Raw genomic sequence first — 42447 nt, 5'->3', positions numbered from 1 at the left:
GCGGGAACTGGAGGCCACCCTGCTGGCGCACGGCGACCTGGGCCGGTTGAAGATCGGCGCCACCCTCACCATCGGCAACTATCTGGCGGCGGGAATCATGGCCCGTTATATGGAAGAGCAACCGGGAGCGCGGGTGGAGCTGGAAGTGGCCAACACCTCGGCCATAGCCCAGGGAGTACTGAACTTTGAGCTGGATCTGGGGCTAATCGAGGGTGAGCTCAACCATCCCGATCTGGAGATGATTCCCTGGCGGGACGATGAACTGGTGGTGTTCTGTGCGCCGGATCACCCGCTGGCCAGACGCGCCCGCCTGGGCGACGAAGACCTTAAGGCTGCCACCTGGATCTTGCGGGAAACCGGTTCGGGCACCCGCCAGACCTTCGAGCGCGCCATGGCGGGGCTGCTGCCGGAACTGAACATCCGCCTTGAGCTCCAGCACACCGAGGCGATCAAACGCGCGGTGGAAGCTGGCCTCGGTATCAGCTGCCTGTCGCGAGTTTCACTGACCGATGCCTTCAAACGCGGCGCGCTGGTGGAGCTGCCGGCGCCACAGCGGGATTTCCACCGCGAGTTCTACTTTGCCCTGCACCGACAGAAGTACCGCAGTGCCGGGATCGAGCGCTGGCTGCAACTCTGTCGAGCGCTCACATAAAAGTCCGGACGTGTCGCGAGACGGATAATCCGCGGTACACGGAGTTTTTACCAGCCAATAAAAAAGCGAGCCGAGGCTCGCTTTTTTACGATTCACTGCTGTACCGACGCGAATTATTCCTCGGTTTTTTCCGCGAGGATGGTAGCCGGTGCCGTTCTGGATTCCGGGTGTGTCCAGGCGGGCAGCATATTCTTGGCGATTGTCTGGCTGGCGATATAGGGATACTTTGCCTTCAGCGCTTCCATATCGTCCGCATAGTTATCGCTGATTACCACTTCGAAAGTGCCATTGGAAAAACCGGCAACGGCCTGATCGATAAGAGGGATCACCAGGCCAGCACGGGGCTCTTCATCTTCGCGCGGCTTGATTACGGCGGTGATGTTACCGATATAAACCACTTCATTGGCCGGAACATCAATTTCGTATTCAAAAGGCAAGTCGGCCATTGCATTCAACAGCAGCGGGATCTGGCGCATGAAGCGCGCGACCTTCAACTTGGCCTTACCTGGCTCCACCTCCATGCTGATGAAATATTCTTTACCGCCGGCATCCAGGTCTGCAATCAGGGTCGGCTTGGTAAAGGAGTAATCTTTTTCATTCTGATTGATAAATACGGCGAGCAAATCGGGCTGATGGTTGGGCTTGTTGTCGTTACGAATGGACAACTTGCCAACCAGAATACTTTTCTGTGAGGTATCAATTGCCGTGGTTTTTTCGTTGAGCGGCATTTTGCTGACGTTCGCACACCCAGCAAAAACAGTTACCAGCAACAACAAAGAAATACGGGAAAAAATTTTCATTATTTAGTCCTTTATTTGATTATTTTTTTATCCGCAACACGTTTTCAAACGTGCGATCTCGCAGTCGTTTGCGATATCCCAAAAGGAAAAGAGCTGAGGGGTCCCACACATCGCGCACTGACTAAGTGCGGAACCCTTCTATCGACCATTAGAGCTGACAATTAGTTGATGGCGATCAACTGGGCTTTCGCCTCGTCACTGAGCTGATGAATGGAAGCAATGGTCATGGTTTCCAGCCCGGTAGAGGCGGTAACCGGGTTGAGAGTAACATTAGCGTTTTCCGGCAATTTCCACATGGCACCGGTGGCAGGGTCGACAATCAGCATACCGATGATGCCACCCAACAGAATATTGCCAATGTACCAGCCGTCCATGCCTGCGCGCAGCTGGAAGCTTTGCTCTTGAAAGCCGGCCATCTGGAATTTAACAACGTAGCTTGCGGAAGAGAAATAACCGTCCGATGCAGACAGGGTAACGGTACTCGGCGTTACACCGCTGTGCACGTCGTATCCCGCCTCGTTGACCACCACGAAGTTGGCACCGGAGGGATTGCTATTGATGACAACGGGATAATTGCTGTCACTCAGAATGCTGGCGCAACCGGAAATTAAACCCAGCCCCGCAAACGCGGCCCCTAAAGTCAGTTTTTTTAACATATCTAAACCTTGGTTTTATTTTTTTACTTCCCCTGACAGACTTAATATCCGCCAGGGCGGCCAAGGTTAGCATAAAGTTTTGTGACGCACTTCGACTTTTATGAGCCACGCAATATTTTTCTGCGGGTTATTCCAAACGCTTCGAAACGCCCTCCCGACGCGCCTCAAGCCGGCGAATAAACTCCTGCATTATCAGGCGATACAGCTCCTTGCCGAGGTACTTGTCTTCGACACTGCTGTCGATGGACGGGTTGTCGTTCACCTCGATCACGTAGCCCTTGCCCCCGGATTCTTTCACGTCCACACCGTAAAGGCCGCGACCGATCGGCTTGGTGGCCTTGATCGCCGCCTGCAGTACCGCCTTTGGCACTTCGAAGGTGGGCAGTGTATCGAAGCCGCCACTGATGCTCTTTTTGTTGGTGTGGCTGTAGATCTGCCAGTGGTTCTTGACCATGTAGTAACGGCAAGCGTACAGCGGCTTGTTGTCGAGTATGCCAATGCGCCAGTCGAACTCGGTGTACAGGAACTCCTGTGCCAACAGCAGACTGGACTCCGCAAACAGCTCGTCGAGCTTGCTGAGTTCCGCTTCGGAGTTCACCTTCACCATCCCCTTGGAGAAGGCACCGTCGGGGATTTTCACCACCATCGGCAGGCCCAGCTCCGCCGCTGCCCGACGCACTCCCTCTTCGTCACCGCGGCGCAGGATACGGGTACGCGGCGCCGGCACCTTGTTGTTCTCGAACAGGTCGGCGAGGTAGATCTTGTTGGTACAGCGCATGATGCTGGTGGGATCGTCCAGCACCACCAACCCTTCCGCCTCGGCCTTCTTGGCGAAGCGATAGGTGTGGTGGTCGATGGCGGTGGTCTCGCGGATAAACAGCGCGTCGAATTCCGACAGGCGCATGTAATCCCCGGGGCCGATCAGCTCCACGGAAAGCCCGAGCTCGCGCCCGGCACTGACGAATTTCTTGATCGCGGGGCCATCTGATGGCGGCAGTTTTTCTTCCGGGTTCACCAGGATCGCCAGGTCGTAGCGGGTGTTGCCCGGCTTCTTGAGCTGGCGCCAGACCTTGTTGCTGAAGTTGTCCAGCGCCTCGGCAAATTCGGTTTCTTCGGTCTCATTCAGCTCCTTGTGGGAACAGACTTTCAACTCGACGATCTCCCACTGGCGATCCGCGCGCAGGTGGATCTCCAGCACCGGGCAGGCAAAGCGGTCGAACAACGCCCGCGCCAGCGGCTGCAGGGACGGCTCGCTGCAGCGGCCGAAGTAGGACTTCACCACCCATTCGGCACCGGGCGCCGGCGGCTTCAGTTTTGCCAGCGACGGCATCGCCTGCGCCAGCTGCAGCTTGTACAGCTGCGGTTGGCTCAGGTCATTCAGGGTGCGCACACTCGGCAGCACGTTGTGACTGCGCGCCTCCGCCAGCAGCGAACAGTAGTAGCCTTCGCTGCGGTAGTCGTAGCTGCCACACAGGTTGATCACCCGCACCCGCTGCTGGCGCGCCGGCAGCGCGAGGTAATCGGTAAACGTAATCACCCGCTCACTGGGGTAGTAGGGAGCCCAGTCTTCGGGCTTATCGATCACAATCAGGACTTGGGACATGAAACCGGAAAGTACCTCAACAGAATGGAGGTGAAGAGAAACGGGGCCAGGATAAGGTCCGGGCAATTTGTCGAAAGATAGAAGAGTTTGGTCCCAGCGCCTACTGATTTTTTCGCGCCAGGCGGATTTTTTTTGAGCAGGCGGGGCTATCTTTTTCTGAGCCATTTGCTAACTTTCCTGCGCCGCGCTGTTGCGGTGTCCGCCCGGTAGTCTGCCTGCCCATGTCCGCTCCAATACCCGCTCATTCCGACACCCAGCCGTTCCGTATACGCCCCGCAGAAGAGCGGGATATCAACGCCTTGTCAGAGCTGGAACAGGCCAGTTTCAGTGGCGATCGCCTCAGCCTGCGCCGTTTTCGCCACTGGGTAAAGGCAGGCAACCGTGTGTTTCTGGTGGCCGAGCAGGACCAAACCCTGCTGGGTTATGTACTGGTACTGTTGCGCCGCGGCACCCGCCTCGCGCGACTCTACTCCCTCGCCGTCGGCCCCGCCGGGCGGGGCAAAGGGATCGGCAAGGCGCTGCTCACCGCGGCTGAAGATGCCAGTAGCCGCAGCGGGCGCCTGTACATGCGCCTGGAAGTGGCGGAGCAAAACAGCGCCGCTATCGCCCTGTACAAACAGCTGGGTTACCGAACCTTCGGTAGCTACGACAACTATTACGAAGATTCCGGCAACGCCCTGCGTATGCAGAAGCGCATCCGCTACCGCCCGGAAAACCTGCACACGGTCGCGGTGCCCTGGTACGGCCAGCGCACCGAATTCACCTGCGGTCCCGCCGCGGCGATGATGGCCATGGCCGGACTCGACCCGAGTTACGCCCCCAATGCCAGCGACGAACTCGCGCTGTGGCGCGAAGCCACCACCATCTTCATGACCTCCGGCCACGGCGGCTGCCACCCCATAGGCCTGGCGCTGGCAATGCAGAAACGCGGGTTCAACTGTGAGGTCTACCTGAACCAGAGCAGTACCCTGTTTATCGACAGCGTGCGCAATCCGAAGAAAAAAGCGGTGATCGAACAGGTGGATGCGGACTTCCGCCGTGAAGCCGCAGACAGCGGCCTGCACCTCGTCGACCAGGACTTCACCCAGGGGCAGTGCCAGCACTGGCTGGAACAGGGTGCGCTGGTATTACTGCTGATCAGCACCTATCGGCTGGACGGAAAAAAAGTGCCGCACTGGGTGACGCTGACGGGAATGGATACCGAGTGCTTTTACGTACACGACCCGGATGTGGACGACGAGGACAATCCGCTGGACAGCCAGTATCTGCCGATCGCGCGGGAAGAGATTTCGCTAATGTCGAGCTTTGGCAAAGAAAAATTGCGCACGGCTGTAGTAGTTAAGAAGAAACACTAACGAAGGAAAAAATTACACGCGACGGCAAAGTGGAGGGAATGAGGTTTCAGGAGCGTCGCAAACAGGGACGTTTGCGACGCAGCCTACTGGATATGTTGAAGGGGGGCGCCGAGCCCGGCCCTGAATATCCATCACTCGTGCTTTGCCGCCACTGCGGGCAATACAAAGCACCTAAAGTTGCTGGCAGTCGTCACTTAGTACCGGAATAAAGATCCCCAAAGAAATCCCCGGCATTCCAACTCGGCTTCTGCTCCGCATCCGCCACTTCCTTCGCAATGGCAAAATTCACATCCGCAAACTGCTTGGCGGCGACGTAGCTAATCTGAGTATCCGCTTCATCGCTCGGGCGGTGGTAGCGAGTCTTGAGGAAGCCCTCCTGCGCCTCGGTACCGCTGATTTTCGGATCGACCGCCTCGCGACCGGTGATCAGGTAGATCGACGGCACCCCCTGGCGCACGAAGCTGTAGTGGTCGCTGCGCACGAAAATCACCTGCTCCGGCATCGGGTCCGGGCTCAGTTTCAGGCCGGTACTCGCCGCGGCATTGGCCGCGGTTTTACCCAGGCTCGAATGCTCCGCACCAAACGCAATCACGTCCTGAAACGGATACAGCAGCATCGGCATATCCAGGTTGATATTCGCCACCATCGCCGCCGGCGCTACCGGCGGGTGCTGGGCGAAGTAGTCGGAGCCCAGCAGCCCCTCCTCTTCCGCCGTTACTGCCACGAACAGCAGGGAGCGGCGCGGGGCCCGGCCCGCTTCGGCGAACAGCCGCGCGACTTCCAGCATGACCGCGATGCCCGCGGCATTATCCTGCGCGCCGTTGTTAATTTTGTCGTGAGCGCTCTCGCCCTCTTTGCCCTGCGCTTCCTCACTCACCCCGATGTGATCCAGGTGTGCGGAGAACACCACGAACTCGTGTTTCAGTTTCGGGTCGCTGCCGGGCAACAGGCCCACCACGTTGGGACTCTGGATCTGCTTGTGGGTCGACTGGCTTGCCAGGCTCGCGCGGGCGGGCAGTGCGAAGCCTTTCGGGGTCTCGCCCTTTTCCATCTCGGTAAAAATTGCCTCGAGTTCCCTGGGTGCTCCGGCGAATAGTTTTTTCGCTGCAGGCATATCCAGCACCATACTCGGATGCATGCTGGCGACCGCGCTGCCGGGCATGCCGTCGGCATTTAGCCAGTCGAACGTGGGCTCGGCCAGATACTGGGCGGAGCGCGCGAAGGGGCGACGGGCTTCCCGCGCCGGCGTGTTCAGAGTGATGCTGCCGGCAGCGCCGTGGGCAGCGGCGATCTTGCGCTTGGTGCGCGCGGACGAGTAGTGGGCACCCACTTCGTTCGGCAGCTGCGGCGGGCGGCCATCCAGCATCACCGCGATCTTGCCGTTGAGGTCGAGTCCGGCGTAGTCGTCGAGACCGAACTCCGGTGCCTCAATGCCGTAACCCACAAACACCAACTCACCGGTTACCGCGGTGTTCTCCGCCGTCGTGGGCGGCCCGGCCATAAAGTCCTCCCCCAGTTTCAGGCTGATGTCGCCATCGCGACCGTGCAGTACCAACGTCGCGCGGTCACCGGCCCAGCTCGCCTCGCGGAACGGCACCGCCTGGAAATAATCGTCACCGGTGACGGACTCGAGCCCGAGGGCCTTGAAGCGCGCCGCAACATAGTCCGCCGCCTTCTGGTAGCCAGCACTGCCAGTCTGGCGCCCGGCGAGGGCATCGGCCGACAGGAACTCCACGTCCTTGCGCACTCGGACGCTATCGGCGCCGGGCAGGGATTGGTTCGTTGGCGGCAGTGAAGTCGCGGAAGCCGGTTGCAGAGACTGGGACTTAAGGTCGCCGTTGCAGCCGGCGAGCAGCGCGCTGGCCATCACCAGGCCTGCGGTGAGTGCGGTTATTTTCATGCTGGACTCTGAGAGTAAATAACGGGTCGACTGGATAACTGGCGCAGCTTAACACGTGCTGAGGGGTTCACGGTCGCGGGGCGCGGCCGGTGGAAGCGGCGGCGCGATCAGTGCCGCACGGGAGCGCCGGCGAAGCTGCTGGCGACGGCGCGCTCGGCCAGCTCGTGGGCGCGATCGGCGCAGAAGTCACCGTGAGCACCGAGCAGATGGTAGAACGGCAGGTCCAGCAGTCGCTGGAAATCCACCGCCAGCCAACGCTGGTTGTTCTCGTGCTCGGGGGTAGCGCGTCGGCACCAGGCCGGTACCACCTGCATTCCCTGGTGAACCCCGCTCAGCCGCAACATCCACTTGCCGGCCCAGCTGCATCCGGTCCAACCGCTCCAGTACTGCAGCGAGTCGCAGGTGAGCAGCAGGCCACCGGCCTGGGGTATCAGCAGTGCCGCTTCCGGCACCTGGCTGTGGCTGAATTCGAACACCCGCCCTCCGCTCACCGGGCCGCAGCCGCTGTCGCTTAGCAACTGGTCGGCGGGGGGCAATGGGTAGTGATCGGAGTGGGCCTGGCGCCAGAAAAAGGCGTTGAAACGGTCACGGTAGTAGAGGTCGTCGCAGCCGTGGTAGAAGCCGAGGCGCACCACCTGGCGCACCTGCCCCAGATCGCACAACCGCTCTTCGGTGACCGGGCAGAGTCGCACCGGATTCACCAACAGCAGGTCATCCCCGCTGCGCACAATCCCCATATTGCGATTGACCACGATGCCCGGCGCAATCCGCGCCGTTCCACGCACCACGAAAAAATCCGGCAGTAACTGGCGGATGCGACCGTGGGGCAGCGGTGCGGGATAGTCGATGTGCATGGCCGGCAGGGAGCTCCTTCGCGGCACTCCCTGCCGTCACTGCGATTGGTGTCGCTTCAGTTTAGTCTCGGCCGCGCGCGCTCAGCTGTACTGCAGGCGGTTACTGATCCCGTTTAGGATCTGCATGGCGTGGCTACTATCGCCCTCGCTGACGAGGAGGTGCTCGTGATGGTGGGCGGACACCACATTGGCCTGAATCCCCGCGTCGGCCAGCTCGCGCACCACACTGGCGATGAGTCCCGGGACCTGCAGGCAGGAGGAAAAATGCAGGGTGATCTGGCGGAAGTCGCCGAGTGTGGCCAGGTGTTCCCGCGCGGCGATCTGCCGCGGCAGCAGAGCGCACAAGCCTTCGCGCTCGCGGAATATACACAGGCAGTCACCGAGGAACTCCCGCAGCTGTTCCTCGTTCAACTGGCACATCACCAGGTGTTCCCGATTGAGGATCGGACTCAGGCGCTGCAGTAGCTGATCAATCTTTACCTGTGCGTTCATCGGCGGCCTCCGGGTTGGGCTGGGGTCAGTTGGAGTGGCGTTTTTTGGGCTTGCGGTGTTGCTTGTCGGCCGGTTTGGCCGCGCGGTCTTTCACCCGCGCCTTGGCGCTGGGTTTGCGCTGTTGCGGCAACTGGCCTGTGGGCTTTTCTTTGCCGGCATCATCTGCGGGACCGAAGTCCTCACCGGTGAACTCTTCGCCTTCAAATTCCGGTTCGTCTTCCGCGGGGGTGGTATCCACCAGCTCTTGCTCCCGCACCGCTTCCATCTCCCAGCGGTCGAGGGCGACATCGATATCTTTCTCGATGTCCATCCGCGGGAAGTCGGGACAGGGGGCGTCTTTTTCCGGGTTGTGCCAACCCGACAGCGGTGCGACGAATACGACCAGGGATTTCTGCAGGTAGTTGGTGCCTATGCTGGCTTCGGTCCAGGTGGTCTGCCACGCGTATTTGCCCTTTACCGCGTAGTCACTCTCATAGGATTTCAGGGTGAGGAAATAAGGGTAGATGCGACCGCCGCGGCACACGATGCGCCTTTCGGTCTTGATATTGGCCATCTGCGTGAACGGGTCGAAGTACCAGCGGATGTCATAGCCGTAGGCAAACTTCATCTTGCCGCCCTGATCGGAGAAGGCGTAGGAGCGGCCGGTGCCGTCCCGGTTCAGGCTCCACACGTGCTGGGCTTCACCATCGCGCGAGATGAGCCAGTTGCCCACCCACTGGTCCGCCTCCAGACGGGATTTTGCCTGCCAGCCCCGGTACTCGGCCTCCGCGTCATCGTCTTTGTGTGGGTTAGTTTGCCCGGTGACAGGCTTTGGCTCCGGCGCGGTACCTTTGTCGGCGGCCTCGGTAACTTTTTGCGTGGGGGATGCGCTGCCCTTGTCTCTGGTTACAGGATTCTTGCTCCCGGGAGCGCGGCCCTGGCTCGATGGACCCTGAGTGGCAGCGCCGGCGCTCAGGGCGAGTGCGGCGAGCATTGCCAGCAGCATGGTGGGAATAAAGCGTTGCTGTTTCACAGCAGTTCTCCACTTGCGCTTTATTCGTCCCTGAAACTCGATTGGTCGATGAAGCTCGGTCCACTGCTTCACGCCGCCGGGGGGTAGCATCTGCCCGCGCAGGCGGCGAGGTCCTCGCCGCACAGCGCTCTTGGCCGATGCCCGCACGTTTGCCACACCCCGGGTGGCCGGCACGCTAGATCAGTTACCTGTGGACGCGGTTTGCTGGGTGTCCTTGCCATCGACCTGGTAAAGATTGGGGCACGCGGCGCCGTGGTTGGGGGTCTCCCACTTGGGCAGACGGCGCTGGAACGCCAGTATGCCGCCGTTATGCTGGCGCCAATGACGACCATCGATCACGTTGAAGTCTAGGGTGACCGGGCTCCAGCCGGTAAATTGCGCGTACACCATGCCGCTGTTGCAGTGCAGCGTGCCGCCGGTGCGGATGCGGACGGTGTCGCCCTCAATACGCCAGGAAATGGCAAAGCCGTGGGTGAGCTGGCCGTCGGCGCGGAAGCCGTGGGCAAAACCGGTGCCGTCGGCCTTCAGCTGCCACACCAGCTGTTCATCGCCCTGCCCGACCACGAGCCAGTTGCCGGCCCACTGGCGGGTGGCTGCCTGGTCTTCGGTCTGCTCCTGGGCGGAGGCGATGACGGGGAGCAGGAAGAATACTGCGAGCACGAGAATGTAGGCTTGCAGCAGGGATAGGAGAACGGGACGGAAGGACAACTGACGCAAAAACTTCATGCGGCACTCTTCTCTGTTGGGTTCTACGACTGGCGGTTATTTGCACAACCTAATTAAAAGCCTAGTCGCAAATCTCAACAGTGGCAGCGGAAACGACAAATTTCTTTGTTTCCGCGCCAAGCCACACTAAGACGTTCCGGCGCGCCGGCGACGGAGCCGGTACCACAGCGCTGCGCCGAGCCCTAGCGCCGCGATAAACAGCAGAGCGCCCCAGCCGTAGATGCCGCCACCGGTGGTGGGTTGCAGCTGTTCGCGGCCCCGCACCACATTGCCCTGCAGGCGCTGGAATTTTTCGATCACCTCGTTGGTGGGTGCCTGATCGAGGATGGCCACCCGCAGATCCTGCCACTGCTGGTCCAGTTGCGTGGCCAGCGCGGGGTTGCGCTGCGCCAGTTGCGGGCGGGATTCCAGATACCCCTCGCGCAGCCCCAGCATCAGCTGGTGGTAGGCGCTGGCGATGTCGCCGCCGCGGTAGGCGGTCTGCGCCAGGTACAGAAGTCCGGCGGCACGCGCCAGGGGGTGCTGCAGGTGGCGGGTTTCCGCGGGGTGGGCGCGCCACCAAACGAGCGCATTGCGCGCTTCTTGCGGCAGTTCCGCCGGGCGCAGTACCGCCATCCCGGGCAGGCCCACCAGTGCCGGGTACTTTTCCGCCAGCTGCGGCGCGGGGGCGATTTCCGGGGCACTGAAACCCGCAACCAACACCGCGAGAGCCCAGCGCTGACGGCTGCTGAGGTCGCTGTCGACGGCTGTATCGTGAGCGTCGTTGCGGGTGGGTTCCAGCACATTGTAAAAATCGTAGAGGCTCAGGTTTGCCATGCGCACCGGATCGTCCAGGCGTCGCTCTGGCTGCGTGGCATCACCGCGCTCGCCGTGGCACTGGCTGCAGCGGTCCTGATACAGCGCCTGGGCCTCTTCCCCCGATGGCAGCGATTCCGCGGGCGAGCGCGGCAACTGGTAGAGCGCGGCGAAGCGGTCGGCGGCGGTGTTGGCGCGCCGGCGCACCAGGTCCGGGGCGGCGCGATCGGTGATGAGTCGGGCGAGTTCCTTGAGGCTGTCCTGCAGCTGGGCGCGACCGGGTCGGTCCGGCAGTTGTTGCAGCAGTGCGCTGGCGACCTCGACATTGCTCTGCTGCTGACGGTACAGCTTGCGGTCGCGCACCACACCGTCGGTCACCGACTCCGGGTAGTCGACCGCGACGAAAGACAGCAGGCCCACCGCCTTCGCCGCGATGTCCTGTTCACCTTTCTTGTCCGGGAGCTGTTGCTGGGACCATACGGGGGCAACCCAGGTCCACAGGGAGAGTAACAGGGCGATGGTGTAGAGCGGGCGGTATCGGGTCATGCGAAAAGGCGCGGAACCAAAGCTGGCGGAAATTTTGACGGTACCCCGTTTGAGCGTAGCAGCGGCTGCGCCAGGTCAGGGGTGCGAGCGGCGAGCAGATACAAAAAACCCCGCGCGAGGCGGGGTTTCTGCGGCCAGAGCGATCAGCCCTTTTCGGCGCGCTCTTTCTCGACCAGGAAGTCCACCACTTCCAGCATCAGCTGCTGGGCTTCCGCCTTGCCCTTGTAGCCCGGCAGGGAGCTGCTCACGCGGTATTTACCCGCCACTACCATCTCCGGGGTGCCGGAAAGTTTGTAGGCACGCTGCTTGGCCTGGCCCTGCTTGATCTTGCTGTTGATGGCGAAGGAGTTCATCAGCTTCACGGCCTTGGCGCCGTCGGCACCATTCTTGTCGAACAGCTCGGCGATCGCCGCATCGTCCGCTACCCAGTCGCGACCGTCGCGGTTGGCAAACATCTTGCGCTGCTGGGCGATGGCACCGAAGATCGGGTCGTGCATCTTGTCCAGCACACCCATGGCGTCCGCCACGTAGAACAGGCGCGCATGGATCTCCATAACCGGCTGCCAGATGGCCGGGATTTTCACCAGCGCCACGTCGGCGGGCATGTCTTTCTTCCACTTCTTCAGCGGCGCCTCAAAGTGGTAGCAGTGACCACAGCCGTACCAGAAGAGCTCGGTCACCTCGACCTTGCTTTTGTCATCCTGGGCCACGGCCTGGGGCAATACTTCGTAGTACTCACCCGCGGCGAATTTTCCCGCGGTATCCTGGGCGCAGGCCGCGAGGCTCAGCAGCATGGTAAATAGGGCGACAACGGCTCTCATAGGTACTTACTCCAAACTTTTATTCTGTTTACGGCGGGCATTGTCTGCCTGGTTAGCTGACGCCAGCCTGAATATAGACCCCGCGAATTATTGAAGTTCCGCGGATGCGGTGCAACCCGGCGCCCGCAAACGACAAGGCCGGTCATAGACCGGCCTTTACGCGTTGTACGGCTACCGATTACTCGGTCAGGCCGGCGACGTAGTTGGCAACCGCCTTGATTTCAGCGTCGGACAACTGCTTCGCCACGCTGCGCATCACGCGGGTATCACCATCGTTGGCACGGGTGCCTTCGCGGAAAGCCTTCAGCTGCTTTTCCACATACTCGGCATACTGACCGGACAGACGCGGATAGCCGGCAGGGGCATTGCCCTGACCCGTCGGGGAGTGACAACCCATGCACGCAGGTACGTTGGTTGTGCTGTTGCCGGCGCGGAACAGCTTGCGACCCAGCGCCAGACCGTCAACGTTGTCGCCGTTGTTCAGCATCACGGAGAACGCTTCGGAACCGGACAGCTGGATATTCTGGGAGGCAAAGTACGCCGCCACATCCGCCATATCCTGATCGCTCAGGTTGTCCAGCATGCCAGTCATCTCCGGCACCTTGCGGGCGCCACCCTTGATGTCGTGCATCTGCTTGAGCAGGTACTTTTCACCGAGACCGGCGATTTTCGGGAAAGTCGGTGCCGGGCTGTTGCCATCCGCACCATGACAGGCGGCACATACGGCGGCCTTGGCTTGCCCCGCAGCGGCGTCACCGGCAGCGTGCCCGACCTGGGCGAATGCCACCATCCCCAAAGCCAGAGCGGCTTTCTTTATAATGCTGTTCATACGTCGTCCTGTTGCGCGCTGAAGTTTTGCATCCGATCTTCGTTGCTGGCAGCAACCATACGCCCGGCAGCCATCAGCGACGATAAAACCGCGGCATTATATACTTGCGCGCCATCTGAGTGTACCGGGAAGACTCATGTCTGAATCCAATCCAGAACAAATCAACTATCGCCGCGCGCAATTCCTCACCAGCGCGCCCACCCTCGCCGAGTGCCCGGAGGATTCCGGTGCCGAAGTGGCCTTTGCCGGGCGCTCCAATGCCGGCAAGTCCAGCGCGATCAATGCGCTCACCAATAACGGCAAGCTGGCGCGCACCTCGAAAACCCCGGGGCGCACCCAGCTGATCAATTTCTTCTCACTGGGAGAGCACCAGCGGCTGGTGGACCTGCCGGGTTACGGCTACGCCAAGGTCACCCGCTCCATGAAGGACGAGTGGCAGCGCCATCTGGCGTTCTACCTGGAGCAGCGCCGCTGTCTCAAGGGCCTGGTGCTGCTGATGGATATTCGTCAGCCACTGAAGGAATTCGACCTGCAAATGCTGAACTGGGCAGTCACTTCCGGCCTGCCGGCGCATATCCTGCTTACCAAGGCGGACAAGCTCAAAAACGGCCCCGCCAACAATGCCCGTTTTGCGGTAGAGAAAGAGCTCAAAGCGCTCAATCTCTTCACCAATGTCACGGTGCAGACCTTCTCCGCCCCCAAACGCCAGGGGCTGGAAAAGCTTGAGCAGCGCCTGAACCAGTGGCTGGCGCTGCCAGCGATGGGTTCTGAAGAGGAAATCTCCGGAGAAGAGGACAGCGATCCGCAGTAACCGGCCTCTGGTTTCCTATTCGGACCCGTATCCTCAAAACAGTAAAGACGGTTTTGGAAAAATCGGGAAAGGTTATCCACAGCAAGCGCCGGGGTGGGCGGATTTAATGGCCGCCCCCCAACCCCTCCTCTCTCAGACTGTCCAGCAGAATCCGTCGCAGCGCGCGCCGTGCTGTTGGGTTCAACCCCCGCAGCTGTTCCGCGGTAAGGTGGCGGCCCGCTATCAGTGATGCCAGCGTGCGCTGGCTGATCTGGATTTTCAGGTAATCGTCGCGCGCGGACATGGGGGATCCCCCTCAATCAATGCAATCTTGGTGCCGCGCCACTCGCTGCGGCGGACTGGGTCCACTCCTCCGGAGTGTCTCGCGCCCGTTTGCGCCAGGGTTCAGGCACACTGGTCTCGGCAGTGTAAAGAATTCGGATACAGTCCGCGGTTAGCGGGTAGTGAGCCCTGTCAGCCAGCTCCCGCGCCAATCGAGAACTGGATATCACCAGTACATAATTGGCGTGTCCACCCTCGCCTCGCTGACGGTAAGCCTCCATTAGCAGGCGAGCGCTTTCGGTAAAGCGCATCACCGCGACGGAAAATCCCGGTGTGCGCTCGCTGAGCAGGAACTCCGCGAGCTCGAAAGCGCAGCCCAGAAATGGCAGCGCCTGCAGGTACTGCCCCTCCTCACACAGCAAATGTCCGCGCTCCAACCAGTCCCGCCACGCTTGCTCCGCGCGACGGGGATCACTCATCAACCACTGGCGGTGGTTGGCACACAAAAATCTCAGGTTCACGGCAACTCCTTGTCCCGGGCATCACATGATTTCAAGGCGAAAATCATATTAGTGATAACGATTATCATTTGCAAATAAACGATAGCGCCAAGAACTGTGCGCAGGAGGCTTGCGCCGCCAGATTTCTACTAAACTGAAATTGAGTGTCAGATTTCCCGGTGCCAGCGAGGTCTGATAGCTGATCTGGCAATCTGTGGGAGCGGCGTGACCTGTCGAAACGACGGGCAAAAAAAAGCCGGCAGATTGCAGCTGCCGGCTAGGGGTCAGTGCCCTTGGGGATGGGCACTTGGGGAATGCGCCCAGGGGGACGGGCGCATCCTTGGGTTCTCACCCAAATTCCACTGCATCCGATGCATTTCCTTCAGTACAAAGACTAAGCTCGACAGCGAAGGTTCCCCACTTTTTTCGCCGTTTTCGGATGCCGGAACTGTATCCCACATCCTCCCCGCGCGGGGGCAAATTATTTCTGTTCTGAGACATTATTCCTCGCAGGCGGAGAAAAAAACCTGCGCCCGTGCAATTAATAGTCACACGCAGCGGGCGCTGTTCGAAATTCAGGCAAAAAAAAGCCCCGATGGGGGTAGTCTCGGGGCGAGGGGCTTCTGACTAAGCTTTGGGGATGATGTTGCAATCCAACGATCTGCTTCTTAGAGAGCCCCTTTTGCGGGTAGTTCCGCCAATTTTGAAAAAAGACGAAAAAAATTTAAAAATTTTTTCGTGGTGCGTGCGAGCAAAAACCGGTGGCGACACCGCCACCAGTCCGGTTTCAGTGCGCCTCGTCCCAGTTCGCTCCCTGTCCCAGGTCGGCGATCAGAGGCACATCCAGCTGCGCGGCGCCCTGCATCAACTCGGGAATCCGCTTCACCACCAGCTCGCGCTCGTCCGCCGGTACTTCCAGTACCAGCTCATCGTGTACCTGCATGATCAAACGGGTCTTGAGTTGTTCTTCCCGCAACCAGGCATCCACCGCGATCATTGCGCGTTTGATGATGTCCGCGGCGGTGCCCTGCATCGGCGCGTTGATGGCGGTGCGCTCGGCGGCCTGGCGCAGCATGGCGTTGCGCGAGTTGATCTCCGGCAGGTACAGGCGGCGGCCGAACAGGGTCTCGACATAACCTTTGTCCGCCGCCTGCTTGCGGGTGTTTTCCATATACGCGAGCACGCCGGGGTAGCGCGCGAAATAGCGGTCGATATAGGTCTGCGCATCCGCGCGCGGGATATCCAGCTGTTTCGCGAGTCCGAAGGCGCTCATGCCGTAGATCAGGCCGAAGTTGATCGCCTTGGCGCGGCGGCGCTGCTCATCGCTCACCTCATCCACCGGCACTTCAAATACCTCCGCCGCGGTAGCGCGGTGAATGTCTGCCCCCTCGGCAAACGCATCCAGAAGTCCCCTGTCGCCGGACAGGTGCGCCATGATGCGCAGTTCGATCTGCGAGTAGTCCGCGGCCACTATCACACTGCCACCGTTGATGTGGGGATCGGCCACAAACGCCTGGCGGATGCGGCGGCCCTCCTCGGTGCGGATGGGGATGTTCTGCAAGTTGGGGTCCGATGACGACAGGCGCCCGGTGGCCGCCACCGCCTGGTGATAGGAGGTGTGCACGCGGCCGGTAGCCGGATCGATCATCAGCGGCAGCTTGTCGGTGTAGGTATTTTTCAGCTTGGCCATGCCGCGGTACTGCATGATCAGCGCCGGCAGCTTGTGGGACAACGCCAGCTCCTGCAGCACCGGTTCCGCGGTGGAAGGCGCCCCCTTCGGGGTTTTCTTGATCACCGGGATCTGCAGCTTTTCGAACAGGATGGTACCGAGCTGCTTGGTGGAGCCGAGATTGAATTCCTCGCCCGCCTCCTCATACGCCAGCTTTTCCAGCTCGCGCATTTTCTGCTCCAGCTCCACCGACTGCTTTTTCAGCATGGCTGCATCGATATAGGCCCCGTTGCGCTCGATGCGTGTAAGCACCGGCACCAGCGGCATTTCGATTTCCTCGAGCACGTTGAGCAGGCTCGGCTCCTTGGCCAGGCGGCCGCTCAGCTCCTGGTGCAGGCGCAGGGTGATGTCCGCATCTTCCGCCGCATAGGGGCCGGCCTTCTCGAGTTCGATCTGGTTGAAGGTGAGCTGCTTGGCACCCTTGCCGGCGATGTCCTCGAATTTGATCGTGGTTTCACCGAGATACTGCTGGGCCAGGCTATCCATATCGTGGCGGCCGGCGGTGCTGTTCAGCACGTAGGACTCGAGCATGGTGTCCCAGGCGATGCCGCGCAGCTCGATAGCGTAATTGGCCAGGATATGGCTGTCGTACTTCAGGTTCTGACCGACTTTTTTGTATTGCGCGTCTTCCAGGATAGGTTTCAGTTTGGCCAGTGCGCGGTCGAAATCCACCTGCGCCGGCGCGCCCATATAGTCGTGGGCGAGCGGCAGGTAGGCCGCCTCCCCCGCTTCCACCGCGAAGCTCACGCCCACCAGCTTGGCCTGCATGTAATTCAGGCTGGTGGTTTCGGTATCGAAGGCGAACAGTTCGGCCTGCTTAAGCTTTTCCAGCCAGCGGTCCAGTTCCTGCTCGTCGGTGATGACGCTGTAGTTGCGCTCCACCGCCAACACCTCTGCCGCGGACTCTCCGCCATCGCTGCCGCCCAGCTCGTCCACCCAGCCGCGGAATTCCAGTTCGCTAAACAGCTCGCGCAGCCTGTCCGTGTCCGGCTCGCCATTGGTCAACGCTTCCGGACGGTAGTCCATATCCACATCGGTCTTGATGGTGGCGAGCACGTAGGACATATCCGCCGCGTCCTTGTGCTCCTCCATTTTTTTCGCGAGGGTTTTTGAGCCGCGGAAACCCAGCGGCGCGATCGCATCCAGATTCGCGTAGATATCTTTCAGGCTACCCAGGTTCTGCAGCAGCGCCAGTGCGGTTTTTTCGCCGACACCGGGCACACCGGGAATGTTGTCCACCTTGTCGCCCATCAGCGCGAGGAAGTCGATGATGAGCTCGGGGCCCACGCCAAACTTTTCTTTTACCCCGTCCACGTCCAGCACGGTATTGGACATGGTGTTCACCAGGGTCACCCCCGGGCGCACCAGCTGCGCCATGTCCTTGTCGCCGGTGGAGATGATCACCTCCATCCCCTGCTCCGCCCCCTGCAGGGCCAGAGTGCCGATCACATCATCCGCCTCCACACCATCGATCACCAGCCGCGGCAGGCCCATGGCGTCGATGATGTCGTGGATCGGCTGGATCTGCGCGCGCAGGTCGTCGGGCATCGGCGGGCGGTGGGACTTGTAGTGTTCGAACAGCTCATCGCGGAAGGTCTTGCCCTTGGCATCGAACACCACCACCACCGGACTATCCGGATGCTCCTTCAGGTGCTTGCGCAGCATGGAAATCACACCGCGCACGGCGCCGGTAGGCTGGCCCTTGCTGGTGGCGAGCGGCGGCAGCGCGTGGAAGGCGCGGTAGAGATAGGAAGAACCGTCCACCAGGATCAACGGCGCGGCGGTGTTTTTGTCATTACTCATAGGGAATCGCGGAATTCTGTTGCGGGTGGGTTGCTTGAAACCGGTTCAAGCGTTGCAGGACGACAGGATACCCGCGATCGGCATTTTGCGCTCGCTCCGCCGCCACCAGCGCCCCGGTCACCGCACTGGCGCCAACCTCTACCCGCGAGCTTCTAGGCTTGTATCAGGGATATCGCACAGAGGTAATCACCATGAAACCCCGCCTTTACCCCGCGGTGTTGCTGGCTGCGGTTATGGCCGCCAGCGCACAGGCTGCGGATCAATCCATGGAGCACGTGGAAGTGATCGGCTATCCCGCGCCGCAAGTCGCGGAGCGATCCTCGGATAGCGAGGCGCACGCGGCGCAACAGGCGGCACAACACCGCCAGGAGCTGCTGCAATTGCTGAGTGAAGCCCAGCGCAAACAGTTGCAGTCACTGCGGCTTGAAGGGGTGAATTCGGGCGAGGAGACCCTCGCTGAGAAGTCGCCAGCGGAGCAGCAACAACAGCTGGCACCGGCGGGAGTGAAAAGCGAGCCGGTAAAGCTGCCGCAGCCGCTCAGGCTGGAGCAGAAGGCTGGCGAACTGCAGCCGGCGCAGGAAGCCGCGGGTGAACAGGAGCTGCAGGAACCGTCCTGACCCGCACTGGCAGTTAGCGGCTGTGGTCGGGCACCCTGCCCAGGCACAGGCGCGCATCCGCCAGCAGCTGCTCCATCAGCTGACGGTAATCCGCATCTGCTGGCAGGTTTGACCCAAGTGGATCCAGGGCCTGGTAACCCAAGTTGAGGTTCATTGCGGTCTGGCGGTCGCGATCATTGGCGGGTACTTCACCAAACAGGCAGCCGCGCACCGCGTCGCCCTCACCGGTGTCGTCACCATCTGCCGGCACCGCTTCCTGTTTTTCCAGTATCGCGCGAGCGCCGTGCTGGTGGCTGGCGGAGCCGCCAAGGCTCGTAACTTTCACCCCGGCGGGACCGAAAAACTGTCCGTAGGCCTTGTGCGTAGAGACGATGGGCACATCGCGATAGGCCCACAATGCGCGGTCCTGCACCTTCTGCAGGTTGGCCATGGCGCGGGAGAAATCCCGCGCGCGCGCGCGGTACGCATCCGCCTGTGCCGGATTCAGTTGCGCAAGGCGGTTGGCGATGTGCGCAGCCATCACCGCCGCGTTACGGGGCCGCAGCCACAGGTGGGGATCGTCCCGGTCCGCGCCGTCGAATTCATAGCCGCCCGCGTCCAGCAGCCCCAACTGGCGCTCCGCCGGCAGCAGCGACATCTGCCGCGCCAAGACCGACTCCATCGCCGGCCCCATCCAGATCACCAGCTGCGCCTTTTCCATCGCCATGCGATCGGTAACCTTGGGAGCGTAGTGGTGGGGGTCGCCACCCTGCACCAGCTGGCGTACCACGGCATCCTCTCCGGCAATCTCACGGGTGATCAGTGCCAGTGGGCCGACACTTACCACGATTTCGCCACTGCCGACCGGCCGAGTGGCTTCCGGCTCGCCACAGGCCTGCAGGAACACCCCGAGTACAAGGACAGACAGGCGGATGGCAACGGTATTCTTGAGGGATCGCGGCGACAAAAACTTCAACATGACTATCCGGTTCGACGCCGGGCATCGGGCCCGGGTTGGCGAAAAACAGTGCGATATAATCACACCCGGCTTACACTCGCCAGCCGAAATCACCCATCCTTTTCACCCGTTCACCCGATCTGGAGTCTCCCCTGAGCGCATCCGCACCGCTTATCCGCGCCCACAATATCGGCCTGGAAATCGCCGGGCGGCAGCTGCTGCGGGATATTTCCCTGGAGCTGCAGCCGGCGGAAATTGTCACCGTCATCGGCCCCAACGGCGCCGGTAAAACCACCCTGCTGCGCCTGCTGCTGGGTTTGACCAGGCCCACCTCTGGCACGGTGGAGCGTCGCCCCGGTCTGCGCCTTGGCTATATGCCCCAGCGCCTGCAGATCGACGCGACCATGCCGATGACCGTGGGCCGTTTCCTGCAACTGGGGATCGATGGGGTCAAGGTGGCGGACGCCCTCGCGCGGGTGGGCGCGATGCAACTCGCTGGGGCGCGCCTCGCGGACCTGTCCGGCGGCGAAATGCAGCGGGTACTGCTGGCACGGGCCGCCGCGCGCAAACCACAACTGCTGGTGCTGGACGAACCAACCCAGGGCGTGGATGTTGGCGGACAGAGCGAGGTGTACCAGTTGATCGCACAGCTGCGCGACGAACTGCACTGCGGTGTGCTGCTGGTCTCCCACGACCTGCACCTGGTGATGGCGGCCACCGATCGCGTGCTGTGCGTCAACCAGCACATCTGCTGCCACGGCCACCCGGAACAGGTGAGCAAGGATCCGGTGTACCTGGAAATGTTCGGCGACAAGCTCGCGCTCTACACCCACCAGCACAATCACCACCATGACCTGAGCGGCGAGGTGGTGGACGACGGTGTATGTTCCCACGGCCACGATCACCAGCACTCCCACGGGCACCATAACACCCCACACAGCACCGCAGACAAACCGGATCAGGACGCACCGTGAACGAATTTTCCCAGCTGCTGCACAGCCAGTTTCTCTGGTTCGCCCTCGCCGCCGGATTGCTGGTGGCCCTGGTTAGCGGCCCACTGGGCTGCTTCGCGGTGTGGCGGCGCATGGCCTATTTCGGCGATACCCTCGCCCACTCAGCGCTGCTCGGCGTGACCCTGGGTTTTGTGCTGCATATCCAGCCCACCGTCGCGGTGGGCGCCACCAGCTGCCTGCTGGCACTGTTGCTGGTGTACTTCCACCGCCACCGGAACCTGTCGGTGGATACCCTGCTGGGAATTCTCTCCCACTCCATGCTCGCGCTGGGGATCGTCACCGTGAGCCTGCTGAATATCAATGTGGACCTGCTGTCACTGCTGCTCGGCGACCTGCTCGCGGTCTCCGGCCGCGACCTGATCCTGATGGCGGCCGCCGCAATGGTAATTGCCCTGCTGCTGTGGCGACTGTGGCCGAAGCTGCTGGCGTTTACCCTGCACGAAGAACTGGCGGCGGTGGAAGGCGTGAAAATCGAACGCGTGCGCCTGGCACTGATGCTGATGCTGGCACTGCTGATCGCGATTGCCATGAAAGTGGTGGGCGTACTGCTGATCACCGCGCTGCTGATCATTCCCGCGGCCACCGCGCGACGGATATCCTCAACCCCCGAGCAGATGGCCGGCTTTGCGTCATTGATCGGCTGTGTATCGGTACTTCTCGGTCTCGCCGCCTCGGTGATCTGGGACAGCCCGGCGGGGCCGTCCATCGTGCTGGCGGCGGGCAGTCTCTTTATGCTCGGCCAACTGCGCACCGCACGGGACTGAAGCGTTAAATCAGTGTCCGCTATGCCGGTGTGACCTGCGCCGCCCCCGGACATGCCGCGGCGGCTTAACCGGCTCGCACCCCGCTCGATGGAATGCATACACCGTCAGACCGATTCCGATCAGCATCAGCACGAAGACAGCCACGCCCACATACAGGATCAGTTTGTCGGACATGGTTACTCGCCACGCGCCAGCAGCGCAGAAACTTTGACGTAAATGCCGAAACAGAGAATGCTCGGAGTCCACAGGGCGGTGAACACGCCCTGTTCACGATAGCCGTTGAACCAGAGGTAGCTGGACAAGGCAAATGAGATGGCAACTGCGAGAAAGATAAATAGGTCGGATAACCGAAACATTTGGCGGTCCCTCGCCCCAGAGAGTGTTAGTTCTGCCAGAACCCGATAGCGGCAAGCAGCAGACCGGCAATCGCGCAGGTCGCCGGTATACGCAGGCCAGGCACGCCAAACACCGTGATCAGCGAGGGTTCCCATCCAAACAGACCAGCGATGAACCAGATAGCCCAGGGCAGAGCCAACACGATGCCCAGATACCCCAGATAACGCCGCCCGAACACCCGTCGTCTAAAGCCCATCATTCCCCGCTTGAACGTTCAGTCCCAGCAGATTTTTTTGCCACCATTCGGTCTCTTTCCAGACTAGCCCATGGCAACCGAGATCGCCGAGTTGCAGGCGGGCATCGATACCCATGGCACCAGCTGCGACGGCGGACCGATATCACCCGGGGTATGGCAGGAGGGTCATATGCAACAGGTTCACGCCCCAGTGGGTGAGTACGCAGGCCCAGAAGCTTCCGCGCAACTGCCACACCAGTGCGTAACCCAGGCCCGCGACACCAACAAGCGCCAGTAGCGCTGGTGACGCGGCCCAGCCGGTATGCAGGCTGGTGAAAACTGCGGCAACCATCAGCATGCCCACCCATTTCCATTTTTTCAGGCAGGTATCCAGGCCGCGCTGCAGCACCCAGCGGAAAAACCCCTCTTCCGCTATACACACCACCAACAGGTTGATCACTGCAGCGATGGCGATCGTGGCATTGAGCTTGGGATCGACGCCGATCAGGATTGCGCCGGCAACAATCGGCACAGCAATGACCGCAAGTATCAGCGGCAGGTCTGCGCGCTTTAGCGGCTGTGGCCGCATCAGCATGAACAACACAATGGTCAGGGCGATTACCGCCTTTGCCGGGCGGAAGCTCGCGTAAATCGTATTGCCGTCGGCATCACTATAAGGCGGCAATACGGTGATGTGGGTATTGTCGGGAACCACACCGCTGTTCACCACCAACATCAGAAGACCGGTGATGGAAAAACTCACGGCTTTTTTCCAGCGCGCGGTATTTTCAATCGCCACCAATCCGAGCCAGATGGCTGGCGCGAATACGCCAACCCAACCGAAGGGGATGGCGAGCAGGCAAAGGAAGGCAGCGGGCAGCCACAGGCTTTTGTTGTCGAACGGCGCCGCCGCGTGAATTACCGGCGCGCCCTGCTGGACGTTAAGCGAAAACATAGAAATTCCATTTTCGTATTGAATTGGTTGCGGACACCATCTTAGCGCCAGCGATGCGTGATTTCAGTGTTGGTTGTCCGCGGTGAGACTTGTATCCATAAAACGACTAGAAATTCCGTTTCTAGCCGTTGAAGGTCGCACGCATCGAACGATAAGTCAGTTTCATTTTCGCGGGATCGAGGGGTGCCTTGAAGAAGCCGTGGTAGTGACCGCGCGGATTGATCAGTACCACTTGCGAGCCGTGGTCGACGGTGTAATTGCCATCTTCCAGCGGCACCTTGCTGAACGGAACATTCAGCTGATTGGCAAAGCGTTTGAGGTTGAGAAACTCACCAGTGACCGCGGAAAATTCCGGATTAAAGTAGCGCACATAGTTGTGCAACTGCTGTGGCTGGTCCCGTTGCGGATCAACCGACACCAGCAATATATCGGTGTCTTTGCGTGTTTCCTCATCCAGGGTCTGGTAAAAACTGTTCAGCGTCGACAAGGTGGTTGGACACACATCCGGACAATGTGTAAAACCGAAAAACACCAGGGTCCAGCGGCCCGTCATTTGGGTTGTCTTGAATACATCGCCGGTGTCTGCAAGCAACTCGAACTCATCCACAATCCGTGGGCGCTCCAGCTTGATGGCACCATTGGCGCGCAGTTCCGAATCCGTAATGACCCGCGGCTGCCCCATCTTGTGCAGAAAGCCCGCAAGCACCGCCAGCATAAACAGCACCATCACTGCGACGGTAATAAAAATACCGCGCTTCTGCTCGCTGGAGTGTTGTACGTTTTCGCTCATTGTCACACTCCGCTGGTCGGCAATGCGACCAGGTAGTGGTCCAGTAGCATGATGCAAAAAAGTGCCATCAGGTAAACGATGGAGTACTTGAAGGTTTCCATCCCCGCCTTGGGATTCTTGCCGCGTAACATTTCCACGGACCAGTACAGAAAACCGATACCGAGCACTACTGCACCGAGCAGATACAGCCAGCCAAGCATGGCCGTGGCAAACGGCAACAGGCTCACCGCAAACAGGATGATGGTATACAGCAGGATATGGATCTTGGTGTACCGGACCCCGTGGGTAATCGGCAGCATGGGAATTTCCGCCTTGGCGTAATCATCCCGGCGGTGCACCGCCAGTGCCCAGAAGTGCGGGGGCGTCCACGCAAAAATGATCAGCGCCAGTAACAGCCCATGGCCGTGAATATCGCCGGTGACCGCGACCCAGCCGAGCAATGGTGGCGCGGCACCTGCGAGACCACCAATCACAATATTTTGCGGTGTAGCGCGCTTTAAAAACATGGTGTAGACCACCGCATAGCCCAGCAGCGAAAACAGCGTGAGCCAGGCGGTCAGCACATTCACGAACGCGATGAGAATGGCCATGCCGATACAACCCAGAACCAGCGCAAACAACAGCGCCTTTTGCGGCTCGACGCGCCCGCGGGCGACGGGGCGATTGGTGGTGCGGGCCATTTTGATATCGATGTGACGGTCAACCAGGTGATTGACCGCGGCCGCGGAACCGGCGCAAAGGGCGATACCGAGATTACCCAGCAACAGAATATCCAGCGGCACCATACCCGGCACCGCGAGCAGCATACCGATCACCGAAGTGAGGATCATCAGCATCACCACCCGCGGTTTGGTGAGCTCATAGTAGTCGCGCCAGCCGGCACGTTGAACACTAACTGCCTGAGTACTCATGATGACACCTCGTTGTGATTGTTATTTTTTCCAAAATCCATTTGGCACTTTTCTACGAATAATTTTTTATTGCCGGTTGAACCGTGTTAATGCGATAACAAAATGTCAGCAGGCTCAATAACAACAGCGCAGCGCCGGCATTGTGTGCCACAGCTATCGGCAGTGGTAACGACAGCACCACGTTGGCAATTCCCAGAGCCACCTGTAAACCCAGCACGGCGAGCAGGCCCTGGGCCCATCGCGGCGAACCCGCCTGCCATGCACGCAAGGCCACCAGGCATACCAGCAAGCTGACAATGATGGCGCCTATGCGGTGAGTGATATGGATTGCGGTGCGGGCATCGCTTTCCAGCGCGCCGCCTAGGTAGTTCGGGCCTATCTGTTGGGCAACATTGAAGCCCTGGCTGAAGTCAGCCGCGGGCCACCATTGATTGTGGCAGGTGGGGAAATCCGGGCAGGCCAGCGCTGCATAGTTGGAGCTGGTCCAGCCGCCGAGGGCGATTTGCAGGGCAACGGCGACTACGGCGGCCACAGCCAACGGGCGGAGATTCTGCAATGCGGCAAACTCGTGCGGTGGTATTAGTCGCCGGCGGTAGCGAAGCCTTTCCGCCAGCATCCACAGTACCGCCAGCGTGGCCATACCGCCCAGCAAGTGTGCGGTAACGACCTGTGGCCAAAGCTTGAGTGTGACCGTCCACATGCCAAATGCTGCCTGCAGCAGGATAATGCTGAGCAGTATGTGGCTCTGGTAAAAACCGCGGTGGCCGCGACGGCGCCAGAACATGTAAGTAAGCCCAACCACCAGCAACATCAGAGTGCCGGCGAAATAGCGGTGCACCATCTCCGGCCATGTTTTATCGGTTTCTACCGGCGCATGCGGGAAAGCCTGATTTGCGGCTTCAATTTCATGGCTTTCCGTGGGCCACGTGAGATGACCATAACATCCGGGCCAGTCAGGACAACCGAGCCCGGCGTGGGACAAGCGGGTAAACGCACCGAGCACAACCACCACCAGCGCAAGTCCGGTGCCTATAAGCGCGAGGCGAAAGCGCCAGTCCTTCTTGTAGTTTTTTCTGAGTTCGGTGATATCGGATTCCACATCCATTGCGCTCTCTCCCGGCTATTCGACTCCGCTTTCGCGCGGCTATTTTTCTGACCTTATTTTTCGTAGGAGTACTTCAGTAGTCGCTTGATGTCTTTCAGCAACTGATTACCAGTGTGGCGATTATCGTAAACCATCATGGCAAAACCGTTTTGGTCCACCAGCAGAGCACTGGGGCGCCCCAGTTCCGGGTGATCGCTGCTTGCGAGCCAGCGGTCCAGCTGCACGCGGTCGGCAGTGGCAAAGCGCAGGCGTGGATGTTCGGCTCTCATTTCTTGGTGGCGCTGCTCACTCAGGGCCTCGGCAGTCACCAACATGCGTTCTACCCGATGCGCCTTGTCACCCAGGCGGATATGTACCTGGCGGGTGGTGTAGAGCAACTTTTCGCATTCACCACCACACTGCTCGCCACCCAGGATCAGGTAGCGCCATCTCGGCTCTTCATTCGCGAACAGGACCTTGTCGCCATTGGCGGACGAGAGTTCGATATCTGCAATATTTCTTGCGGGTGTCAGTAATTCACCCTCGTTGATGGTGTGTGTCGGCATTCCGACGCCGGTATAGAACACGAGATACGCGGCCAACATCGGCACCGCAACTGCACTGAAAACGGCAATTCCCGCCCAGCGACTGAGCCTGCCCCCCCGGCCCTGCGCGGTCCCATTGACCTGCTCGGTAGCCCGGGCTGTTACCGGTTGAATATGTTCTGCCACGACGTCTGCCTCGCTACGGCACCGCGCACTCCGGTTCGCACCTTGCAGTTGTAAAACAAACTGCGGAATGACCAGCTGCAGTGCCCGTTATTGTTATGAATTGATTATGTCTCTTTCGCCGATTTTTTAAACCACTTTTCTCGAACCAATTGCCGGGCATTGGTCGCGGCCAACAGCCACAGCACCACAAGGGCTGCGGCCATGGAAAACCACTGCAGTGCGTAACCACGATGTTTTTGCGGGTCTACATTGACGAGCGGCCAATCGGTCTGCAGCGCAGTGTCCGAGTCGGCGCTCAAGCGAATATGCCACGATGCTCTGCTGAGGTTCAGGTTTTCGGTGAGGGCGCTGTCCAGCCGCTGAATCCGGCTGTGGGGCACAATAGGGGATGGCCGCTCCGCAACCTGCTTTGCTGCGCCCGTCGGGTAAAGGAAGCCTGTTACGACTTTGGCCGCGAGCGGATAGGCAACATGCGGCAATTCGCTGCGCGCTGCCACTGCGGGAAGCCAGCCACGATTGATGAGCCAACGGGTTTTGTCCGCGCTACTTCCGCTTTCAAAAACCTGCAGTATTTCGTAGCCGACACGGCCGTTGCGGGTACGGTTGTCGAGGTAGAAGTACTCGTCGGTATAGAAGCCAAGCAGGCGCACCGGGGTGTAGGTTTGCGGCTGTTGCAGGTCGGATATTTTGACTGGCTGGCTGCTCAGGCGAGCATCAATATTGTCGAGAATCTGCTGCTTCTCATGGGCACGCTGCAACTGCCAGTTGCCGAGTCCTAGCAGTAAGGGAAAAAAACACCAACAGAGGATGCTGAGTGGCCAGCTGCGGATAAATGCTACACTGGCTGCTCGCGATGGTTCTCCGGTATCCGTGGAGTGTACTGCGGTCCCGCTGGGTAATACTTTGTCGCGCAATGCCTGCGACTTTCTGGGAGCTGTCATGCCAATAAGTACTTCTATAAATGGCGTTTTATTATGTGGCTAAAAGCAATAATTGTGTTGTTGTTTCTCGCCGTGCTGGCCAGCCTGACCAGCGCCCTGTTTTTTCTGTTGCGCGACATGGGTGCACCAGAATCCAAGCGCACACTCTACGCACTGGGCATTCGTATCACGCTCGCCGCGCTGTTGTTACTCGCTATCTGGTACGGGTTTTACAGCGGCATTCTTTCCAATACCGCGCCCTGGGCTGAAAAGTATTGAGTTTGACCTCTATATCCAGAGGATGCGCATCAGCGCACCCTCTAGATATCAATAGTTCACGCACCCAGTACGTAGACAAAAATAAACAGCCCGACCCACACCACGTCTACAAAGTGCCAGTACCAGCTGGCCGCTTCAAAGCCGAAATGGTCGTTAGGCTTAAAATGATGCGCGATCACCGAGCGCAATAGCATGATCAGCAGCATTATGGTGCCAAGGGTTACGTGGGCGCCGTGGAAGCCGGTGAGCATAAAGAAAGTGGTGCCGTAAATGCCGGACTCCAGGGTAAGGCCAAGGTGCTGGTAGGCTTCGAAATACTCCTCCACCTGGAAGAACAGGAATGCGGCACCGAGAAGGACAGTGATGCCCAGCCAAATATTGAAGCCCTGGCGCTTGTTCTTTTTCAGAAAAACATGGGCGATGTGCACGGTGACGCTGGAGGCCAGCAGCAGCACGGTATTTAGCAACGGCAGGTGCCACGGATCGATGATGCCTTTGGGGCCAAGCACCTTGGCGGCGTCACCACTCACCGCCTGATCGGGGGTCACCATCAGCGGCCAGGTGTTCTGGAAGCCTTCCCACAGCATGTTGGATGATCCACGACCGCCCTCGCCACCGAGCCACGGTAGTGTAAAGGTCCGGATGTAGTACAGCGCACCGAAAAAGGCGGCGAAGAACATGACTTCCGAGAAAATGAACCAGCCCATCCCCCACACATAAGAGCGCTTCAACTGATCGCTGTTGAGCCCCTGCATGTTTTCCCTGATGACCGCGGCGAACCAGAACCACAACACCGTGGCCATGGCGAGGGCGCCGGCGAAGAAAATATACGAGCTGCCACCATTGACCCAGTTGGCGGCACCGAAGGCCGTCAAAAAAATACCAATAGTGGCGAAGATCGGCAGCCGGGACTGCTCGGGAACATAGTAGCTGCTTTCGGTGGCCATAATTAATTATCCCTCTCGCTTGGTGCCTTTCTCAAATTGGGCTCAAATTGGGGAGGCATCCGCTTTCTTGTTTTGTGTCTGTTGCGCTATCCGGTCCGTGACATCAAACAGCGTGTAGGAGAGCGTTATGGTGTTCACACCGGCCGGCAGGTCCGGGTCGACGATAAAACGAAGACCCAGCTCGGCCGTTTCGCCAGCGGCGAGCGTCTGCTGGTTGAAGCAGAAGCACTCGGTCTTGTGAAAATAGTTGGCGGCCTTGAATGGCACCAGGCTGGGAATTGCCTGGCCGACCATATCGCGATCGGTCGGGTTGTGTGCGTGGAATACCGTATCCACGGCTTCGCCCGGGTGCACCTTCAGCTCCACCACCCCGGGCTTGAATTCCCAGGGCATATTTTCGTTATTGCTGGCAACGAACTGCACTTTCACAGTCCGCTCTTTATTTACTGTTGCGGGAACAGCTTCGTAGCGACCGCCGGTTTTGCCATTGAGGCCGGTAATTTCACAAAAGGCATCGTACAGCGGCGGCATGACGAACAGCGCAAACCCGAGCATGCTGACCGCGAGGGTCAGTAGCTTGGCGGTAGTTTTTGCGTTTGCGCTCATTGCCATGTCTGGTGCCACCTGTTCCGCTTAGGGTTTTACCGCACCACCGGCGGTGTGCTGAAGGTGTGGTATGGAGCCGGTGAAGGCACAGTCCACTCCAGCCCCTGCGGGTTTTCCCATACTTCATCCGTCGCTTTGCTGCCGCCACGCACGGTGCGAATCACATTGAACAAAAAGACCAGTTGCGCGGCGCCAAACAGGAAGGCACCCACACTGGCAATCTGGTTGAAGTCCGCGAACTGCAAGGCGTAGTCGGGAATACGCCGCGGCATGCCCGCGAGCCCTACAAAGTGCATCGGGAAGAAAGTGATATTGAGGCCGATAAATGCCAGCCAGAAATGCACTTTGCCCATGGTCTCGTTGTACATGTGGCCGGTCCATTTCGGCAGCCAGTAGTACACCCCGGCGGTGATTGAGAAAATCGCACCGGGCACCAGCACATAGTGGAAGTGCGCCACCACGAAGTAGGTGTCGTGATACTGGAAGTCCGCCGGGGCAATCGCCAGCATCAGGCCGGAGAATCCGCCCAGGGTAAACAGGATCACGAACGCGATGGAGAACAGCATCGGGGTTTCAAAGGTCATCGATCCACGGAACATGGTGGTGACCCAGTTGAACACCTTCACCCCGGTGGGTACGGCGATCAGCATGGTGGCGTACATGAAGAACAGCTCACCGGCGATGGGCATGCCCACCGTGAACATGTGGTGCGCCCACACGATAAAGCTCAGGAAGGCGATACTCGCGGTGGCGTACACCATCGAGCTGTAGCCGAACAGCGGTTTGCGCGCGAAGGTGGGAATGATCGCCGACACGATACCGAACGCCGGCAGGATCATGATGTACACCTCGGGGTGGCCGAAGAACCAGAACACATGCTGGAACAGTACCGGGTCACCACCACCGGCGGCGCTGAAGAAGCTGGTTCCGAAGTGGATATCCATCAGCATCATGGTTACCACACCCGCTAGCACCGGCATTACCGCAATCAACAGGTAGGCAGTTATCAACCAGGTCCACACGAACAGCGGCATCTTCATCAGGGTCATACCCGGGGCGCGCATATTCAAAATGGTGGCGACGATGTTGATCGCTCCCATGATGGAGGACGCACCCATGATGTGAATGGAGAAGATAAAAAAAGTTACGCTCGGCGGCGCGTACTCGGTGGACAACGGTGCGTAGAAAGTCCAACCGAAATTCGGAGCACCGCCCTCCATGAACAGAGTGGATGCCAGCATCGCGAACGCGAAAGGCAGAATCCAGAAACTCCAGTTGTTCATGCGCGGCAGTGCCATATCCGGAGCACCGATCATCATCGGTACCATCCAGTTGGCGAGCCCCACGAACGCGGGCATCACCGCACCGAACACCATGATCAGGCCGTGCATGGTGGTCATCTGGTTGAAGAATTCCGGCTGCACAATTTGCAGGCCGGGCTGGAAAAGTTCGGCGCGGATAACCAGCGCCATGCATCCGCCAAGCAGGAACATCGCAAAACTGAACCACAGGTACATCGAGCCGATGTCCTTGTGGTTAGTAGTGTAGAGCCAGCGGGTAAAACCGGGTTTCGGACCGTGTGCCATAACTAAACTCCTCTCGGCTCCTGCTTACTTATTCTTGAAATTGAGAATGTCGATGGGCTGCACGGTGTCGCCCATATTGTTACCGAAAGCGTTGCGCTGGTAGGTAATGACCGCGGCGAGATCGACCTCACTCAGCTGTGCGCCGAATGCCTGCATCGCCGGGTTTTTCGCCGAGCCATTCACCACCATGCTCAGGTGGCCATCCATTCCGCCGGTCGCCACCTTGGAGCCAGCAATGGCCGGGAAGGCACCGGGCACGCCCTGGCCATTTGGCTGATGGCAGGCAGCACAGGTGCTGGCGTAGACTTTTTTACCGCGCTCGTAGAGTTCGTCGAAAGTAAAGGTCTTGTTGGTCAGCTCCTTGACGCGTGCAGCAGCAGCAGCGCGGTCATTCAACCAGGAATGGTATTCGTCTTCCGGTACTGCCTTGACCACAATGGGCATGAATCCGTGGTCCTTGCCGCAGAGTTCCGCACACTGTCCGCGGTAGAGGCCCGGCTCGTCGATACGGGTCCAGGATTCATTCACGAAACCGGGGATCGCGTCTTTTTTAACCGCCAGGTCCGGTACCCACCAGGCGTGGATCACGTCGTTGGCAGTAATCAGGAAACGGATTTTTTTGTTTACTGGCACCACCAGAGGTTCGTCCACTTCCAGCAGGTAGTGATCGCTCTTCGGCTGTTGGTTACTGATTTGTGCGTGGGGAGTAGCGAGATTGGAGAAGAAGGAGACATCGGCCCCCAGGTAGTCATATTTCCACTTCCACTGGTAGCCGGTGATCATGATGTCGAGATCGGCTTCCTTGGTGTCGTAGATATCGTAGAGGGTTTTGGTGGCGGGAATCGCCATGCCGATAAGAATCAGGGTGGGAACTATGGTCCAGGCAAGCTCCACCAGGGTGCTTTCGTGAAATTGTGCCGCCTGGTATCCCTTGCTCTTGCGGTGACGCCACATGCTGTAGAACATCACCCCGAACACCACAATACCGATCGCCACGCAGATCCAGAAAATCAGCATGTGCAGATCGTAAGTGGTACGGGAAACCTCGGTTACCCCCTGGGTCATATTGACCCCCCATCGCTCCACACTCTCACCAGTTTCCTGCGCAGTTTCCTGGGCAAGAATTCCCGGTGCGATGGCCGAGAGGGTCAGGAAGGCGAACAGCCGTTTGAAGCCCATCAACATCGCCTGCAGATCTCCATGTTTGTTATTCTCGCGAGCCGCTTTCCTGCGGTCACAATGCTGCGGCCGTACCATGCAGAAACTGCATGATGTACCCGGTCGCGGCACGCTAACCAACAAGATAGCAAAACCCTGTGACAGCCGTTGGCTGCCCGGAGGACTGGAGTCTGCCCCGATCGACGATCGGGAAATATCCACACACGAAAATGTGGACATGCTGTAGTAAACCAAGACTACATACACTGTTCGCACAACCGGGGAAGGCCGCAGCTGCGCGATACTGCTGTCAGTGCAACTTGTTATTTTTACTTCAGATGTCGTCGCCCGGAAGGTACAACCAACAACCTGTGTCTTTCTGTCGCATCTAGCACTGACCAAAAGAAACACATCACCAGAAAAAAGTCAATTCACCGCCAGACTGCATGAAAAAATTTGAGGCGTTTTTGCGCCCCCGCCCACGTAGAATTTCGCGCCGCGCCTCCACTCCCTACACAAGGGTCTGGTATCTCGCCTGGCCCATGATCCTTAGCAACATTACTGTGCCACTTCTCGGCGCAGTGGATACCGCAGTGCTCGGGCACCTGCCCAGCCCGGAATATCTTTCCGGCGTCGCCATTGGCGCGAGTGTGATTTCCATGTTGTTGTGGGCCTTCGGTTTTCTGCGTATGGGAACCACCGGATTGGTGGCGCGGGCAGACGACAGCGGCGCGCGCTGGCTGCTGCGCTCGCTGTGTCTCGCCGGTGTGCTGGGTATCCTGTTGTTGCTACTGGCTTCGCCATTGCTGCCGTTGATCACCCGCTGGATGAATGCCAGCGCCGAAGCCGCTCCCCACGCCAGCGATTACCTGCAGATCCGCCTGCTGAGCGCACCCTTCGCACTGGCGAACTTCGCCCTGCTGGGTTTTTTCATCGGCCGTCAGGATAGCCGGGGCCCGCTCGCCATTCTGGTCACGGCCAATCTGCTGAATATCCTGCTGGACCTGCTGCTGATCCTGGGACTTGGCATGGGTGCACGGGGCGCAGCCTGGGCCTCGGTGTGCGCAGACCTGTGCAGTATCGCGCTGGGCTGGTGGTTACTGGGTAGACGCCACGGCGACACGCGGCGTGAAATGGCCGTGGTGTTCCAGGCGCCGGATTTCTGGCCGTGGCGCAGCGCTGCTCCCTGGCGGGAACTGCTGCACATCAACAGCGACCTCTTCTTCCGCACCTGCCTGCTGCTGTTTACCCTGACATTTTTCACTGCCCAAGGCGCCGCTCTGGGTGACACCGTGCTGGCCGCCAACGCGATTCTGCTGCAGCTTCTGATGATGACTTCTTACGCCCTGGATGGTTTTGCGCACGCCACCGAATCTCTGGTGGGGCGCGCGGTCGGGCGCGGCTCCACAGCGCAGTTCCGGCGTACCACCACCGCTGCCGGTGTCTGGGCGCTGGGGTCGGCCCTGCTGATTACACTGGTGCTAATTTCTGGGAGGGCGTGGATATTGCCGCTGTTCACGAGCATTCCGGCGGTATTGAATGCGGCAGACGCGTTTTATCCCTGGCTCTGCGCCCTGCCATTGATTGCGGTTTGGAGCTATCAGCTGGACGGAGTTTTTATCGGCGCCGGCAAGAGCCGGCAGATGCGTGACACCATGTTCATCGCAACTGTGATGGTGTTTTTACCCTGCTGGTGGATTACCCGACATTTTGATAATGCTGGCATCTGGCTCAGCCTTTTTTTGTGGTTTGTCGCACGCTCCGCCGGATTGATGGTCTATTTTTATAACTACACTAAAAACAACAATTGGCTGTAATTGGAGCTACGACAGATTCCTCTTCCAACGTTAAGCAGTCTTGTCCGCCCTATTGGACGCGGCCCATCTTCAGGCCATCGCGGGGGTCCAGCAGGCACTGATCGGCCCGGGAAAAAGTGGGTCGAGCACGCAGACAAAGAAACGGGGAGGCGGTTTCGCCGTATTCGTTTTGATGAATGTCTGACCATTACCAACTGATCCAACAGTGCATCGACCGCGCAGTAGCCGCGGAACGAGCCAGGGGCCGATTCCGGCGCTCCCTGCATGACACCCTGCCCAACTTGCACCGCAGTATCCAGTTACCGCAGAGGGATGCGCCGCTGCATATTACCTGTTTCGTGATCCGCTATATTCAGGTGATTCCCGCCTGGCTGCAGCGCATGGAGCAGCTGTGCCAGGCCGGAGGTCTCGATTTTTATCCTGTGCGTGAACTCATCCTGCACAGCTTCAGCGAAATTCCCGAGCGTCAGCCGTACGAACACGGCCTCGGCTCGATCCTCGATGAGGCCTATCTGGCCCACCGTACAATGGAGGAAATCAACGACCTGCTGCAGGCCCTGTGCGGCACCCCGCTATTACCTATGGATCCGCTGGTAGCGAATCTGGTGGTGCGCGAACTGCTGGGTGAAACGCTGGGATGTCAGCTGGATGATCTCACCGGCGTACTGCTGCAGCGGTTTGCGCCGGCGGAACTCGATTCCGCGAGACTGGTTTCGATGATTCTGTACAAGCAGCGCTACGACGATGCCCCGGGCGAGTGGCCGGACTTTGCCAGCCACATGCAGATTGCCCTGCGCACGCCAAGCATCGCGCAACAGGTCGACCTGTCCCATTGATTGCAGTGGCCGGGAAATCGCCCGCAAGCTTCTGCAAGTTATCCTGCCATCCCCGGTAATCAGTGTTGGACTATGAGTCGCCAGTTACTAAAAAAATCTACCTCTCCCTGCAACAGTGCGCGATTGAGATCGTCCGCCTGCCGGTGGAGCGTTTTATTGTAAAAATACAGGCTGCCGCCGCGCAGGGTGAACCCCTTGGGGTTATCTGTCAGAAGTTGGTAAAAGGTTTCCTGTCGCTCTAGATACTGCAATACCCGGCTCTTGCTGAATTGCCCCTTGCGGTATTTTGCGAAAATGGACTCCTGCAGCTGGCGCTCGGTGAGTGCGCGCGCCTCCGCTGAAATCCGGCTGGCGTCCAACAGGCTTTTCACATCTGCCTGCAGATCCTCGAGATAGCGGTCAGCGGCTTCCGCGGCGATCTTGGTGCGGTAAATTGCTTTTTTTCGCCGCTCCTGGAACCGTCCACTCTTGGCGGTTTCCAGGCTCCAGATTTCCTTTTTCGCCATCTCGGTGAGCGGCCGGAAAATGGTGCGGTGCTGGCGATTGGAATTGACCGTGAGCCGCTCACAAACTTCCAGGGCACCCTGCCAGTCTGCAAACGGCTTTTCCACACCCACCGATTCGGGCAGTGCTGCCACCCGCTGTTTCAGGCGGCGCTCTTCAACATCCAGCTGCCCGGGGTTACTTTCCCAGTCGTTGGCCTGCAGCGCAAATAGCGATAGCAGGCCCTGGTTCACACAGCGTGAAATCAGATAGGCGGTGTGCGCCTGCTGCTGCTCGCGCATCTTGCGGTAGTGGTCGAGGCCGTAAAAGCCGGCAATAACGAGCACGATCGCCACCGCGATCAACGAATAAAGTTTCTTCAAGGGAATCCGTTTCTGTGGATTATTTTTTGTTACCCGTCCCACCGGACGGCAGCAGTATTTTTACTGCGGTTTCCTCCACTTCCCTGTCGGCGGTCTGATTTACGCGGGTATCCAGTTCCCGCGGTGAGGCCTGTAAGCGGATTTCATCCTTAAAGCCACACGCCACACATTCGCGATAATTTTTATCGCCCAGTTTGTAATTGACGATCTTGTCCATTTCGCTGCAGCGCGGACACACCGCGCCAGCAATAAACCGACGCTTTACGGGTTTTTCAAATTCTTCGCTCAAGGTCTACCTCTATAAAAACCTGATTAGCCTGATCCCGATTCACTCGATACCGGAGTGACGCAGCAGCGCGTCTATTTTAGGGCTGCGGCCGCGAAATTCTGTGAACAAGTCCTGCGCATCGCGACTGCCCCCCTGCTCCAGTATCGTGGCGAGAAATTTTTTGCCGGTTTCCGAATCGAAGATGCCCTTTTCCTCAAACAGGGAAAAGGCATCCGCACTCAGCACTTCCGCCCACTTGTAGCTGTAGTAGCCCGCCGCGTAACCACCGGCAAAGATATGGCTGAAACTGTGCTGGAAGCGGTTTTCCGGCGATATCGGCACCACCGAAACCTGGGAGCGCACATCGTTGACCAGCCGCTGGATTTCTTCGGCATTGGCACCTTCGGGGCGCGAGTGCAGCAGAAAATCGAACAGGGCAAATTCCAGCTGACGTACAGTAAACATGGCGGACTGGAAATTTTTCGCCGCGAGCATTTTATCCAGCAGTGCCTGCGGCAATGGCTCGCCGGTCTTGTAGTGCCCGGAAATCATGGCCAGCGCCTCCGGCTCCCAGCACCAGTTTTCCAGAAACTGGCTGGGCAGCTCCACCGCATCCCAGGCCACGCCATTGATGCCGGACACCGCCGCCACATCCACCTGGGTGAGCATATGGTGCAGGCCGTGGCCGAACTCGTGGAACAGGGTGGTGACCTCGTAGTGGGTCAGCAGCGCAGGGGCATCCTTCGATGGACTACTGAAGTTACACACAAGGTAGGCCACCGGCAACTGCAGTCCGGCCATGGTCCGGCGGCGCACGCGGGCGTCATCCATCCAGGCGCCACCGCGCTTGTTTTCCCGCGCATAGGGGTCCAGGTAGAAGCCGGCGATCGGCTCGCCGCCACGCTTCACCCAGTAGAAGTGCACATCTGCGTGGTAGGTGGCGACGGAGACATCCCGCTCTGCGGTCACCCCAAACAGCTTTTCCGCCACCGCGAACAGGCCCTGCAGCACCTTCGGGTATGGGAAATACGGGCGCAACTCCTCCTCACTGACTGCATAGCGGGACTGCTTGAGCTTTTCCGCAGCCCAATGGGTGTCCCAGGGCTGCAAATGCTCGATGCCGAGCTCTGCGGCAGCAAACGCCTGCAGCTCCGCGAATTCTTTGGCCGCCGCGGGTCGCGCGCGCTTGGCCAGGTCCCACAAGAAGGTTTCCACCTCCTCCGGGTCCCTGGCCATCTTGCTCGCCAGCGAGCGCTCGGCGTAGTTTTTCATCCCCAGCAGGTGGGCCTGTTCCGCACGCAGGGCGAGAATTTCCGCCATCACATTGGCGTTGTCGAATTCACCGCCGTTTGGCCCCACATCGGATGCGCGGGTGATATAGGCGGTGGACATCTTGCGGCGCAGCTCGCGATTGTTGGCATGGGTCATCACCGCGAGGAAACACGGGCCATCCAGGGTCAGCAGCCAGCCCGTCTTGCCTTTCGACTCCGCCAGCGCCCGGGCGCTGGCGAGTGCCGTCTGGGGAATCCCGGCCAGCTCGGACTCGTCCTCGATTTGCAGGGTCCAGGCCTTGGTGGCATCGAGGACGTTGTTGGCAAAGGTGCTTTTCAGTTCTGCCAGGCGTTTGCTGATGGTGGCGAAACGCTCCCGTGCGGCACCTTCGAGGCTCACCCCGCCGAGGTGCATATCCCGCAACCCGTGGCGCACCGCCTGCTGGCGCGCGTGGGGCCAGCTGGCAAATTCTGGCGATTTCGCCAACGCGCGATACACCGCGTATAGCGCCGGGTCCTGCCCTACTTCGGTCCAGTACTCGGTGACTTTTGCCAGGCACGCCTCATAGGGCGCACGCCAGTCGCCGCTCAACACACTATTGAGGTGGGAAACCGGGTTGTACGCCTTGCCCAGCTGGTCCTGCACTTCTTCGAGCGGCGCCAGGGTTCCCTCCCAGGTGGGATTGTCGCCGGCATTCTCCAGGCTATTTCTCAGCTGTTCGCGGCATTTGTAGATCAGTTCGACGATTGCCGGCTCTGCAAACTGCGGCTGGATGCGGTCGAAAGGCGGCAGTACGTGGGACTCTAACAGCGGGTTGGACCACAGCGTGTCGGACATGGGCATTCCTTGTCGGTAGACGGATACAAAAAACAAACGTAACCCCGAGTCCGCGGACGCAGCCGGCGGGGTTAACATATGCGCTGTATTTTAGTGGATTGCCATTCCGGAGGTCAGCCTTGTCCACAAACGCCCCCGCCGAAACCCCAAATCCCAACCTGCGTGAACACCGCGGCCACGCGCCGAAACTCGGCGCCCGCGTGTTCATCGACCCGATGAGTGCTGTCATTGGCGACGTAGAGCTGGGTGACGACTGCTCCGTTTGGCCCATGACCGTGATCCGCGGCGACATGCACCGGGTGCGCATCGGCGCGCGCACCAGTGTGCAGGACGGTTCCGTGCTGCACATCACCCATGCCAGTGCATTCAACGAGGGCGGCTGGCCGCTCACCATCGGCGAAGATGTCACCATCGGCCACAAGGCCTGCCTGCACGGCTGTACCGTGGGCAATCGGGTATTGATCGGCATCGGTTCGATCGTGCTCGACGGCGCGGTGATCGAGGATGAGGTGGTACTCGCCGCCGGCGCGCTGGTACCGCCGGGCAAGCGACTGGAAAGTGGTTACCTTTACGTGGGCTCACCGGCCAAACAGGCGCGCCCGCTGTCGGAAAAAGAGCGCAAATTCTTTACCTACACCGCGGGAAATTACGTCAAGCTGAAGGACGAATATCTAGAGCGCGACATCACCTGACAACCAGCTGTCGTTCGCGAAAATAATGGGAAAATTCCCTCGCAAAATGGCCCGCTTTGACAACCTATAAAGCGGGCTTTTTTGTTAAAATTTTTCGCAAGATTTTGTGCTCATTTGCCCACCGCGGGCAACCGGAACAGGGTACCCAAAAACCAGGTTTTCGAAGCACGATTGCCCTGCTATTTTTCGGTTGTTTTCTATGAGCATCACTTCAGACCTCACCAGCTGGCACCAGTGCGTGGCCAACCTGCTCGACAGCGAATCCGACTCGCAACGCATCTACGAACTTTTGCGCGGCGCCGAATCACTGGTGCGCGGCAACAGCAGCATGGCCATTCTTTACCCCGCTGGTGGTGTACCTGAGGTCACCCACCATCGCCTGCTCGCCAATGAACAGCCGAGCGCACAGGTTGACCGCTATGTGGAGTGCGCCTATCTGCTCGACCCCTTTTACCGGGCCGCAATGGATGAACAGCGGGAAGGTTTTTTTCTGCTGCGCGAAGTCGCCCCGGATGCGTTCACGCAGACCGAATATTTCCGCATGTATTACCGCGAAGCCAATCTCGGCGATGAGGCGTGCTACCTGGTGCGTGGTGAGGACGGAGTTATTGCCAGCCTTTCCATCGGACGCGCATCGGATCTGGGCGGCGGTCGATTTTCTGCGCAGGAGGTATCCCTGCTGCGATCATTGCTACCGCTGATTGAGAATGTATTGCGCAAATGGATACGCAACCATAACCGTGCGGAGATGCAGCAAGAATCGTTTGGCAAGCGACTGGAAAATGCGCTGGAAAATTTCGGCAGCTCGCTGCTGACCAATCGCGAGTGCGAGGTGCTGCATATGACTATGCGCGGACATTCCATCAAGTCGATGGCGGAAAAACTCGATGCCAGTGTCGATACGATCAAAACACACCGCAAACACATTTACGCCAAGCTCGATGTGACGTCGCAGTCGGAACTGTTTTATCTGTTCATCAGCGCGCTCCGCCATCATTCCGGTGTCGATCCCGACCCTCTCACCAGCCTGGAAAAATAGTCTGCCGCACAAAAAAGCCCGCGCTTGGTTGCTCCGGCAAGGGTGTTGCTGTAGCGACGGCGCGGGCAAATGTCCACAAGACAGGAACAATCAATACAACAGGAATAACTGACTATTTCTGGGTGATGGGGAAGCCCATCTTTTCCACCATACGTACCCACGGGATGCGCCAACCGCGCTTCTCATCCAGGGTGTCCAGCGCATACATGGTGATCTTGGCACCGATCCAGCGAAAAGGTTCCGGCGGAATAAACGCCGGCTGCGAGCAGGCAAATTTCAGTGCGCGCTCGGGGACTTTCTTGTCGTCGAGGATTGCCAGCGCCACACGTGCGCCAAAGCGCGTCGCGGTAACGCCGAATCCCGAATAGCCGCCGGCATACAGCATTTTGCCGCCGAGGTAATGCTGATAATGCACCGCCATACGCGTGGTCAGCGCAATCGGGCCACTCCAGGCATGGCTGAATCGCATACCGCGCAGTGTCGGGAAGGTGCGATAGAAATTCTCGATCAGCCGTACATAGGGTTCCGGCGTCTTGTCGTCTTCCGGGTCGGTGTTGTTACCAAAGAAATAATCCAGACGGCCACCGAACAGGATGCGGTTGTCCGCGGTCAGGCGCATGTAGTTCAGCTGGGTGCGGGTATCGTAAATACCCTGGCGATTCTGCCAGCCGATGGACGCCAGCTGCTCTGCGCTGAGCGGCTCGGTCACCACGATACGGTCGCGAATGGCGGCGACGCGATTGCGGATTTTTTTATTGCCGGACGCAAACGCATTGGTGGCGAGCAACACCTTGTTGGCCTGGATACGCCCCTTCGGAGTTTTCACCAGCACACCGCATTTGCTTTTGGCATTGCTGACCATGGGCGTGTTTTCGTAAATCTTCACGCCCAGTTCCATGGCAACACGCTTCAGCCCCCAGGCGAGTTTGGCCGGGTGCACGGTACCGCTGCGTTTTTTCGACCACATGCCGCCGTTGAACAGCGGCGATTTTACTTCCTGTTGCACGGCATCTCGGTCCAGCAGATGCGCATCGTGGCCGTAGTGGCGATACAGTTTGAACTCTTTTTCGATGTCCTCGATGCCCTCGTCGCCGATGGCGACGGTCAGTTCACCGCCCCACTCCAGGTCGCACTGGATGCCGTAGCGCTCGATGGTTTCGCGGAACCCGTCCAGGTTTTCCTTGCCCAGTTTTTCCAGCGCTTCCATGTCGTCTGGAAACAGTCGCTGCGCGTTGGACAGGCCGTGCATGACGGAGGTGGACAGGATCGCCGCCGGGCGCCCGGAGGCGCCGATGGCGATGCTGCTCGCTTCGATCAGCACCACGTTGCGTTCCGGATTCGCTTCCTTGGCCTGGACTGCCGCCCACAGCCCGGTAAATCCGCCACCGATAATCAGCAGGTCGCATTCCAGCGGTCGCTGCAGTGCGGGCTCATCGCGCGGACGCTCCGGCGAATCCAGCCAGTAGGGAAAGTAGGTCGTTTTCTGTAACGCTTCCAGGGCATCTGCCCTGATCAGTTCATCACACATGATTGCCTCTTCATCGCCGCGTTGTCGCAGGCGCGATCGTTAGAACAGGTTGTAGCGCACAGACAGGCCGAAGGTGGTCGGCATCTGGCGATAGAAAGAGCGACCGGCAAAGCTGGAGAAGGCGTAGGTCTCCGCGCTGCTGTCCTCGATGTTTTTGATCCAGCCACTCACCAGCCAGCGCTCATCCATAGCGCTCAGGGTCGCTTCCGCATCCCAGGAATGCACCGGGCCCGACAGGGCGTTGTCATCGGCGAGCTGCGCGGTCATTTCATCGCTGTAGGTGTAGCTGGTCTGCAGGCGCAGGTTGTAGTCGTTGAGCGGCAGGTCGTAGGCCAGCAGGCTGTTGTAGCTCCACTCCGGTGCCTGCGACAGGGTGGCACCGGCGGGCAGTGCGCCGGCCAGCGCGTCCACGAACAACTGGTTCACGCCGTCGGCGCCGTCATTTGTCGCCGGGTCGGCAACGATGCCGCGCATATCCGCGGTGGTCGGCGCCTTGGTGACCTTGCTATCGAGATACGCCACACCCGCCATCACGGTCAGGTTGTCGGTGGGCAGCCAGTGCAGGTCCAGCTCGAAACCGTTGGTTTTGGACTCGGGTACATTAACCAGGGTGGTATCCGCCACCGGGAATTCCAGGTAGTTGCTGAAATCGTCGACGATGATGGTCACCAGCGACTGGCGATCGGTGTAGTCGAGGCTGAACAGCGCACCGTTCAGCTGCATGGAGGAATCAAACAGGGTGGCCTTGAAACCCATCTCGAAGGACAGCACTTTTTCCGGCTCGACATAGGCCCAGCTGGCATCGTCGAGAATGGCCGCACCGTAGTAGGCGCCGGCCTTGTAGCTGTTGGCCACATTGGCGTACAGCAGCAGGTCATCGTTCAGCTGCCAGTCGAGACCGAGCTTGCCGGTGACCGCGCTCTCGCTGCTGCTGTCGTGCAGTTCGGCGATCACATCGTTGAACGAGTCAACGTCATCGTGGTTGGTGGAGATGCCATCAAAGCTGCGCTTGTCGGCGCTGTAGCGGATGCCCGCGATCAGGTTCACCGAGTCATTCAGCGCGGTTTCAGTATGCAGATAGGCACCCCAGGATTTGGTGACCTGTTCATAGTCGGCACTCAGCAGATCCCAGCCCTGCGCGGAAATGTCCGCGGTATCGAGCTCGAAGTTGGTGGCGACGGAATCGGTGACGAAGAACGAATCGTCGAACATGTCGGACACGGTCACCGTGTCTTCCGAGATGTTCACCCCGGCAACCCAGGTGGTGGCGCCGTCGCC

44 protein-coding genes are annotated in these 42447 nt (G+C 59.5%); 12 read left to right on the top strand and 32 right to left on the bottom strand.

The features are described 5' to 3' along the window. Positions 1–652, top strand: a 652-nt coding sequence (locus VIL80_RS03210; RefSeq protein WP_332034717.1) for a LysR substrate-binding domain-containing protein, incomplete at its 5' end; no start/stop codon positions are given. 113 nt (positions 653–765) lie between these two features. On the opposite strand, the gene VIL80_RS03205 is transcribed toward VIL80_RS03210, so the two are convergent. The 3 genes from VIL80_RS03205 to VIL80_RS03195 all read right to left on the bottom strand — a co-directional run bounded on the left by VIL80_RS03205 (position 766) and on the right by VIL80_RS03195 (position 3711). Continuing rightward, the gene (locus VIL80_RS03205) at positions 766–1452 is read right to left on the bottom strand and encodes a hypothetical protein (protein ID WP_332034716.1); all 687 of its coding nucleotides are present in this window, start codon (positions 1450–1452) and stop codon (positions 766–768) included. A gap of 161 nt (positions 1453–1613) precedes the next feature. Then, on the bottom strand, positions 1614–2108 hold the full coding sequence (locus tag VIL80_RS03200) for a hypothetical protein (protein WP_332034715.1): 495 nt from the start codon (positions 2106–2108) through the stop codon (positions 1614–1616). A 127-nt stretch (positions 2109–2235) separates the two neighbouring features. After that, positions 2236–3711: a RimK family ATP-grasp domain-containing protein gene (locus tag VIL80_RS03195; RefSeq protein ID WP_332034714.1), complete on the bottom strand. Its 1476-nt coding sequence runs from the start codon at positions 3709–3711 to the stop codon at positions 2236–2238. A gap of 221 nt (positions 3712–3932) precedes the next feature. Here VIL80_RS03195 and VIL80_RS03190 point away from each other — a divergent pair, with 221 nt between their 5' ends. Continuing rightward, on the top strand, positions 3933–5066 hold the full coding sequence (locus VIL80_RS03190; protein ID WP_332034713.1) for a peptidase C39 family protein: 1134 nt from the start codon (positions 3933–3935) through the stop codon (positions 5064–5066). Positions 5067–5256: 190 nt separating this feature from the next. On the opposite strand, the gene VIL80_RS03185 is transcribed toward VIL80_RS03190, so the two are convergent. The 8 genes from VIL80_RS03185 to VIL80_RS03150 form a co-directional block, all read right to left on the bottom strand. Continuing rightward, the gene (locus VIL80_RS03185; protein ID WP_332034712.1) at positions 5257–6966 is read right to left on the bottom strand and encodes a M28 family metallopeptidase; all 1710 of its coding nucleotides are present in this window, start codon (positions 6964–6966) and stop codon (positions 5257–5259) included. A 107-nt stretch (positions 6967–7073) separates the two neighbouring features. After that, positions 7074–7820, bottom strand: a complete 747-nt coding sequence (locus VIL80_RS03180; protein ID WP_332034711.1) for a hypothetical protein — start codon at positions 7818–7820, stop codon at positions 7074–7076. A gap of 81 nt (positions 7821–7901) precedes the next feature. Continuing rightward, positions 7902–8312: an ACT domain-containing protein gene (locus VIL80_RS03175; protein ID WP_332034710.1), complete on the bottom strand. Its 411-nt coding sequence runs from the start codon at positions 8310–8312 to the stop codon at positions 7902–7904. A 25-nt stretch (positions 8313–8337) separates the two neighbouring features. After that, positions 8338–9324, bottom strand: coding sequence for a hypothetical protein (locus VIL80_RS03170; protein WP_332034709.1), 987 nt, complete (start codon positions 9322–9324; stop codon positions 8338–8340). A 180-nt stretch (positions 9325–9504) separates the two neighbouring features. Beyond that, positions 9505–10050 (bottom strand): hypothetical protein, encoded by a 546-nt coding sequence (locus tag VIL80_RS03165; RefSeq protein ID WP_332034708.1) that lies wholly within the window; start codon positions 10048–10050, stop codon positions 9505–9507. A 126-nt stretch (positions 10051–10176) separates the two neighbouring features. Beyond that, the gene (locus tag VIL80_RS03160; RefSeq protein WP_332034707.1) at positions 10177–11391 is read right to left on the bottom strand and encodes a hypothetical protein; all 1215 of its coding nucleotides are present in this window, start codon (positions 11389–11391) and stop codon (positions 10177–10179) included. 143 nt (positions 11392–11534) lie between these two features. Continuing rightward, positions 11535–12212 (bottom strand): thiol:disulfide interchange protein DsbA/DsbL, encoded by a 678-nt coding sequence (locus VIL80_RS03155; RefSeq protein WP_332034706.1) that lies wholly within the window; start codon positions 12210–12212, stop codon positions 11535–11537. Between the two features lie 178 nt (positions 12213–12390). Then, complete coding sequence (locus tag VIL80_RS03150) at positions 12391–13041, bottom strand: c-type cytochrome (RefSeq protein WP_332034705.1); 651 nt, start codon at positions 13039–13041, stop codon at positions 12391–12393. Positions 13042–13177: 136 nt separating this feature from the next. Here VIL80_RS03150 and yihA point away from each other — a divergent pair, with 136 nt between their 5' ends. Beyond that, positions 13178–13852, top strand: coding sequence for a ribosome biogenesis GTP-binding protein YihA/YsxC (gene yihA, locus VIL80_RS03145; protein WP_332034704.1), 675 nt, complete (start codon positions 13178–13180; stop codon positions 13850–13852). Positions 13853–13955: 103 nt separating this feature from the next. Here yihA and VIL80_RS03140 read toward each other — a convergent pair whose 3' ends face one another. The 3 genes from VIL80_RS03140 to polA all read right to left on the bottom strand — a co-directional run bounded on the left by VIL80_RS03140 (position 13956) and on the right by polA (position 18145). Then, the gene (locus VIL80_RS03140; protein ID WP_332034703.1) at positions 13956–14135 is read right to left on the bottom strand and encodes a hypothetical protein; all 180 of its coding nucleotides are present in this window, start codon (positions 14133–14135) and stop codon (positions 13956–13958) included. Positions 14136–14151: 16 nt separating this feature from the next. Next, positions 14152–14634: a hypothetical protein gene (locus tag VIL80_RS03135; protein ID WP_332034702.1), complete on the bottom strand. Its 483-nt coding sequence runs from the start codon at positions 14632–14634 to the stop codon at positions 14152–14154. 766 nt (positions 14635–15400) lie between these two features. Next, positions 15401–18145 (bottom strand): DNA polymerase I, encoded by a 2745-nt coding sequence (gene polA / locus VIL80_RS03130; RefSeq protein WP_332034701.1) that lies wholly within the window; start codon positions 18143–18145, stop codon positions 15401–15403. Between the two features lie 191 nt (positions 18146–18336). Here polA and VIL80_RS03125 point away from each other — a divergent pair, with 191 nt between their 5' ends. After that, entirely contained in the window at positions 18337–18762 is a 426-nt protein-coding gene (locus VIL80_RS03125) for a hypothetical protein (RefSeq protein WP_332034700.1), read from the top strand. Positions 18763–18775: 13 nt separating this feature from the next. Here the strand turns inward: VIL80_RS03125 and VIL80_RS03120 are convergent, their stop codons facing one another. After that, positions 18776–19720 (bottom strand): metal ABC transporter solute-binding protein, Zn/Mn family, encoded by a 945-nt coding sequence (locus VIL80_RS03120; protein ID WP_332034699.1) that lies wholly within the window; start codon positions 19718–19720, stop codon positions 18776–18778. 131 nt (positions 19721–19851) lie between these two features. On the opposite strand from VIL80_RS03120, the gene znuC reads away from it, so the two are divergent. Together znuC and VIL80_RS03110 are read left to right on the top strand one after the other, a co-directional pair. Then, a complete protein-coding gene (gene znuC / locus VIL80_RS03115; RefSeq protein ID WP_332034719.1) occupies positions 19852–20673 on the top strand; it encodes a zinc ABC transporter ATP-binding protein ZnuC in 822 nt (273 codons plus the stop codon). After that, positions 20670–21476 (top strand): iron chelate uptake ABC transporter family permease subunit, encoded by an 807-nt coding sequence (locus VIL80_RS03110; RefSeq protein WP_332034698.1) that lies wholly within the window; start codon positions 20670–20672, stop codon positions 21474–21476. Before znuC ends, VIL80_RS03110 begins: the two co-directional genes overlap by 4 nt. 176 nt (positions 21477–21652) lie before the next feature. Here the strand turns inward: VIL80_RS03110 and VIL80_RS03105 are convergent, their stop codons facing one another. The 8 genes from VIL80_RS03105 to VIL80_RS03070 all read right to left on the bottom strand — a co-directional run bounded on the left by VIL80_RS03105 (position 21653) and on the right by VIL80_RS03070 (position 27459). Continuing rightward, positions 21653–21832 carry a hypothetical protein gene (locus tag VIL80_RS03105; RefSeq protein WP_332034697.1) on the bottom strand — a complete coding sequence of 60 codons (180 nt, stop codon included), beginning with the start codon at positions 21830–21832 and terminating at the stop codon, positions 21653–21655. Positions 21833–21858: 26 nt separating this feature from the next. Beyond that, positions 21859–22068 (bottom strand): hypothetical protein, encoded by a 210-nt coding sequence (locus VIL80_RS03100; RefSeq protein ID WP_332034696.1) that lies wholly within the window; start codon positions 22066–22068, stop codon positions 21859–21861. Positions 22069–22210: 142 nt separating this feature from the next. After that, complete coding sequence (locus VIL80_RS03095; protein ID WP_332034695.1) at positions 22211–23002, bottom strand: CPBP family intramembrane glutamic endopeptidase; 792 nt, start codon at positions 23000–23002, stop codon at positions 22211–22213. Positions 23003–23123: 121 nt separating this feature from the next. Continuing rightward, the gene (locus tag VIL80_RS03090; RefSeq protein ID WP_332034694.1) at positions 23124–23792 is read right to left on the bottom strand and encodes an SCO family protein; all 669 of its coding nucleotides are present in this window, start codon (positions 23790–23792) and stop codon (positions 23124–23126) included. Between the two features lie 2 nt (positions 23793–23794). Then, positions 23795–24703 carry a heme o synthase gene (gene cyoE / locus VIL80_RS03085; RefSeq protein WP_332034693.1) on the bottom strand — a complete coding sequence of 303 codons (909 nt, stop codon included), beginning with the start codon at positions 24701–24703 and terminating at the stop codon, positions 23795–23797. Between the two features lie 52 nt (positions 24704–24755). Continuing rightward, positions 24756–25808, bottom strand: a complete 1053-nt coding sequence (locus tag VIL80_RS03080) for a COX15/CtaA family protein (protein WP_332034692.1) — start codon at positions 25806–25808, stop codon at positions 24756–24758. Positions 25809–25861: 53 nt separating this feature from the next. Beyond that, entirely contained in the window at positions 25862–26353 is a 492-nt protein-coding gene (locus VIL80_RS03075; protein WP_332034691.1) for a redox-active disulfide-containing membrane protein, read from the bottom strand. 269 nt (positions 26354–26622) lie between these two features. Next, positions 26623–27459 (bottom strand): SURF1 family protein, encoded by an 837-nt coding sequence (locus VIL80_RS03070; protein ID WP_332034690.1) that lies wholly within the window; start codon positions 27457–27459, stop codon positions 26623–26625. Positions 27460–27492: 33 nt separating this feature from the next. Here VIL80_RS03070 and VIL80_RS03065 point away from each other — a divergent pair, with 33 nt between their 5' ends. Continuing rightward, entirely contained in the window at positions 27493–27717 is a 225-nt protein-coding gene (locus VIL80_RS03065) for a DUF2909 domain-containing protein (protein ID WP_332034689.1), read from the top strand. A 56-nt stretch (positions 27718–27773) separates the two neighbouring features. On the opposite strand, the gene VIL80_RS03060 is transcribed toward VIL80_RS03065, so the two are convergent. The 4 genes from VIL80_RS03060 to coxB are packed head-to-tail and all read right to left on the bottom strand — an operon-like array spanning position 27774 to position 32041. Further along, complete coding sequence (locus VIL80_RS03060; protein ID WP_332034688.1) at positions 27774–28664, bottom strand: cytochrome c oxidase subunit 3; 891 nt, start codon at positions 28662–28664, stop codon at positions 27774–27776. Positions 28665–28706: 42 nt separating this feature from the next. Then, positions 28707–29276, bottom strand: a complete 570-nt coding sequence (locus tag VIL80_RS03055) for a cytochrome c oxidase assembly protein (protein WP_332034687.1) — start codon at positions 29274–29276, stop codon at positions 28707–28709. Positions 29277–29305: 29 nt separating this feature from the next. Beyond that, positions 29306–30856: a cytochrome c oxidase subunit I gene (gene ctaD / locus VIL80_RS03050; RefSeq protein WP_332034686.1), complete on the bottom strand. Its 1551-nt coding sequence runs from the start codon at positions 30854–30856 to the stop codon at positions 29306–29308. 24 nt (positions 30857–30880) lie between these two features. After that, entirely contained in the window at positions 30881–32041 is a 1161-nt protein-coding gene (gene coxB, locus VIL80_RS03045; protein WP_332034685.1) for a cytochrome c oxidase subunit II, read from the bottom strand. Between the two features lie 70 nt (positions 32042–32111). Between coxB and VIL80_RS03040 the strand changes: the two genes are divergently transcribed. The 3 genes from VIL80_RS03040 to VIL80_RS03030 all read left to right on the top strand — a co-directional run bounded on the left by VIL80_RS03040 (position 32112) and on the right by VIL80_RS03030 (position 34667). Continuing rightward, positions 32112–32261, top strand: coding sequence for a hypothetical protein (locus VIL80_RS03040; RefSeq protein ID WP_332034684.1), 150 nt, complete (start codon positions 32112–32114; stop codon positions 32259–32261). A gap of 295 nt (positions 32262–32556) precedes the next feature. Further along, positions 32557–33831 (top strand): MATE family efflux transporter, encoded by a 1275-nt coding sequence (locus VIL80_RS03035; RefSeq protein ID WP_332034683.1) that lies wholly within the window; start codon positions 32557–32559, stop codon positions 33829–33831. Positions 33832–34007: 176 nt separating this feature from the next. Then, positions 34008–34667: a hypothetical protein gene (locus VIL80_RS03030; protein WP_332034682.1), complete on the top strand. Its 660-nt coding sequence runs from the start codon at positions 34008–34010 to the stop codon at positions 34665–34667. A gap of 59 nt (positions 34668–34726) precedes the next feature. Here the strand turns inward: VIL80_RS03030 and VIL80_RS03025 are convergent, their stop codons facing one another. The 3 genes from VIL80_RS03025 to VIL80_RS03015 are packed head-to-tail and all read right to left on the bottom strand — an operon-like array spanning position 34727 to position 37910. Next, the gene (locus tag VIL80_RS03025; RefSeq protein ID WP_332034681.1) at positions 34727–35533 is read right to left on the bottom strand and encodes a hypothetical protein; all 807 of its coding nucleotides are present in this window, start codon (positions 35531–35533) and stop codon (positions 34727–34729) included. A gap of 19 nt (positions 35534–35552) precedes the next feature. Next, entirely contained in the window at positions 35553–35822 is a 270-nt protein-coding gene (locus tag VIL80_RS03020) for a YheV family putative zinc ribbon protein (protein WP_332034680.1), read from the bottom strand. A 39-nt stretch (positions 35823–35861) separates the two neighbouring features. Further along, entirely contained in the window at positions 35862–37910 is a 2049-nt protein-coding gene (locus tag VIL80_RS03015; RefSeq protein ID WP_332034679.1) for a M3 family metallopeptidase, read from the bottom strand. 119 nt (positions 37911–38029) lie between these two features. Here VIL80_RS03015 and VIL80_RS03010 point away from each other — a divergent pair, with 119 nt between their 5' ends. After that, complete coding sequence (locus VIL80_RS03010; RefSeq protein ID WP_527250100.1) at positions 38030–38602, top strand: gamma carbonic anhydrase family protein; 573 nt, start codon at positions 38030–38032, stop codon at positions 38600–38602. Between the two features lie 199 nt (positions 38603–38801). Continuing rightward, positions 38802–39641 carry a helix-turn-helix transcriptional regulator gene (locus VIL80_RS03005; protein ID WP_332034678.1) on the top strand — a complete coding sequence of 280 codons (840 nt, stop codon included), beginning with the start codon at positions 38802–38804 and terminating at the stop codon, positions 39639–39641. A 112-nt stretch (positions 39642–39753) separates the two neighbouring features. Here VIL80_RS03005 and VIL80_RS03000 read toward each other — a convergent pair whose 3' ends face one another. After that, positions 39754–41169, bottom strand: coding sequence for an NAD(P)/FAD-dependent oxidoreductase (locus VIL80_RS03000; RefSeq protein ID WP_332034677.1), 1416 nt, complete (start codon positions 41167–41169; stop codon positions 39754–39756). 39 nt (positions 41170–41208) lie between these two features. Next, positions 41209–42447: TonB-dependent receptor domain-containing protein (locus VIL80_RS02995; protein ID WP_332034676.1), on the bottom strand; the 1239-nt coding region annotated here is incomplete at its 5' end.

Origin of the sequence: Microbulbifer sp. (assembly GCF_036563125.1) — a bacterium.
GTDB lineage: Bacteria > Pseudomonadota > Gammaproteobacteria > Pseudomonadales > Cellvibrionaceae > Microbulbifer.
The sequence above is the reverse complement of the archived record's forward strand: the minus strand, read 5'-3'. Positions and strand labels throughout refer to the sequence as shown.

What these genes read in the sequence shown, in the direction of transcription:
- VIL80_RS03175 (WP_332034710.1), bottom strand. Translation starts at nt 8,312, where the DNA reads ATGAACGCACAGGTAAAGATTGATCAGCTACTGCAGCGCCTGAGTCCG.
- polA (WP_332034701.1), bottom strand. Translation starts at nt 18,145, where the DNA reads ATGAGTAATGACAAAAACACCGCCGCGCCGTTGATCCTGGTGGACGGT.
- yihA (WP_332034704.1), top strand. Translation starts at nt 13,178, where the DNA reads ATGTCTGAATCCAATCCAGAACAAATCAACTATCGCCGCGCGCAATTC.
- ctaD (WP_332034686.1), bottom strand. Translation starts at nt 30,856, where the DNA reads ATGGCACACGGTCCGAAACCCGGTTTTACCCGCTGGCTCTACACTACT.
- VIL80_RS03005 (WP_332034678.1), top strand. Translation starts at nt 38,802, where the DNA reads ATGAGCATCACTTCAGACCTCACCAGCTGGCACCAGTGCGTGGCCAAC.
- VIL80_RS03205 (WP_332034716.1), bottom strand. Translation starts at nt 1,452, where the DNA reads ATGAAAATTTTTTCCCGTATTTCTTTGTTGTTGCTGGTAACTGTTTTT.
- VIL80_RS03015 (WP_332034679.1), bottom strand. Translation starts at nt 37,910, where the DNA reads ATGTCCGACACGCTGTGGTCCAACCCGCTGTTAGAGTCCCACGTACTG.
- VIL80_RS03105 (WP_332034697.1), bottom strand. Translation starts at nt 21,832, where the DNA reads ATGTTTCGGTTATCCGACCTATTTATCTTTCTCGCAGTTGCCATCTCA.
- VIL80_RS03160 (WP_332034707.1), bottom strand. Translation starts at nt 11,391, where the DNA reads ATGACCCGATACCGCCCGCTCTACACCATCGCCCTGTTACTCTCCCTG.
- VIL80_RS03165 (WP_332034708.1), bottom strand. Translation starts at nt 10,050, where the DNA reads ATGAAGTTTTTGCGTCAGTTGTCCTTCCGTCCCGTTCTCCTATCCCTG.
- VIL80_RS03000 (WP_332034677.1), bottom strand. Translation starts at nt 41,169, where the DNA reads ATGTGTGATGAACTGATCAGGGCAGATGCCCTGGAAGCGTTACAGAAA.
- VIL80_RS03080 (WP_332034692.1), bottom strand. Translation starts at nt 25,808, where the DNA reads ATGGATGTGGAATCCGATATCACCGAACTCAGAAAAAACTACAAGAAG.
- VIL80_RS03125 (WP_332034700.1), top strand. Translation starts at nt 18,337, where the DNA reads ATGAAACCCCGCCTTTACCCCGCGGTGTTGCTGGCTGCGGTTATGGCC.
- coxB (WP_332034685.1), bottom strand. Translation starts at nt 32,041, where the DNA reads ATGTTGATGGGCTTCAAACGGCTGTTCGCCTTCCTGACCCTCTCGGCC.
- VIL80_RS03030 (WP_332034682.1), top strand. Translation starts at nt 34,008, where the DNA reads ATGTCTGACCATTACCAACTGATCCAACAGTGCATCGACCGCGCAGTA.
- VIL80_RS03040 (WP_332034684.1), top strand. Translation starts at nt 32,112, where the DNA reads ATGCAGAAACTGCATGATGTACCCGGTCGCGGCACGCTAACCAACAAG.
- VIL80_RS03180 (WP_332034711.1), bottom strand. Translation starts at nt 7,820, where the DNA reads ATGCACATCGACTATCCCGCACCGCTGCCCCACGGTCGCATCCGCCAG.
- VIL80_RS03200 (WP_332034715.1), bottom strand. Translation starts at nt 2,108, where the DNA reads ATGTTAAAAAAACTGACTTTAGGGGCCGCGTTTGCGGGGCTGGGTTTA.
- VIL80_RS03070 (WP_332034690.1), bottom strand. Translation starts at nt 27,459, where the DNA reads ATGACAGCTCCCAGAAAGTCGCAGGCATTGCGCGACAAAGTATTACCC.
- VIL80_RS03060 (WP_332034688.1), bottom strand. Translation starts at nt 28,664, where the DNA reads ATGGCCACCGAAAGCAGCTACTATGTTCCCGAGCAGTCCCGGCTGCCG.
- VIL80_RS03195 (WP_332034714.1), bottom strand. Translation starts at nt 3,711, where the DNA reads ATGTCCCAAGTCCTGATTGTGATCGATAAGCCCGAAGACTGGGCTCCC.
- VIL80_RS03090 (WP_332034694.1), bottom strand. Translation starts at nt 23,792, where the DNA reads ATGAGCGAAAACGTACAACACTCCAGCGAGCAGAAGCGCGGTATTTTT.
- VIL80_RS03190 (WP_332034713.1), top strand. Translation starts at nt 3,933, where the DNA reads ATGTCCGCTCCAATACCCGCTCATTCCGACACCCAGCCGTTCCGTATA.
- VIL80_RS03065 (WP_332034689.1), top strand. Translation starts at nt 27,493, where the DNA reads ATGTGGCTAAAAGCAATAATTGTGTTGTTGTTTCTCGCCGTGCTGGCC.
- VIL80_RS03035 (WP_332034683.1), top strand. Translation starts at nt 32,557, where the DNA reads ATGATCCTTAGCAACATTACTGTGCCACTTCTCGGCGCAGTGGATACC.
- VIL80_RS03100 (WP_332034696.1), bottom strand. Translation starts at nt 22,068, where the DNA reads ATGGGCTTTAGACGACGGGTGTTCGGGCGGCGTTATCTGGGGTATCTG.
- VIL80_RS03120 (WP_332034699.1), bottom strand. Translation starts at nt 19,720, where the DNA reads ATGTTGAAGTTTTTGTCGCCGCGATCCCTCAAGAATACCGTTGCCATC.
- VIL80_RS03155 (WP_332034706.1), bottom strand. Translation starts at nt 12,212, where the DNA reads ATGAGAGCCGTTGTCGCCCTATTTACCATGCTGCTGAGCCTCGCGGCC.
- VIL80_RS03150 (WP_332034705.1), bottom strand. Translation starts at nt 13,041, where the DNA reads ATGAACAGCATTATAAAGAAAGCCGCTCTGGCTTTGGGGATGGTGGCA.
- VIL80_RS03075 (WP_332034691.1), bottom strand. Translation starts at nt 26,353, where the DNA reads ATGCCGACACACACCATCAACGAGGGTGAATTACTGACACCCGCAAGA.
- VIL80_RS03140 (WP_332034703.1), bottom strand. Translation starts at nt 14,135, where the DNA reads ATGTCCGCGCGCGACGATTACCTGAAAATCCAGATCAGCCAGCGCACG.
- cyoE (WP_332034693.1), bottom strand. Translation starts at nt 24,703, where the DNA reads ATGAGTACTCAGGCAGTTAGTGTTCAACGTGCCGGCTGGCGCGACTAC.
- VIL80_RS03055 (WP_332034687.1), bottom strand. Translation starts at nt 29,276, where the DNA reads ATGGCAATGAGCGCAAACGCAAAAACTACCGCCAAGCTACTGACCCTC.
- VIL80_RS03095 (WP_332034695.1), bottom strand. Translation starts at nt 23,002, where the DNA reads ATGTTTTCGCTTAACGTCCAGCAGGGCGCGCCGGTAATTCACGCGGCG.
- VIL80_RS03185 (WP_332034712.1), bottom strand. Translation starts at nt 6,966, where the DNA reads ATGAAAATAACCGCACTCACCGCAGGCCTGGTGATGGCCAGCGCGCTG.